The following is a 57,224-nucleotide window of genomic DNA, read 5'->3' as shown; positions in this document are numbered from 1 at the left end:
CCGCCTGCCGCCGCAGGAACGCGAGCGTGTCCGCGTCCTCCATCAGCGCGGTGGTGCCCGCGCCGCCGGGCACGCAGATCACGTCCAGCGGCGGGCAGTCCGCGAACGCCGCGTCCGGCACCAGGGTCAACCCGGCGCTGGACTGCAGGGGGGCGGTGTCCTTCCAGACGGTGACGACCCGGCTGTCGGGGAACTGGTTGAACACCTCGTGCGGGCCGGTCATGTCGAGCTGCATGAGGCGCGGAAACACGAGCAGGCCCAGGGTGAGGGGCTGGGTCGGTGTCGAGGTCGGGGGCATGAGCGGTTTCTCCCGGGCGCGCGAACGGGCGTCAGGCGCTCCGCGCCCAGACCACCGACCACGGCGGCAGCGGCGCTCCCGAACGCAGCGCGGTCAACGCCCCGCTGGGCACAACGGCCAGGGCCGGCCCGGTGGGGGGCGCGCAGGCGGGAATCTCCGCCGGGTCCGGCCCCATATTCGCGACCAGCATCAGGTCGGGCCCGTGCGGATCCGGCCACGTCACGCACAGACCGCGCGGACCGAATCGCTCCGCCTTGGCCGGGCCCAACGTGGGGATCAGCGGCGTGACGGCGGTCCGCCGCGTCTCCAGCAGGCCGGTGATCCAGCGCAGGCGGGTGGCGTGCGGTTCCTCGGTGCGGCGGTCCCAGTCCAGCCGGCTGTTGGCATGGGTCTCGGTGGCGAAGGGGTCCGGGATGCGGGCGCACGCGCCCGGATCGGAAAAGCCCGGGAACCGGGCGAATTCGCCGCGCCGGCCTTCGCGCACCGGCTCGCGCAGGTCCTCGCCGAAATCGACATGGAACAGGAACGGCTGGGGGCTGCCCCATTCCTCGCCCATGAACAGCATCGGCGGTCGCGGCGCCAGCAGCAGCAGCGCCAGCGCGGCCACCACGGCGGCGTCGGGCGCCAGCGTGGTCAGGCGGTCGCCCATGGCCCGGTTGCCGATCTGGTCGTGGTTCTGGATGAAATCGACGAAAGCCGTCCTCGGCAGAGCGGCGCTTGGCGTGCCGCGTGTCGCGCCGTCGCGGTGCGCCGAGGGCGTGCCCTGGTAGTCGAAGCCCTCGGTCAGGCAGCGGGCCAGCCGGTCCATGGGATCATCGGCATAGTCCTCGTAGTACCCGTGCGCCTCGTCCGTCAGCAGATGGTGGAGGATATGGTGATAGTCGTCGTTCCACTGCGCGTCGTAGCGGTCGCCCGGCGCGCCGAGGAACCGGGCGGCGTTGTCGTCGTTTTCCAGCACGAGATGGATATGCCGGCCGCTGTCGGCGAAATGCGCCCGCACGCGTCGTGCGATCTCGTCCAGGATATGCTCCTTCGAGGGATCCTGGATGGCGTGGACCGCATCGAAGCGCAGCCCGTCGAAGCGGTATTCCTCCAGCCAGAACAGAGCGTTGTGCACGAAAAACTCGCGCACCGCCGGCCGGGTGAAGTCGATGGCCGCGCCCCAGGGCGTGTGCAGCTCCGCATCGAAGAACGAGGGTGCGTAGCAGTGCAGGTAGTTCCCTTCGGGCCCGAAGTGATTGTAGACCACATCCAGGAACACCATCAGGCCGCGCGCGTGCGCCGCGTCGATCAGGCGCTTCAGGTCCTCCGGTGTGCCGTAGGTCGCGTCGGGTGCGAACTGAAGCACGCCGTCGTAGCCCCAGTTCCAGCGGCCGGGGAAGTCCGCCACCGGCATCAACTCGACCGCCGTGATCCCCAACGCGGCGAGGGCGTCCAGACGCGCCTCGATACCGGCGAACGTGCCTTCGTGCGTGAAGGTGCCCGGGTGCAGCTCGTACAGCACCGTCTCGTGCCAGGGGCGGCCGCGCCACGCCTCCTCCCGCCACGCATAGGAGTCGGGATCGACCACCCGGCTGGGGCCATGCACATCGAACGGCTGATGGCGCGAGGCCGGGTCCGGCACCGCGAGCCCGTCCGGCAGGCGGTAGCGGTACAGGGTGTCCGGGCCGGCGTCCGGAACCTCCAGCATCCACCAGCCATCGCCGATGGCGACCATGGTCTGACGGTCGGTGACCGCGAGGCCATGCGCGGCCTCGCCGGTCACGATCTCCAAGGCGACCGTTTCGACATCGGGGGCCCACAGGCGGAACCGGACCCCGCCCTCCGGCAAGACCTCGGCCCCGAAGGGCATGGTGTGGCGGGTGTCCGCCGCGTCATACGTCATGGATCGTTCACCTTCGTACACGGCTGTCGGGGCGCGCACGGCTGTCGGGAGCGAGGGGGTGAGCGGGCGCCCGCCTGCGGCCCGGTTGCGGTCGGGGGGGAGGGTGCCGTCAGAAGCGCGGCCGGGCCAGCGGGTTGCCGTAGCCTTGACCGCCGGCCGCCTCGCGCTCCTTGGGCGAGACCTCCTGGCGGGACAGGATGAGGGTCGAGCGGGCCGCGACGAACACCCGGCCCTTCTTCGAGGCGGAGGCCTTCTTCTGCCCCACCGTGCGGGCGCCGGCGGCGTTATGGCGCGGGCTGCCGGCCAGGGTGTCGGCCTCCACATGCCAGCGTTCACCCGCCGGCAGCGGCGGGTTGCGGCAGGTCATGTCCAGGTGGGAGGCGTTCAGCCACACCAGGAAGGTCTGGTCCGGCTCCGGCTCGCCGCTCTCCGTCAAGTGGGTCAGGCCCGCCTCGCCGGACAGCAGCATGCCAAGGGTCTTGGCGGTCCCGTTGTGCCAGTCGTCCTCGGTCATTTCCGTGCCGTCCGGACGCAGCCACGTGACATCCTTGACCGCCGTGCCGGGAATGACCGCGCCCTGGAAGAAACGCGAGCGGTGGAACACGAGGTGCTCGCGCCGCAGCTTGATAAGCGCCTGGGTGAAGGCCAGAAGGTCGCGTCCGGCGGCATCGATGCCCGGCCAGTCGATCCAGCTCAGGTCGGTGTCCTGGCAATAGGCGTTGTTGTTGCCCTTCTGCGTGCGGCCGAACTCGTCGCCGGCCACGAGCATGGGCACGCCCTGCGAGATCAGCAGGGTGAGCAGAAAGTTGCGGCGCTGGCGCCGGCGCAGGGCCAGGATCCCGGGGTCGTTGGTTGGCCCCTCCGCTCCGTGGTTCCAAGAATGATTGTCGGAATGGCCGTCACGGTTGTCTTCGCCGTTGGCCTCGTTGTGCTTGTCGTTGTAGCTGACGAGGTCGTTGAGCGTGAAGCCATCGTGCGCGGTGATGAAATTGACGCTGGCCCAGGGTTTGCGACCCTGGTGGTTGAACACATCGGCCGAGCCGGAGATACGCGAGGCCAACTCCGGCAACTGGCCGTCGTCGCCCTTCCAGAACTTGCGCACGGTATCGCGGTACTTGTCGTTCCACTCGGCCCAGCCGGGCGGGAAGCCGCCCACCTGATAGCCGCCCATGCCGGTGTCCCAGGGTTCGGCGATCATCTTCTTGCGCGACAGCACCGGGTCCTGCGCGACGGCATCCAGGAAGCCGGCGTGCTGGTCATAGGCGCCGTTCACCCGCGCCAGTGTGGTGGCGAGGTCGAAGCGGAAGCCGTCGACGTTCATTTCCTCCGCCCAGTAGCGCAGGGAGTCCGTGACCATGCGCAGCACATTGCGGTGGCGCAGCTCCAGGGCGTTGCCGGTGCCGGTGAAATCGTTGTAGTAGCGGGGATTGTCCCCCATCAGATGGTAATAGCTTGCGTTGTCGATGCCCCGGAACGACAGCGTCGGGCCCATGTGGTTGCCCTCGGCCGTGTGGTTGTAGACCACGTCCAGCAGCACCTCGATGCCGGCATCGTGCATCACCTGCACGAAGATCTTGAACTCGTTCAGCCCGCCCTTGCCCAGGTACTCCGGATGCAGGGCGAAGAAGCCGATGGTGTTGTAGCCCCAGTAGTTCCGCACACCCCGGTCGATCAGGTGCCGGTCGTGCAAAAAGGCATGCACCGGCAGCAGTTCCACCGCCGTGACGCCCAGGGTGCGCAGGTACTCCACCACCGGCGCCTCGGCCAGGCCGGCGAAGGTGCCGCGCAGGGACACCGGCACCTCCGGATGGCGCATGGTAAAGCCGCGCGCGTGCATTTCGTAGATGATGGTGTCGTGCCACGGGCGCTGCGTGAAGGGCTCGGCCCCCCACGTGAACGCGGTGTCCACCACCTGACACTTGGGCATGTAGGCCGCGCTGTCGGTGGTCGAGAACGACAGGTCGCCGTCGGGATCGCCCACCACATAACCGAACAGGGCATCATGCCACGTCACCTGCCCGGCCAGCGCCTTGGCGTAGGGATCGAGCAGCAGCTTGTTCGGATTGAACCGGTGCCCGGCGTCGGGCGCGTAAGGGCCGTGCACGCGAAAGCCGTACAACTGACCGATGCGCACATCCGGCAGATAGCCGTGCCAAACCTCGTGGGTGTGCTCGGGCAGCGGGACGCGGGCGATTTCCCGCGTGCCCGAGTCGTCGAACAGGCACAGGTCCACGCCCGTTGCCGTGGCCGAGAACAGGGCGAAGTTGGTTCCGGAACCGTCCCACGTGGCCCCGAGGTTGTGTGGCGTTCCCGGCCAGACCCGGAAACGCCCGCTGCCTTGGGTGGCGCGAGGAACGAAGGGAGCCGAAAGTGTAGTCAAGCGTGGAGCCTCCGCGACAGGACGAGCAAGGCCGCCGTCTCCAGACGGAGGATCAGCCTCGCACGAGTTGCCCCCTCCCGGCCAGACAAACCTGGATAGCTCTCCGACCCACCCACTCGGGAACCCGGACGCCGCCGCTCGACCGTCAGGCCACCACCCCGCCGTCAATCAGCGCGGTTTGTTCCGCCTCCGTCAGGCCCAGTTCATCCAGGATCGCGGCCGTGTCGCGCCCGATTCCGGGCGGCGGGCGGCGGTAGGACGGCGGCGTCTTGGACAGCCGCAGCGGGTTGGCGATCAGCGTCAGGGGCGTGTCGCTGTCCGGCCGGGCCATGTCCACCGTCATGCCGCGCGCCTGCACATGCGGGTCGGCGAACACGTCCGGGATGCTGTTCACCGGACCGCTCGGCACACCCACGGCCTCCAGGTCCGCCAGCCACGCGTCGCGCGGTCGGGTGGCGATCAGTGGCCGCAGGATCGCGGTCAGGGCCTCGCGGTGCGCGATGCGATCGGCGTTGGTGACGAAGCGCGGATCCGTCGCCAGATCGGGCCGCCCCGCGACCGCGCAGAAGCGGCGGAACTGGCCGTCATTCCCGACCGCCAGAATCAGGTGGCCGTCGGCGGCGGGGAAGGTGTCGTAGGGCACGATGTTGGGATGGGCGTTGCCGTGGCGCTTCGGCGCCTCGCCCGAGACCAGCCAGTTCTGCGCCTGATAGGTCAGCCAGGCGATCTGGCTGTCGAGCAGGTTGGCGTCGATGTGTTGGCCCTCGCCGGTCGCGGTGCGATGGTGCAGTGCGGCCAGGATGGCGACAGCGGCATACATCCCCGTCATCTGGTCGGCGTTGGCGTTGCCCACCTTGACCGGGTCGCCGTCGGGGGGGCCGGTCAGGCTCATCATGCCGCCCATGCCCTGGGCGAGGTAGTCATAGCCGGCGCGCGGTGCGTAGGGGCCGGTCTGGCCGAATCCGGTGATGGAGCAATAAATCAGTCCCGGGCACGCTTCTTTCAGGTCGTCGTAGGCCAGCCCGTACTTCGCCAGCCCGCCGACCTTGAAGTTTTCCACCAGAATGTCGGACTGCGCCGCCAGTTGCCGGATCAGCGCCTGCCCCTGCGGCCGGGTGATGTCCACCGCCAGCGAGCGCTTGTTGCGGTTGATGGAGGCGTAATAGGCGCTCTCCCGTGTCGGTTGGCCGTCGCGGTCGGTCAGGAAGGGCGGGCCCCAGGCGCGTGTGTCGTCGCCGGTGCCGGGCCGCTCCACCTTCAGGATGTCCGCGCCCAGGTCGCCGAGGAGCTGGGTGCAGAACGGTCCCGCCAAGACCCGGCTGAGGTCCAGCACGCGCAGACCGGCCAGAGGGCCGGCCAGGGGGCCTGTCGGTGGGGCGGTGGGCGCCTCGAGTGGGCTTTGGGGGGCGGACTCGGTTGGGCGGTCGGTTAGGCTCATGGGCGAACGCGGCTCCGGCAACGGATCGGCAACACGGATACGGGCGGTCACGCTACCCCTGGCGCGTCCTCGCCGGAACCCCCGGTGCGTCGCATGGGGGATATCGACCGGGCCACGGGAGCGACCCACCCCATACCCCGCCACCGCTTCGCCCCATTCCCGTGGTGCGCTGTCGGCATCCTGGTGTTCTCCGCGCGGTCCCGCCTTGTTTGGACCCGAACAGTCCCCCTATACAGGGGCCACGCTCTGGCTCTCGACCGGCGGCCCGCGCCACCGCGCCGTTCCATCGCCGAACCCGAAAGGAGGTCCTCCGTGACCCGACCGATGCTGTCCCGCCGCCGCCTGTTCGCCGCCCTGCCCGGCTCGGCCGCCCTGCTGGTCACCGCCGGGATGCTGCTGACGCCCGCCACCGCCGCCCTGGCCCAGTCCGAGACCGCGGCCCCCGAACCCGCGGCGGACGCAACGGCGTCGGGGTACACGGAGCATTACCTCGGCGACCCGAACGCCCCGGTGGAGATCCTGGAGTTCTCCTCGTTCACCTGCTCGCACTGTGCCGCGTTCCACACGGATCACCTGCCGGTCCTCAAGGAACGCTACATCGACACCGGCAAGGCGAAGCTGCGCATCGTCGACTTTCCGCTCGACAACATCGCGGGCGCGGTGTCGCTCATCACCCGCTGCGCGCCGGATTCGATGTACCAGAAGCTGGTGGAGATCTTCTTCAGCGACCAGTCGGCCTGGATGACCCGCAATCCGCGCGAAGCTATTACCGGCATTGCCCGCCTGGGCGGCATGTCGAAGGACGACGTCGACGCCTGCCTGGAGAACGAAGCGCTGTACACCGAGATTCGCAACCGTCAGGCCGCCGCCGACGAGAAATGGGACATCTCCGGCACGCCGACCTTCGTCATCAACGGCAAGAAGCACGAGGGCAGCTATTCCGCCGAGGCCATGTCGGAGGCGATCGAGGCCGCCCTGGCCGAGGCCGGCGGCTGATCGGCCAGCCGTCCCTCCGCGCCGCTCCCTATTTCCATGGTCCAGTTCACCCGCCTGCGCCTGACCGGGTTCAAGTCGTTCGTTGATCCGACCGAACTCGTCATCGAGTCCGGGCTGACCGGGGTCGTCGGCCCCAACGGCTGCGGCAAGTCGAATCTGGTCGAGGCGCTGCGCTGGGTCATGGGCGAGACCTCGGCCAAGCAGATGCGCGGCGGGGAGATGGATGACGTCATCTTCGGTGGCACCAGCCAGCGGCCGGCGCGCAACATCGCCGAGGTGACGATCGACCTGGACAACAGCGATGGGTCCGCGACGGCGTTCCGCCAGTTCCCGGACCTGGAGGTGACCCGCCGGATCGAGCGCGGGTCCGGTTCCGCCTACCGCGTGAACGGCAAGGAGGCGCGGGCGCGCGACGTCCAGCTTCTGTTCGCCGACGCGGCCACCGGGGCGCGCTCCACCGCCATGGTGTCGCAGGGGCGGGTCGGGGCCATCATTGCGGCCAAACCGGCGCAGCGCCGCGCCCTGCTGGAGGAAGCCGCCGGCATCTCCGGCCTGCACACCCGCCGGCACGAGGCCGAACTGCGGCTCAAGGGTGCGGAGTCCAACCTGGAGCGCCTGGACGACGTGCTGTCGGCGCTCGACGGGCAGGCTCGCAATCTGCGCAAGCAGGCCCGGCAGGCGGCCCAGTATCGTGAGATCTCGGAGGCCATCCGCCATGCCGAGGCGGTGGTCCTGCGCCGCCGCTGGCTGGCGGCGATTCGCGGCCTCGACCGGGCGCGCACCGCCCTGCGCGAAAGTGAACGGCAGGTGGGCGAGGCCACGGCGGCCGCGACGGCCGCGAGCACCGCCCACGAGGCGGCGGCGGAGGCTCTGGACCCGCTGCGCGAGCGGGCGACGGAGACGGCGGCGGCGGTGCAACGCCTCGTCGTCGAGCGTGAGCGCCTGGAGGCGGAGGCCCGCCGCGTGGACGCAGCCCTCACCGACAACCGCACCCGCCTGGAGCAGACCGACCGCGACCGCGCCCGGGAGCAGACCCGCGCAGCGGACGCGGAGACGGCGCTCGCCCGCCTGACCCAGGAGCAGACCGCGCTGCACGAGGCCGCCGCCGGAGAGGACGCCGCACGGGAGGCCAGCGCCGCGCGCCTGAAGGTGGTGAACGCCGATGTGAACGCACGCGAATCGGAGGCTACCCGGGCGACCCAGGCGCTGGCGGAGGCGGACGCCCAGCGCGCCGCGCTCGACCGGCGCCTGGCGGAAACCACCCAGCGCGCCGAACGGCTGGCGCGGCGGCGCGACGACCTGACCCGGGAGGTGGAGACCGCGCGGGCGCGGGCGCTCGATCCGGCGGACTTGGAACGGGCGGCGGAGGCCGTGACCGCCGTCGAGACCACCCAGGCCGAGGCCACCGCCCGCCGCGAACAGGCGGAGGCGGCGCGGATTGAGGCCCGGGGGGCGTTCGACGCTGCGCGGGAGGCCGCCCAGGGTGTCGCGGCGGAGCGCGCCAGCTTGCGCGCCGAGGTCCAGGCCCTGGAACAGATGCTGACGCGGGAGGCCCCGCCCGCCGGCAACGCGCCCCCGGTGCTGGAGGCGCTGTCCGTCGCGCCGGGCTACGAGACCGCGCTGGGGGCGGCGCTGGGGGACGACCTGACGGCGGCGCTCGATCCCGCCGCGCCCGCGTTCTGGGCCGCTCTCCCCCTGGGGGACGCGGCACCGCTGCCCTCCGGCGTGGGGGCGCTGGCCGATCATGTTCAGGGGCCGCCCGCCGTGGCGCGCGCGCTGGCGTCCATAGGCGTGGTGCGGGACCGGGCGACCGGCGACGCGCTGCGCCACGATCTGCGGCCCGGCCAGCGGCTGGTGACGGCGGACGGCGACCTGTGGCGCTGGGATGGTTTGACGTTACGCGCCGGGGCCGGTGCGGGCGCGGCGGCCGGCGCCCAGGCGGCGGCGCGGCTGCGTACCCGCAACCGGCTGGCGGAGCTGACCGAAGCCCTGACGGCGGCGGAGGCCCGCGTGGCCGAGGCGGAGACCACGGTGCAGACGGCGCGCGACGCGCTCACCCGCGCGGAGGAGGGCGAACGGGCCGCCCGCGCGGCGGTGAAGGCCGCCGACGGCGCGCTGTCTCAGGCCCGCGCCGCGCAGGAGGCGATGCGGCGCAAGGCGGCGGAGGCGGAGACCCGGCTGGCCTCGGTCAAGGCGACGCTCGATCAGGTCACGGCGGACGGGGCCGAGGCCACCACCCAGGCCGAGGCCGCCCGCGTCGAACGGGCCGATCTGGGCGACGGCACCGAGGCCCGGGCCGCGCTGGAGACGCTGCGCGCCGACCTGACGGCAGCGCGCACGGCGCTGGTGGAGGCCCGCGCCGAGCATGACCGCCGTCTGCGCGAGATTGGCGAGCGCGAGCGCCGCACGGCGGCGGTGGCGGATGAACTGGCGTCCTGGACCGCGCGGCGCGATCAGGGCCGGGCGACCCTGGCCGATCTGGACACCCGGCGGGCGGAGATCGCGGCCGCCCTGGCGGAGCTGGAACCGGCGCCGGAGCGCCTGCGCGCCGATCAGACCGCGCTCGCCGACGCGATCCGAACGGCGGAGACCGACCGGGCGGCGGCGGCGGACGCGCTGGCGGCGGCGGAAACCCGCGCGCGCGAGACCGACGGCGCCCGCAAGGCCGCCGACACGGCGCTGGCCCAGGCGCGCGAAACCCGCGTGCGCCGGGAGTCGGAGGTGGAGCAGGGGCAGGCCACCTGCCGCACCGTGGCGGCGGAGGTGGCTGACCGGCTGGACTGCACGCCGGAGGCACTGCCCGAGACCGCCGGCCTTGCCCCCGACGATGCGCTGCCCGCGCTGACGGACGCCGAGGCCGATTTGACCCGGTTGGCGCGGCAGCGCGACGGCATCGGCCCGGTCAACCTGCGGGCGGAGGCGGAACTGGCCGAACTCGACGAGAAGGTGGCCGGCCTGCGCCACGAGCGCGAGGACCTGACCGGCGCCATCGCCCGCCTGCGTCAGGCCATTGCGGAGATCAACCGGGAGGGCCGCCAGCGGCTGGTGGAGTCCTTCACCGCCGTGAACGAGCACTTCCGCACCCTGTTCACCGGCCTGTTCGGTGGCGGTCAGGCTTATCTGGAGATGATCGAAAGCGCCGATCCGCTGGAGGCCGGGCTGGAGATCATGGCCAGCCCGCCCGGCAAGCGGCTGCAAATCCTCTCCCTGCTGTCGGGTGGGGAGCAGGCGTTGACCGCGCTGGCGCTGCTGTTCGCGGTGTTCCTGACCAACCCGGCGCCGATCTGCGTGCTGGACGAGGTGGACGCGCCACTCGACGACGCCAACGTGGACCGGATGTGCTCGTTGCTGGAGGAGTTGACCAAGACCACCGCGACCCGCTTCCTGCTGGTCACCCACCACCGCATGAGCATGGCGCGCATGGACCGCCTGTTCGGCGTGACCATGATGGAACGCGGCGTGTCCAAGTTGGTCTCGGTGGATTTGCGCGAGGCGGAGATCCTGACCGACCAGCCGGCCCAGGGTGTGCTGGTGTAGGGGGCGTGCTGGTGTTTTGCGGAGGCGCCCGCTCCCGTGCCCTATCCGCCGCGGTGGTAGGGGTGACCGGCCTGGATCGACCACGCGCGATAGAGTTGCTCGGCCAACATCGGGCGCACCAGCATATGCGGCCACGTCATGGCGCCCAGCGAGAGGGTGACGTCGGCGCGCGCCAGCACGTCCGGGGCATGCCCGTCCGCGCCACCCACCAGAAAGGCCACGGCGCGCGTACCCGCGTCGCGTTGCCGGGTCATGTGCTCGGCGAGGTCCTCGCTCGACCAGCGCCGACCGCCGCCGTCGAGCGCGACGACATGGGCGCCGTCCGGCACCTGATCCAACAGCAGCCGCCCCTCCCGCGTCATGCGGTCGGGGCCGGGCAACGGCCGGCGTTCCTCCACCTCGCGCAGAGTCAGGCTCCAGCCGCCGCGCAGCCGTCCGGCATAGGCGTCGAACAATGCGGCCTCCGGACCACCCCGGGCACGCCCGACGGCGATCAGGAGACACTGCACGGCGGAACGCCCCTTTTTTGCTTAGCGCGCGGCGGCCATCATCAACGGCGGCGGCGGGGGCGGCATGTGGCCGGCCATCGGCGCGGCGGCGGCCCGGGGGGCCCCCCACATCTTTTCCAGATTGTAGAAGGCGCGAACCTCCGGCCGGAACAGATGCACCACCACGTCACCGGCATCGATCAGCACCCAGTCGCACTGGGGCACGCCCTCCACGGCCGGTCGCAGTCCCTGGTCCTTCAGGGCCTCGACGAGATAGTCGGCCAGCGCGCTTACATGGCGCGCCGACTGGCCGGAGGCGATGACCATGGCATCGGCAAAGTCGGTTTTGCCCGCCAGATCGATACGCACCAGTTCCTCGGCCTTGTGATCGGCGAGGCTGGCTTCGACCGTCTCAAGCACGCTGTCCACGCGTGTCGGGTCGAACGTTGGGGTAGTTATGGCTCGGTCCTTTCCTGCCAGATCGCCCCGACGTGCGGGGCCGTGCCGGGTCAGACGGATCCCGCCTGGCCCGCCCGTATGGCCGTGGCCGAGGCCGCGTGCCGCCGGATGGGGAGAAACACCCAGGCCGGGGCTCCGGTGCCCGCCAGCGTCGCCGCCGATCGGGTCGGACGACGGCACGGGGCGTAGCGACGCGCGGTTCGGGACCATAAGGTCACACAAGAATACTGCGGACGATCGAAAACCGCAACCGGAACGATCTCCATCAGCGCGGTCCAGCCCCGCCAGCGATGGAACTGCGCCAGATTGTCGGCCCCCATCAGCCACACGAACTGGACGCGCGGGAAGCGGCGGGTCAACGCGCGGACGGTGTCGATGGTGTAGCGGGTGCCAAGGCGGTCCTCGATCCCGGTCGGCACCATGCGCGGGTGGCGGGCCATCCGGTTCGCCTGCGCCATCCGCTCCGCCAGGGGGGCCATGGGATGCCCGGCCTTCAGCGGATTGCCGGGCGAGACCAGCCACCAGACCTGATCGAGATCCAGCCGCCGCAGGGCCTCCAGCCCGATATGCCGGTGTCCCGCGTGGGCAGGGTTGAACGATCCGCCCAGCAGGCCGATCCGGACGCGGCGGCGGTCGCCGAAGGGCGGAGGAGACAGAAGGCAGGACATGACCCGGGCGGCGCGATCAGCGGAACGACGGCGGCGATCCAAGCACGGCCGCGCGCCGGCAGGCAAGGGGTGACGCTCCCCCGCCTTGACGGAGTCGGCCGGGGCTGCTTGTCTTTCACGCGGGCATGCAGGGCCCGGACGGACGCAGGAGACACCCCCCGATGGCGACGGATGCGGCGGACGAGACGATCAGCTTCGACGACTTCCTGGCGGTCGACATCCGCGTCGGCCGGGTGCTGGAGGCCCAGCCTCTGGAGGGCGCCCGCAAGCCCGCCATCCGCATGCGGGTCGACTTCGGCCCGGAGATCGGCGAGCGCAAGACCTCCGCCCAGGTGACGGACCACTACACCCCGGAGGACCTGGTGGGCCGGCAGGTCATCGCCGTGGTGAACTTCCCGCCCAAGCAGATCGGCCGGTTCATGAGCCAGTGCCTTGTCCTCGGCCTGCCCGACGCGGACGGCAAGGTCGTGCTGCTGAGCCCCGATCAGCCGGTGCCGCTGGGCGGGCGCATGCACTGACGCGCCGCCCCGCCGATTCCCTGGTCTGCGGCGTCCTATTGATCGGCGATTGACCGGACTCGTCCGCTCAATCGCCTCCGCCGCTTCGCGGCGCCGGTGCCGTCGCACCGGCCCATCACCGCATGACGTCTGTTCATGCGGTGATGGGTATCAGAGTCTCGGGTTCAGCAGCCGGACGCTGAGGGAGGCCAGCCCGCCCACCATGGCGTCGAGGGTGTCCCCCGGCCCACAGGCGCCGACGCCGGACGGCGTGCCGGTGAAGATCAGGTCCCCCGGACGCAATTCCACGAAGGTCGACAGGTGGTGGATGATCTCCCCCACCGACCAGATCATCTGCGACAGATCGCCGTCCTGACGCACCGCGCCGTTGACGCTCAGCCGGATCGGCCCCCGGGTCGGTGGCTCGCTCAGGCTGTCCGCCGGCGACAGCACGCCCACGGGCGCGCCCAGGTCGAAGCCCTTGGCCATGTCCCACGGCTCGCCGGCCTTCTTCGCCTTGGCCTGAAGGTCGCGGCGGGTCAGGTCGATGCCGACGCCGTAGCCGAACACGCAGGAGTCTGCCTGGGCCACGGAAATGCCCAGGCCGCCGCGCTTGAGCGCCACCACAAGCTCGACCTCGTGATGCAGATCGCTGGTCGCCGGCGGGTAGGGCAGGTCGCCGCCCTCGGGCAGCACCGCGTCCGCCGGCTTGGAGAAGAACACGGGCGGATGGCGCGCCGGGTCGACGCCCATTTCGCGCGCGTGTTCCGCGTAGTTGCGGCCGACACAGAACACCCGGCGCACCGGGAAACGCCCGACCTCACCGGCCACGGGCAGGCTGACGAGCGGGCTGGGTGGAATAACGAAGGTCGACATCGGCGACACGGCTCCCCTGAACGTTCCCTCGAAACGGTTCCCCTCGTACGGATCCCCTTTGCAGGGCCCCCATACGGGTCCCGTTGATACCGATCGGCGATTGACCGGACGTGTCCGCTTAATCGCCTCCGCTCCCGGGTCGGGCGCGGCGCGCCGACGGGGGGCGGACCCAAAGCTATCTCAGTTTCCCTCGGTCGGCGACTCCGCGCGTTCGACCCGGTTCCGGCCGCCGGCCTTGGCCCGGTACATGGCGTCGTCGGACCGCCGCAGCAGATCGTCCAAGCTCTCGTCCGGCGCGGCCCATTGCGCGACGCCGACGCTGGCGGTGACCGAGAACGTGTCCCCCTGGTGCTCTACGCACAGCCTGGCGATCGCGGCCCGCAGCCGCTCCGCCGTCTCGACCGCGTGGAGCAGTGTGGTCTCCGGCAGCAGGACAACGAACTCCTCGCCGCCCAAACGCGCCACCAGATCGGAGGCGCGCACCGCCTCGCGGCACAGCCGGGCGAGGGCCACCAGGGCGGCGTCGCCGGCGGCATGACCCCGGGTGTCGTTGATCGCCTTGAAGTGGTCGATGTCGAACAGCGCCACGCTGACCGGGCGCCGATGCCGGGTGGCGCGGGTCAGTTCGGACCCGGCGGCGTCCATGAACCGGCGGCGGTTGATACTGCCGGTGAGCGGATCCTCCCCGGCCAGCCGCTCCAGCGCCGCATTCGCTTCGGTCAGGGCCCGCTCGCGGGCACGCAGACGCAGCAGGTTGCGACTCCGCGCCAGCAGTTCGAACTCGTCGACCGGCTTACGCAGGAAGTCGGTCGCGCCGGCGTCGAATGCCTCTCGCAGCAGATCGGCCGAATCGTCCGAGGTCACCATGATGACGGGGATATCCTGGTTCGCGCTGCTGTCGCGCAGGCGCCGCAGACAGGTGAGGCCGTCCACCTCCGGCATGCGGTAGTCCAGCAGGACCAGATCGGGTGTTTCCACCGCGCAGTGATCCACGACCTGCCGCGCTTCGGTGACGACGGTCACCCGTGCGCCTTCCAGCCCTTCGAGCATGGCGGCCAGCAGGCGGGCGTTGGGCTCCACATCGTCCACGATGACGACGCGGGCGGAATGGCTCTCGCCGCGGGCGAGGTCACCACGGGTGGGGGGTGACGTCATGCGCTTTGATCCATCGCCTCTTCAAGCCATGTCCGCACCACGGTTTGGGTCGCCGACGCGGTCGCCTCGATCCCGGGCAATGCGTCGGTCAAGTCCGGCCCGACGGGACGCCGACTCTGCAACATCTGCCCCGTTTCCGCCAGACGTTGAGCGCCGAACTGCCCCGCTAAACCTTTGAGGGTGTGTCCGATGCGCCCGACCTGCTCCGGATCGGGTGGATCGGCACGCGCCGCCGCGTTCAGGCTAGCCATCTGATCGCTGACGCTGGAGAGCATCGACTCCACGATCGGCCCGATCCGGGCGATGCCCATCCGGCTCGCCAGGGACTGCAGCGTGCGGGAATCGAACAGCGGGCACGGGTGCGGCGTCCTCAAGGCGTCGGCGGCCCCGGCCCTCCTCGGCCCACCCGGTTCCGCGCCGGTCGGATCGTTCGCGTCGTCGTGTACGCGCGCCGCAGCGGTCGACTCCACCCGCCCGGCCCCGCCCGCGGGTCCCGCATTGCCGTCCGTCGTGTCGTGGTTCCCGGTCCCGGTCTCCACCCACGTGACCCCGCGCGCATGGGCCGTGACGGCGGCGGTCAGCCGGTCCCAGTCCACCGGCTTGGTCAGCACATCGACCAGACCGGCGGCGATGTAGGCCGCACGGTTTTCCGGGTGCGCATCGGCGGTCAGGCCCAGCACCGGCGGCGGATCGCCGGGCAGCGCGCGAATCGCGCGGGTCGCCGCCAGCCCGTCCATGACCGGCATCTGCATGTCCGTCACGACCAGGGCAAACGCCTCGGGTGCGGCGGCCACGGCCTCGACGGCGGCGCGACCGTCCTCGACCTCCTCCACGGTGAAGCCCAGACGCTCCAGCATCGTGACGATCAACAGCCGGTTGGCGGCCGTGTCCTCGGCCAGCAGCAGGCGGGTTCCCGGCGCGGCCCGCGCGAACCGGACGGCCGGACTCGCCCCCCCCTCCGCCGCTGGTTCGCCCACCGTTTCCGCCACCCCGGCGCGGATCCAGAACCGGAACGTGGAGCCCTGGCCCAGCGCGCTGTCGACCACGATGTCGCCGCTCATGTGCTCGACCAGACGCTTGCAGATCGCCAGCCCGAGGCCGGTGCCGCCAAACCGGCGTGTCGTGGTGTCGTCGGCCTGGATGAAGGGCTGAAACAGACGCTCGCGCTGCTCCGGCGACAGGCCGATCCCGGTGTCCTCGACCGCGAAGGTCAGCTCCCACCCGGCGTCCGGCGCCGTCGGAACGCAGCGTTCCAGACGAAGGCGCACCGTGCCCTGTTCCGTGAACTTGATGCCGTTGCTGACGAGGTTGAACAGGATCTGCCGCAGGCGATGGGCATCGCCGCGCACCAGCGGCGGCGTTCGGGTCTCCACCACGGCGTCCAGCGTCAGCCCTTTCTCCGAGGCGGTGACGCTGAACAACTGCGCCACCTCGGTTACCAGGGGACGGGGATCGAAATCGGCGGCTTCCAGATGGATCTGTCCCGCCTCGATCTTGGAGAAGTCGAGGATGTCGTTGAGCAGCGCCAGCAGCGCATCCGCCGACTGCTTGAGGGTCTCGGTGTAGCGCCGCTGGCGCGCGCTTAGGTCCGAGGCCAGGAGCAGATCGGTCATGCCGAGGACCCCGGTCATCGGCGTGCGGATTTCGTGGCTCATCATGGCCAGGAAGCGGGACTTGGCCGCGTTGGCGGTCTCGGCCTCGATCTTGGCGCGGCGCAGCGCCTCCTCGTAGCGGCGCATTTCGGTGACGTCGGAGTGGGTGCCGACCAGCCGCACCGGCCGTCCGTCCGGAGCCCGGACCACCTGGGCGCGGTCCAGGATCCACAGCGCCTGTCCATCGGCGCCCAGCATGCGGTGGATGGATCGGTAGGTGTCTTCGGATCCGGCCAGATACAGGGAAAGGGCGCGCACCGCGCCCAGATAGTCGTGGGCGTGAATGCGTGTGGTGCCGTACGACGGGTCGACCTCCGCTTCCGTGCTGCCAAGCCCGAGCATTTCGCGCCAGCGGGGCGAGACGTACATGCGGTTGGTTTCCAGGTTCCAGTCGTACAGGCCATCGGTCGATCCGCGCACCGCGAGATCGAAACGCTCCTGCACCAGCCGGATTTCCTTGTTGGTCGCATCCAGCCGGCCGGCGAGATCGACCAACGCGCGCGCCTGCTCCTCCAGGCGTTCGTTCGCCCGCTGAAGCTCCAGTTCGCGGGCCTTGAGATCGGAGATGTTCGTGGAGGCGCCGCGATACCCCCGCACCTCACCGGTCCGCTCCAGTACCGGCACGCCGCTGGTCCGCTGCCACACCGTGGCGCCGCTGGCGGTGACGATGCGGTATTCGGGCAGGTCCAGTTTGGCGCCGCGCAGTTGGGCGGCGGAGAACAGGGCGCTCACCCACTCGCGGTCTTCCTCCGCCACCAGATCCAGCAGCGAGCGGCCAAGCAGTTCGGTGATCGAAACGCCGAAGGTGTCGGTGGCGCGCTCCGACACGAAGACCAGGCGGATCTCGGCGTCCACCTCCCAGATGTATTCGTCGGCGGCGTTGACCACGTCTCGAAACCGCTGCTCGCTTTCGCGCAACGCCTGCTCGTCCGCCCGGCTGCGGGTCACATCGCGATAAAACCAGGCGCGGCCCCATCCGACGCCGTCCTCGTGATGCAACCCGCGCGAATACCGTTCCAGAACGCGCCCGTCGGTCAGGCGGATCTCCTGACCCTCGAGCTCATCAAGGTCGAGGTGTTCGTACAAGAACCGGAGGCGCGCCGCGAACGCGCTCGGATCCGGCAGTTTCTGGCGAATGGCCTCGAACAGAACCCGGGTCTCACGGGTTTCCAGGGCGTCGTCGGAGACCCCCCAGATTTTGGCGAAGCGGCGGTTCCAGGACAGGATCCGCCCCTCCGGCGACGCCACCAGAATGCCGTCCGTCGAGGTTTCCTGTTGCGCCGACAGCACGGTGTTCTGGCGTTGCAGCGCGACCCGGGCGGCGGTTTGCTGGGTGTCCAGGTGCATCAGGCTGTTGGTCAGTCCGACCACCGCGATCCCGGAGACGAGGAACAACCCCAGACCCCAGGCCACGTCCCGCCGCCAGGAGGCCAGCACCGCGTCCTGGGCGATTGTGGCGCCGGCGATGAGCGGATAGTGACCGACCTGCCGTTCGGAGATGACGCGCACCACGTCGTCCACGGTGGAGCGCAGGACGTAGGTCTCCGCCAACGCGCCATGCGGGGTCCGCCGGGCAATGCGGGCGATGCTGTCGCCAATGGTCTGCCCCGGGTCCGGCAGACGCACCATGATGCGCCCGTTGAAGTGCACCACGGCGACCGACGCGTTGTCGGAGCTCAGGAGGGCCTCGTAGGTCTCCGCGAACGCCGCCTGATCGATGATCGCCGCGACACTGCCGACCAAGGTGCCATCGGCGTCGCGCTGCGGACGCACCAGGGCGAAGACAAAGCGCGCCGCGTCGGTGCGGTCCCGGTACACGGGGCTCAGCCAGGGGGTGGTCGCGCCACCTTCGACGTGGGCGATGTAGTCCGGATGATTGGCGATGTTCGGCGGCGGCCATCCGCCGGTCCACAGCTCGGGTGTGCCGTCGGCATTCACGACGATCAAGGCCCGTACTACGGGGATCTGGCCCACGCGCATCCGCAGGAAGCTCTGAAGGTCGGGCGGCGCGCTCCCCGAGACCCGCGCCTGGTCGAATGCGTCCACCTCGGTCAGCAAGGTATCCACATTGTCCAGCGCGCTGGCCGTGAAGGCGCTGTAGGTCTGGGCGAACGCCTGGGTGATCTCCGTGGCCCGATTCATGGCCGCTGTGTAGCTCTGCCACGACCAGTAGCCCAGCACACCGCCGATCAGCAGCATCACCAGGACCCCGGAGAGCATGACGATCTGACGCGAGCGCCGCGCCCGAATCTCGCTCAGGTCGTCCGGTTTGATGAACGTGGGATCCATGGTCCTGCCTTGCCGCCCGGCGCGCGCGCCTTCGTTCCCGTTCTCAGGCTGTCCCCGGAGTCGATCAAGAGCCATCGGACGCCCGGTGCGCTTCGACTCGGATCCCGACCGCGGCCCCTGCTGCGCCGTGCTCCCATCAGGCCCCCTGCTAGGCGGGGTCGGATCCCGATGCTACGATGAGCCCCGCAGTCGCGCGATGGAGAAGACAGGTCATGATGGAAACATCCATCCTCGTTGTCACGCTAGTTGTTCTGGCCATCGTCTTCATCGTTCTGAGCGTGAAGATCGTGCCCCAAGGTTGGGAATACACGGTGGAGCGCTTCGGTCAGTATACCAAGACGCTGACCCCGGGCCTGCACCTGATCGTGCCGTTCGTCGAACAGGTCGGCCAGCGCCTCAACATGATGGAACAGGTTCTCGATGTCCCCGAGCAGGAGGTCATCACCCGCGACAACGCGATGGTCACGGTCGACGGGGTGGTGTTCTTTCAGATCCTGGACGCGCCGAAGGCCGCCTACGAAGTCCGCCAGCTCGAAAACGCCATCCTCAACCTGACCATGACCAACCTGCGCACGGTCATGGGCAGCATGGACCTGGACGACCTGCTGTCCCAACGCGACAAGATCAACGCGCAACTTCTGATGGTCGTGGATCTGGCCACCAATCCGTGGGGCGTGAAGGTCACCCGGATCGAAATCAAGGACATCTCGCCGCCGCGCGATCTGGTGGAATCCATGGGCCGCCAGATGAAGGCGGAGCGCGACAAGCGCGCCTCCATCCTGGTGGCGGAAGGCCAGAAGCAGGCGGCTATCCTGGAGGCGGAGGGCCGGCGCGAGGCGGCCTGGCGCGACGCCGAGGCCCGCGAACGGCTGGCGGAGGCGGAAGCCCGCGCCACCACCCTGGTCAGCGAGGCCATCGGCAAGGGTGGCATGGGCGCGGTCAATTACTTTGTCGCCCAGAAGTATGTGGAAGCCCTGCAGAGCCTCGCGGTGGCGCCGAACCAGAAGGTCCTCATGCTGCCGATGGAGACGACGGGCGTGCTCGGCTCCCTCGCCGGCATCGCCGAGATCGCCAAGGAGGCCTTGCGCCCCGACCCGCCCTCCGACCCGCCCCCCGGGCCGGACGGGACCGGGGGAGGCGGCGGGGGTGGCCGTCGGCCGGTCGCGCCCACGGCCCCGCCGGCGCCCCCGGGGACGGGCGCGGCCACCGCCGCGGTGATGCCGTCGATTCCGGGTGCCGGCCCCGTCGCCGGTCCCGTCGCCGGTCCTTGGGCCACCACCCGCCCGTCCTGACCCACTGCGGGGACTCGGTCCGATGGATGTCGCGTGGCCCACGGCTTTGGTGTTCTGGCACTGGTGGATCCTGGGCGTCGCCTGTCTGGTTCTGGAACTGCTGGCGCCGGGGGTGTTCTTCCTCTGGGTTGCGCTCGCGGCCGGGGCGACCGGGGTCATTGGGGTCCTGACGCCGGGGCTGCCCTGGGAGGGTCAGGCGCTGTTGTTCGCCGGTCTCGCCCTGGCGTCCACCCTTGCCGGCCGGCGTATCTGGCGTCCCGGGGCCGTCAAGACCGATCACCCGATGTTGAACCGGCGGGCCCTGGCGCACGTTGGGCGCGTGGTCGTTTTGACCACGCCTTTGACCAACGGGTAGGGGCGCGTGCGGGTGGATGATGGCGAGTGGGCGGCGGTGGCGGAAACGGACGCCCTCTCCGCACCAGAGGGGACCGCGATGCGGGTGACCGGCGTGCGCGACGGCCGCTTGGTCTTAGGGCCGGAGCCCCCCAGCGCGCCCGCCCCCCCGGTGGCCCCCGATACCGGAGAAGCCTGATGCCCGGCCTCAATGCCCGGCCTTAGGCCGATCTGGCGCGCGCGGCGGACGGACGGCGCCATCCGCCGCTGAGAAGGGTCTTGGCCAACAGGCCGCCCGACAGCACCGCCCAGGCCAGCGCCAGCCACCAGCGCGGGGCGCCCTCCGGCCGGAACTCTGTGGTGAAATAGCGCCAGCAGCCCCGGATTTTGTGCCGCGTGACGAACAGTCCGGAGACCGGCGAGCGGCTTTTCAGATGGGCGGCCGTCCGATGCGGCGCGAACAGCACGCGGCCCCCCGCGCGCCAGACCGCACGGCACAGGGCCAGATCCTCAAAATGCAGGAAATACCGCTCATCGAAGCCGCCGAGGCGCCGATAGAACGCGGTCGGCATCAGCATGAACGCCCCGGAAATCGCCGGGATGGGCACGAGGTCCGCCGTCGGCAGCGGTTCGCGGTGCCGGTTGACGCGGGCGAACCGGCCGCCGAACGCCTCGCCGAGCCATTGTCCCGGCGTGCCCGCATTGCGCCGACCGCCGACCTGCTCCTGCCCGTCGGGGCCGAGCAGACGGGCGCCGATCATCCAGGCCTCATCCGGCGGACGCGGGGCCAGGGCGAGGACCGCCGGGAGGGTTCCCGGCGCCGGCAGGCAATCCGGATTGAGCAGCAGGAGCCGGTCGCCGCGGGCCTCGGCCACGCCGCGATTGCAGCCGGCCCCGAATCCGACGTTGCCCTGGCCGTGCACGAGGCGCAGGGGCGGCCCGTCGCCCTCCGGGCGGGGGCCCAGCGCGGGCGGCCATGGCGGACCGCTTTCCAGGTTGTTGACCAGGATCACCTCGGCCACGGCCGGTTCGGCCCGCAGTGCGTCCAGCACCGGGCGCGCCTCGGCGCCGCCGTAATACACCATCACCACCGACAGCCCGGGCTGCGCCGAACGCCCGTCGGGTCCCCATCCCGCTCCGTCACCCGCTCCGTCACCCGTTCTGTCACCCAGTCCGTCACCCGGTCCCATCACCGCATCCCGTCCCACATCCCATCCCTGGATCGCTCTTCAACCATCGACCCCTGCTGCCCCTCTGTTACACGCCACAGCCGTAACGCGAGTATGGTCCTGGCGTGACACGCGCCAGCACGTGTATCCTATGTGCCGACCCTGTACCGCAAGCGGGGTTGCACTTCAGGCACAGTAACCGAATCTTGGACTGGGGTGGGGGTGTTGGCCAAGAACTAGGTGTCGTTATGTGCCATCGCCGCAACGGATGGAACGCCTGGAACGGGGCAGGTTCATGGCCGCAACGACAAAGGGGGGAACCCCTTTTCGGATTCTTGTCGCCGCGTCGCTCATCGTGCTGACGATGACGGTGGGGGGGCTGATGCTTGTCACCTCCATGGCAGATTACGCGGCCAAGCGGACGGAAGCGACCTGGGCCGACTATGCTCTCAATGTCCGGGGCAAGATCGCGCTTCTGACCCTGCTGGAGGGCGACACGGGGTTCACGGACCTTCCGAACGATCTCGCCGCCTACGTCCGCACCCGCGATCCCGTCACGGCCACCACGATCGAACGCCGCCTGGAGACGCTGCACGCGCTCGTGGCGCGGTACGGAGCCTTGCGTCTGAACGACGAGGAGCGGTTCGCGCTGCGTGCCCTATCCGCCGCGCTGAGCCAATACCAGGACAAGCTCGGCGTGGTCCGGCACATGATCGAGCGGAACATCCCTCAGGCCATGATCGCGGACGTCGTCCCCTTGCAGGGGGCCAACGCGCCAATGGCCCTGGACCTGCTGCGCGAGTCCTGGACCAATGCCGACACGGCTCAGCGCACGCAGCTCTCCGACGCCATGGCGCGGGTCCGGTTGCTGACCCGGTCCACGCTGCTGGTCGTGCCGGTGCTGATTCTGGCGGCCTTGATGGTCGGGTGGCTGGCCTGGCGCTACATCACCATCTCCCGCGAGGCGGAGCGGCGGCGCGAGGATATGCGAAGATCGGAGGCCCTGTACCGCGACCTTGTCGACGGGTCGCTTCAAGGTCTCCTGATCCATGCGGATTTCAAGCTGCTGTTCGTCAACCCGGCGTTCGCGCGTATGTTCGGCTTCGCGTCCATGTCCGACGCCCTGACCGTGTCGAGCTTCCTGGAGTTGGTGGAGCCCACGGACCGCGCCGACCTTGAACTGGTGCACAGCCGCATCGCCGTCGGGGCCATCCACACCTGGACCGGCCGGGTCCATTGTCGCAACCGGCGCGGCGATTCCATCTGGGTGGAGGAGATGGCCCGGCCGATCCAGTGGAACGGCCGGCCGGCGGTGCAGATGACCCTTCTCGACGTCACGGACCGCGTCGCCCATGAGGACGACCTGGAGATGGAACGCTCCCTGACCGAGCAGCAGGCCCAGGAGGTGGTCGCCTTGGCCGAGGAATTGGACGCCGCCCTGCAACTCGCGGAGGAACAGAAGAGCCAGTTGCACCGGCTGTCGATCGCCGATCCGCTGACCGGTGCGTTCAACCGGCGCCATCTGTTCGACTGTGCCCGCCAGGAACTGGCCCGGTTGGATCGGGGATCGGTGCGGGCCCTCAGCGTCATCATGATGGACCTCGACCATTTCAAGGTGCTGAACGACACCCACGGCCATGCGGTGGGCGACCACGCCCTGCGTGCCTTCACCGTCGCCAGCACCGAAACCCTGCGCGAGAATGACGTGTTCGCCCGCCTGGGCGGGGAGGAGTTCGCGGCCCTCCTGCCCGGCACCGGTCTCGACGAGGCGCGGGTGGTGGCCGAGCGGCTGCGGGAACGCACGGCCGACTTGCGCATCGCCCTTCCCGGGGGCAAACAGATTGGGCTGACCGTCAGCCTGGGCGTGATGGAGGTGGTGGACCCCACGCACTCGTTCGATGCCATCCTGAGCCGGGTCGACGCGGCCCTGTACGACAGCAAGCGCGACGGCCGGAACCGCGTGACGGTGGTGCCGCATATCGGGCACGATGACGGGCACGATCACGGGGCCGGGGCGACGGGCCCCGGTACGCGCCCCACCCCGGCCGCCGCCGCGAACTCCTGATCGTGATCCCTGGGTTGCGGGACGGGGCCCCGCCCGCCGCCCACCGTACGCCCGCCGCCTTCCGCCGGACGCCTGCATGCGACTCGTCTTCATCCATCAGAACCTGCCCGGCCAGTTCCGCCACATGGCCCGCGCCCTGGCCGCGCAGGGCGGCTACGACATGGTGTTCATCGGCACCCGGACCGACCGCCAGATCCCCGGCGCGCGGGTCATGCCCTATCGCCTGCACCGCACGGTGACCAAGGGCATCCACCCCTATCTGGTACGGGCCGAAAACGCCGTGCTGCACGGTCAGGGCGCCGCCCGCCAGCTTGTGACCCTGCGCGACGGCGGGTTCCGGCCCGACCTCATCATCGCGCACTCGGGCTGGGGCGAGGCGCTGTTCATCAAGGACGTCTTCCCCTCGGTGCCGCTGCTGATCTACAGCGAGTTCTACTACACCGCCCGGGGCACCGATGTCGGGTTCGAGGCGCCGGAGGCCCTGACCCTCGATGCCGCCGCGCGCACGCGGATGCGCGCGACCCACATTCTGCAGTCCCTGGTGGCTTGCGACCGGGCCCTGACTCCGACCGCATGGCAGAAGAGCGTCCATCCGCCCCTGTTCCACCCGCGGATCGACGTCATTCACGAGGGCGTCGATACCGGCGTGATGACCCCCGATCCGACCGCGACGGTCACCCTGGGCGACGGCATGACCCTGCGGGCGCAGGACGAGGTCATCACCTACGTCGCCCGCAATCTGGAGCCCTATCGGGGCTTTCACATCGTCATGCGCGCCCTGCCCGCGATTCTGGAGGCGCGACCGGCCGCCCGCGTGGTCATCGTCGGCGGCGACGACGTCAGTTACGGGCAGGCGCCGGGCGACGGCCGCACCTGGCGCGAAACACTGCTGTCCGAGGTGCCGCTGCCCGCAGACCGGGTGATTTTCACCGGCCAGGTGCCGTACGATACGTTCCGGCGCATCCTTCAGGTGTCGTCGGTGCACGTCTACCTGACCTATCCGTTCGTCCTGTCCTGGTCGATGCTGGAGGCGATGAGCTGCGGCTGCCTGGTCGTCGGCTCCGACACGCCCCCGGTGCGCGAGGTGGTGACCCACGGCGAAACCGGCCTGCTGACCTCGTTCCACGATCCGGACGCGCTCGCCGCCATGGTGATCGACGCGCTGGCCCGGAGCGCCCAACTCACCCCTGTGCGCGCCGCCGCCCGCCACACGATCATCGACCGCTACGACCGACCCACGTGCCTGCGGCAGCAACTCGATCTGATCGGGCGCATGGCGCAGCGGGCGCTTTAATCTGATGGGACACCGATGACCACCGAGCCACCGCACCCGCCTGCCGGCACGCCCCGCCCGGCCGCGTTTCTCGACCGAGACGGCACTCTGAACCTCGATGTCCACTACGCCCACCGCCCGGACCAGATCGTGTGGATCGCGGGGGCGGCCGACGCCCTGCGGCGCCTGAACGAGGCCGGCTGGTGGGTGTTCGTGGTCACCAACCAGTCCGGGGTCGCCCAGGGTTTGTACGACGAGGACAGCGTGCAGGCGTTGCACGCCTGGATGGCGAAGGATCTGGCGCGCCAGGGGGCTCGCGTCGACGCCTTCTATTACTGCCCGCATCATCCCCGCGAGGGCGCACCGCCGTACCGCAGGGCCTGTAACTGCCGCAAGCCGGCGCCGGGGATGCTTCTTCAGGCCATGGCGGACTACCCCGTGGACCGGGCGCGCTCGTTCATGCTGGGGGACCGGCCCCGCGACGTGGAGGCGGGCGAGGCGGCTGGGGTGGACTCGTATCTCTATGAGGGCGGCAACCTCGACGCCGTGGTCTCGCGCCTGATGGCCGCGCACGGCGGTTGACCCGCGCGCCGGCCGCCGTATCCTGGCGCCGCGTCAGATGGCTGGATGGCCGCCCCGCCGCGTCCCCCGTGGACCGGCGGGGAGGAAAGTCCGGGCTCCACGGAAACACGGTGCCGGATAACGTCCGGCGGGGGCGACCCTAGGGAAAGTGCCACAGAAAGCAAACCGCCCGTCCGCCGGTCTTCGGACCGCGCCGACGGGTAAGGGTGAAAGGGTGCGGTAAGAGCGCACCGCCCCCCTGGCGACAGGGGGGGCACGGTAAACCCCACCGGGAGCAAGACGGAGTAGGAGCGGCCGGCCCAGCCCTTCGGGGCGGGGGCCAGGCGTGTTTTCGCGCCGCCGCTCGGGTAGGTCGCGCGAGGCGTCCGGCGACGGACGTCCCAGATGAATGGCCATCCATCGTGTCCGGGTCCGCCCGGACGCGGGGACAGAACCCGGCTTACAGGCCATCTGACGCTTTTCCATCCTGATCCCCGTCGGCGGTCGACCGGACGTGTCTCCCCGATCACGGCCTCTGCCGCGCAGCGCCGGTGTTGTCGCGGTGCACCATCCCGTCGGCACGCGCCGAGACCGCACCCGGAATGGATGGCCCTCCGGAACGGATGGTGTATAAGACCGGCGGCTGCCCGGGACCCGAGCGGTCCTCTTCCCCGCATGGCGACCTCCGGCAGACGAAGGTGACAGACGGCATGGCGAACGACGTCACGACCGAACAGTGGACCCGATACATGACCCTGGTGCAGCGGGCGCAGACGCTGTTTGCTCGCGCGCAGGCCCGCGCCACGGCCAAGGCGACCGGGGGCGAGTTCTCGATCGTGGATGTGAAGTCCGTCACCTCCGCCTTTCTGCGGGTGTGGGCCGAACTGGCGCAGCGGCCCGCCGACCTGTGGGCGTTTCAAGCCAATGCCGTGCTGAAGGTTTCGCAAGCCTGGATGACGGCCTGGACCGAACCGCCACCGGAGACGGATCCCGCGGCCCGCGACCGCCGCTTCCGCGATCCGGGCTGGACGGCCGATCCGCTGAGCCGCGCCCTGCGCGACAGCCATCTGGCGCTGGAGGCGGCGACCCAGGACATGCTCGCCACCCTGCCGAAGGGCACCAAGGAGCAGCTTCGGGTCGAGTTCTACACCCGCCAGATCCTCAGCGCGCTGTCGCCCAGCAACATCCTCACCCTGAACCCGGCTGCCCGCGCCCGCTTGCTGGAGACCGGCGGGGCGAGCCTGCTGGATGGGCTGGAAAACCTGCTCGACGACCTGGACCGGGGCAAGGGGCGCCTGGACATCGCCACCAACGACCAGACCGCCTTCGTCGTCGGCCGCGACCTGGCCACGACCCCGGGCAAGGTGGTGTTCCAGAACGACATGATGCAGCTTATCCAGTACACGCCCCTGACGGAGACGCAGCACGCCCGGCCGCTGCTGTTCGTGCCGCCGTGGATCAACAAGTTCTACATCCTGGACATGCGGGAAAAGAACAGTCTGGTCCGCTATGCCCTGTCGCGCGGCCATACCGTCTTCGTCATCAGCTGGATCAACCCAGGGCCGGAGCATGCGGACCGGGGCTTCGACGCCTATATGACCAACGGCCCCCTGGCGGCGCTGGACGTGATCGAGACCGCGACCGGCGCGCGCACCGTCAACATCCTGGGCTTTTGCATCGGCGGCATTCTGGTCACGGCGACCCTGGCCTATCTGGCGGCACGCGGCGAGGCCGACCGGGTGGGCACCGCCACCACCCTGGCCACCATGGTGGACTTCACCGACGTCGGTGAAATCGGCGTGTTCATCGACAACGACCGGGTGCGGGCGCTGCGCCAGCACATGAAGGACACCGGCTACCTGGAGAACTACCACCTCCAGGACATGTTCGCGATGATCCGCGAAAACGACCTGGTCTGGTCATTCCACGTCATGAACTATCTGATGGGCCGCAAACCGCCCGCCTTCGACCTGCTGTTCTGGAACAGCGATTCCACTCGGCTGCCGGCGGCCATGCTGACGTGGTACCTGGAGAAGGTCTATATTGAGAACGGCCTGCGCCAGCCGGGCTATCTGTCGCTCAACGGCACGCCGATCGCCCTGGGTCGGATCGAGACGCCGTTTTTTGTTTTGGCCACCAAGGAGGACCATATCGCCCCCTGGCGCTCGGTCTACCCGACCACCGGCCTGCTCAGCGGCGAGGTGCGGTTCGTGCTGGGCGGATCGGGCCACATCGCCGGTGCCATCAATCCGCCGCAGGAGCCGCCGAAGTATGGCTACTGGACGCGCGACGACGCCCCGGAGACGCCCGAGGCATGGCTGGCCGGCGCCCGTTACACCGAGGGATCCTGGTGGCCGATGTGGGGCGACTGGCTGGACGCGCACTGCCCGGAAGCGCGCGTGCCGGCCCGCGTGCCGGGCGAGGGCGCGTTGCCGGCCCTGGAGGACGCGCCCGGCTCCTATGTCCGGATGCGGTGAGGTGGCCCCTTCGTGAATTACCGTCATGCCTTCCACGCCGGCAACGTCGGCGACGTGCTCAAGCACATGGTTCAGATCCACGTCCTTGCGCATCTGCGCGCCAAGGCCAAGCCGTTCGCGGTGATCGATACCCACGCCGGCATCGGGGCTTATGACCTGACCGGCCCCGCCGCCATACGGACGGGGGAGTGGCGACACGGACTCGGCCGCCTGTGGGGTGCGGCGGACCCGCCGGAGGCCGTGCGGGCCTATCTGGATCACGTCCGCGCCATCCAGGAGGAGCTGGGGGCCACGATCTACCCGGGCTCGCCCCTGATCTCCGCCCACCACTTGCGGCCCGGAGACCGGATGGTGGCGGTGGAGCGCCATCCTGAGGATTACGCCGTGCTCGCGGACCTGCTGGGCCGGGCGCCGGGGGTAATCGTGCGCGAGGGGGACGGGTATGCTGCGCTCGCCGCTCTGCTGCCGCCGGCGGAGCGGCGCGGCCTGATCCTGATCGATCCGCCGTTCGAGGAGCGCGAGGAGTATCAGGCCCTGGCGCTGGCTCTGGGGCGGGCACACCGACGCTTCGCCACCGGGGTCTATATGCTCTGGTACCCGATCAAGGACCCCGGCGCCGTGGCGGTGATGCGTCAGATGATCCAGGACAGCGCCGTTCCGCGCGTGCTTGCGGTCGAACTGACCGTGCGGCCGACCACGGTGCTGGCCGGGCTGGCGGGCTGCGGCCTGATCCTAGTCAACCCGCCCTGGCGCCTGGAAGAGACCCTACGCGAGGCGCTGCCCTGGCTGGCGGCGCGGCTGGAAACCACGCCGGGTGCGGGGGGCTGGTCGCTGGAGTGGCTGCGCGGCGAGGCGTGACCCGCCGATCCCGCCGCTGAATTCAGCCCGGTGGGCTTTTGTATCCGGCCTTTGATCCCCATATGTCGCTCTGAACCCTGTAAAGAAATGTGGTGGGTCGTGAGCGGATCGCCAGTATCGCAAGCCGCATCGACACGACGTTCTTCTTGTCGCGGACGTGTAGAGGGACGCTCGGCCGTCCTTCTGCTTTGCGCCCGAGTCAGGGTGCCAGAATCGGGGTGAGCGTGGTCGCGTTCCGACCGCGACTGCGACCGCGACCGTCATCGCGACGGCCAATGCCTCGGCACCGGCACCACCTCGGCATTGGCGATCCGGCGCGGTGTATGGTCGCTGTGCGGGCCGACGACTCCCCGACCGCCGTTGCGGGGTCACCGGCTCGCCGTCACGGGTCCGGATCGCGAGACCGGCGTTACCCATGGGCGCGGACGGTGCGGGCCCGGGGCGGGCCATGGCCCTATTCACGGCGCTGTCTATCGTATTTGATGCGAAATGCCTTATTTTTCATCCGGAGGTCGCGGACGCTGGCCTCAATACCGGGTGGACTCAGGTATTGCGCGTATCACGAGAAAAAAGGCATACTTGGCATGAGGGATCATCCTCGATCAAGAAAACGGGCACTTAGGCCTTGCGCGTGCTCCCGATCATTCCTTATCCCTTTGATAGTTAAGCTGCGATGATCCGTGATGACAAGGGCTTCTATATTAATTATACTTCGAGTCTCGCATGGTGACCGCCGGCGATGGCGACGGGGGGGATAACGGCGTGCTCGGAGATCGCGTTCATCAGGCCGACCTCGCAAGAGGTGCTGTGGGCGACCGAGGCCGTCTGAGCACGGACGAGTTGCTTGATCTCGCGCGGCATCGCTCGGAGCAATCCCGTGCGTCCCTCGCCACCTTCATGATGGAACTGCTCGACGGCCGCCCGGGCCGTCTGTCGCCGAGCGAGCGGGCGCTGCTCAGCGATATTCTGCAGACCCTCATTTACAAGGTGGAACGGTCGATTCGCGACCGTCTCGTTCAGGTTCTGGCGGAAACCAAGAGCTGTCCGCACGACCTGATCTGGTTCTTGGCAAACGAACCGATCGAGATCGCCTATCCGATCCTGCTGCGCAGCCGGGTGTTGCGCGACGAGGATCTGGTGGAGCTGGTCAAGCACAAGGCGATCGAACACCGCATGACGATCGCCAAGCGGCCGGGGCTGTCGCAATCGGTCAGCCACATCATCGCGGAGGTCGGCGAGTCCAATGTGGTTGTCGAGCTGTTGCGCAATCATGACGCCGCAATTGCCGAGGCGACCCTGGCCTATCTCGTCGAACGCGCCCGGACAGAGCGCAGCTTCCACGAACCTCTGGTTCGGCGACCCGAGCTGACGCCCGAGCTGGCCCGTAAGCTCTGCCACTGGGTGTCGGCGGCGCTGCGCCAGTACATTCTGATCACCTGGAACATCCCGGCCTCGGTCATCGACGAAGGTCTGGACACGGTCTTGAAAGACACGGACCTGGGTCCGGAGGACGACTGCATAGAAGGCCGGGCCGACACCCTGTCGCAAGCGGTCGCGGACGACCGGGACCGCGTCAGGCGCCTCATCATGTCGGCCATGGACGGTCGCGACATCCGGCTCGCCGTCTCCCTGATCAGCAGCGCGCTGGGCCTGCGCAAGGTGCTGGTCCGCCGCATCCTGTTCGAGCCCGCCAGCGAATCCCTGGCCATCGTCTGCACCGCGTTGGGCATGACCCGGCACGAGTATCTGGACTTCTGCCGGGTCAGCGCGCGCCTTCGGACGCACGCCTTCGACGATCCGGGGGAGGATCCGACGGCGCTGGCGGACTTCTTCGATCGGGTGGATGAGGAGACGGCGCGTGCCGTGGTCTCACACTGGAGCCGGCAACCCGGGTTCCTGGGGGCGGTCCGAGACTTGGAGTCCTGGCAGGATGAGTAAGGTGAATCGGTGCGCGGCTCACGTCCTGTCCGACGATGTCGGGGATCTCGACGTGCGCTTTATGGCGCTCACCACCATTCTGCCGTGTGTCGTGTGGGAAACGGATCCGACCGGGCGCGTTCGGTTCGTCTCCAATCTGGTGCTGGAGTTCCTGGGCCGCCATCCGGTGGAACTCATCGGCCAGCCCTTCCCGGCCGTCTTCTCGGACCGATCCTGGACCCTAAACGCGCAGGTCCATACGGACGGACAGGTGGCCCGCGGGGATGGCTCGTGGGCCTCCATGTACCAGGCCCGCACACACCGGGACGAGACCCTGTATTGCCGGGTCGAAGGGCGGCGGTGTTTCGATCCCCTCTCCGGGGAGTTCAGCGGGTCCATCGGCACGGCGGAGTTCGTGCCCCAGGCGTCGCTGCGGCAGGCCGCAGCGGCCGGCCTATGGGAAGCCCTGGTCCGGGGCATGCTGGGCGTTGTTCTGATGAACGACCAGGGGACCATCCGGTTCGCCAATCCGATGTTCCAGCGCGCCCTCGGCTTGCGGGAGGCCCCCCCGCGCGGCGCCCGCCTGTCCCAGTTCCTTCAGGTGCCGTCGGAAGCGCAGACGACCGACGTCGGCCCCGGCATCTGGCACGAATTCAAGGCGCTGCCCCGGGACGACGCCGACCGTCCGCTGTCGGTGCTGTTCGGCACACCCCGGGGCGATGGACGGTACCAGTTGGCCGTCGTCCTGGACGACAGCGCCCGGCGGGTGGCTGCCGCCATGCTGCGGGACGAGGCGCCGCGGGCCGATGCCATTCTGACCCAGTACGCCGAGTCGTTGCTGTCGGGCTTCCACGATCTGTGGTCAGAGGTGGTGGGCGCCCTGGACAGCGGCCCTCCCGCGGGCGAAGCCGCCCCGGCTCCGGCCGGAGCCCCGCCCCCCAAAGCCGCCCTCCCGTCCTTGACGCGGCGGCAGACCGAGGTGCTGGAGCTGCTGGCGCGGGGCCAGACCAACAAGGAGATCGGCCGCGCGCTCGGCATCTCCGAGGCCACGGTGAAGACGCACGTCCGGGTTCTGGTCGAGGCGCTGGGCGCGGCGAACCGCACCTCCGCCGCCGTCGTCGCGGCCCGCTTGTTCCACGACGCATCCTGAGCGCGTCCTGAGGTCGGGCCGGGGCGCACGACCCCGTCCGCCGCTGTCTCCCCGTCTCAGGCCCCCGTACAGGTTTGGGCCGCTAGGGCGCGCAGGATCGCCGCCGTCTCCCATTGCGCCCCGAACGACGCGAAGCGTGCCAGGGCCAGGGTGTGCCGGATGTCGGTGTTGGCCGCGCACGCATCGGGGATGCCCACCATGGCGAACCCCTCGCCGGGGCCGGCCTTCATGGTCTGCTCGACGCACTGGTCGGTCAGGAATCCGGTGCACAGCACGGTCCGGATCCCCATGTTCCGCAGCACATAGGCGAACGGGGTGGAGTTGAACAGATTGGCCGAGGTCTTCGGCAGCACGATCTCGTCGCCCACCGGCGCGACCTCCGGCACCACCGCGGCGGCCGGGGTGTCGGCCACGATTTCAAACCCGCTCAGCTTATAGTCCAGGCTGCGGTCGCGCCCATCCCGGGTCAGGCTGCCCATCACGGTGTAGATCACCTCGACCCCGCTCCCCCGCGCGGCCTCTAGCAGGCGTGCCATGTTGGGCAGGACGACATCGCGCGCGCGGGCGTCAAACTCCGGACGCGGCGGGTGGTTGGACGGGTCCAGCACATACCGCTGCACGTCGATCAGCAGCAGCGCCGTGGTGACCGGATCGAGTGTCGGCGTGAAGACCGCATCCGTCGTCATGGCGTACGCACCAGAGGCTCGCGGAGGCCGAACAGGCCCTTCGGCCGCCACATCAGCGCGGCGATCAGCGCCACCGCCACGATCACCTGGGTGATGCCGTAAAGCTGGAACGTCTCCTCCAGGCCGCGCAGGGCCTCGCCGCCCAGGCTGATGGCCAGCGCGGCCACAATAGCTCCGATGACCGAGCCCTGCCCGCCGACCACGATGATGGCGACCAGATTGAACGACAGCATCAGCCCGAACGACTTCGGTGTCATCACCGACACGACATGCGGCAGCAGCGCCCCGCCGAACCCGGCGAGGGCCGCCCCCAGCACGAACGCCAGCATCTTGAGCCGGAAGGCGTGAATCCCGACGCAGCGCGCCGCCATCTCGTTCTCGCGCACCGCTAGCATCGCGCGGCCGATGGAGGCATGCTTGATCCGCCAGCACAGCATCACGACCAGCAGGGTGCATAGGGCGATCAGCGGCAGCGAGGCCTCGCGCGGAATGCCGGTCAGGCCGCGCCCACCCCGGGTCAGACCATCCAGGTTCAGGGCCAGGGTCTGCACCACGATGATGAGCCCCAGCGTCGCCACCGCCAGATAGTGGGTGCGCAAGCGCAGCACCAGCAGGCCGATGACCGCCGCCACCAGCCCCGCCGTCAGCCCGCCGACGGTCGCCGCCGCCGGCAGCGGCAAGGCGACGTCCCGGATCATGTCCGGCAGGTCGGGCATGGCGAACCCCCGGCGCCCCACCGGATAGGTGAACATCACCGCGACATAGGCGCCCAGGGTCATGAACGCCGGGTGTCCCAGGCTGAACAGCCCGGTGAACCCGTTGGTCATGGTCAGACTGACCGCCAGAAGGATGTTGATCAGCGTCAGCGCGGCCAGGGTCCGCAGGTAGCCGCTGCCGAACACCTCCAGCCCCACCACCGCCCCGACCAGCAGCAGAGTGAACAGGGCCAGCGCCTGCGTCGGACTCACGGCGAACCGGGGGGCCGCGCGGGGGGTCATGCCCGCTCCTCCTCGGTGCTGCCGAACAGGCCGCTCGGCCGGACCAGCAGGATCAGGATCAGCAGGCCGAACACGAAGGCATCGCGGTAGCCGGCGTACGCGGCCGGCAAGAACCCGACGAACGCCACCTCGGCGAAGCCCAGAATGTAACCGCCCAGGATCGCCCCCGGCAGCGAGCCGACCCCGCCGATGATGGTCGCGACGAACGCCTTCAGGCCGGGCACGAAGCCCATCAACGGGTCGATCTGGCCGAACTTGCCCCCCCAGAACAGCCCGGCCAGCGCCGCCAGCGCCCCGCCGATGCCGAACACCAGCAGCACGACCCGGTTGATGGAGATGCCCATCAGCCGGGCGGCCAGCGTGTTCTCCGACACCGCGCGCATGGCGATGCCCATCCGTGTCGTCTTGACGAACACGGTCAGCAGCACCGCGCACAGCAGCGTGACGGCCGGGATGGTCAGGTCGATGATGGCGACATCGATCCCACCCAGCGCCACCCGCTCGCGGAACACGGCCGGGAAGGAGAAGTTGCGCGGCTGTGCGCCCAGCAGGATCAGCCCCAGGTTCTGCAACGCCACCGACACCGACAGCGTGACGATGAACCCGGTGATCATGGGCGCGCCCCGGATGGAGCGGAACGCCAGCCGCTCGACCAGCCCGCCGGACAGGAACCCGGCGACCAGCACCAGCAGCGGCAGCACCACCCACGGCACGTGATCCGTGGCGATCAGGCCGAAGGTCGCGAAGGCGCCCACCATCATCAGATCCCCGTGGGCGAAGTTCACCAGCCGGATCACGCCGTAGATCAGCGAAAACCCGATGGCCACGAGCGCGTACAGGCTGCCCAGCGACAGGCCGTTGACGATCTGCTGGATGGCGTAGTCGCTCATGCGGAAAGTCCCAGGTAGGCGCCCATCACATGCGGATCCTCCAGCAGGTCGCGGCCGGACCCGGCCAGTTCCACGCGGCCCTCGCGAATGACGAAGCCCCGGTGGGCGATGTCGAGCGCCATCATGGCGTTCTGCTCCACCAGCAGCAGGGTGACCCCGCGCTCGGCGTTCAGGTCGCGCAGGGTGTCGAAGATCCGTTCGGTCACCTGCGGCGCCAGCCCCAACGACGGCTCGTCGAGCAGCAGCAGGCGCGGCTCCCCCATCAGCGCGCGGCCGATGGCCAGCATCATCTGTTCCCCGCCGGACAGCCCGCCGGCGGCCTCATGCCGCCGCTCCCGCAGCACCGGAAACAGCGCATAGATTTCGTCCATCAGCGCCCGCACCCGCGCCTCATCGCGGTTGAGGAAGGCGCCGAGGCGCAGGTTTTCCTCGATGGTCAGGCGGGTGAAAATCTGGCGCCCCTCGGGGCAATGCACCAGCCCGGCCCGCACCAGCTTCGCCGGGTCCGCGCGCGTCAGATCGAAGGTCTGGCCGTCCAGGCGCAGTGTGGCCGTGCCCTGGGCGATGGGCAGCAGCCCCGATAGCGCCATCAGCGTGGTGGTCTTGCCGGCCCCGTTGGAGCCGATGAGTGCTGCGATCTCGCCCGCGCCGACCTCGAGCGTCAGATCGGTCAGAACGCGGGTGCGGCCCCGGGTGACCTGCAGTCCCTCCACGGTCAGCATGCGGCGGCCTCCCCCTGCGGGCGGCGGCGGCCCAGGTAGACCTCGCGCACCTCCGGCTGACGCAGGACGTCGGCGGCCGCCCCCTCGGCGATCACCTCGCCCTTGTTCATGACGACCAGCCGCCGGCACAGCGCCGCCACCATGGTGATGTTGTGCTCCACCAGCACGATGGTCAGGCCGTCCTCCCGGTTCAGGGAGTCGATCAGGGCCGACAGGGCGTGCTTTTCGGAGTCGTTCATGCCCGCCGCCGGCTCGTCCAGCAGCAGCAGCCGGGGGGCGCCGGCCAGGGCGCGGGCGATCTCCACCCGCCGCCGGTCGCCGTAGGACAGTGCGCCCGCCGTCTGCCCCGCGAACGGCTCCAGCGCGGTGCGTTCGATCATCGCGTCGGCGATGGCGCGAATGCGCCGTTCGGCCGCGCGCCCACGCGGCAGGCCCAGGACGCTTTCAACCGGCGAGGCCGAGGCTGCGGCGTGCGCCCCCGCCATCACGTTCTGACGCACCGTCAGATCATCGAACAGGCGGATGTTCTGAAAGGTCCGCACCATGCCCAGGCGGGCCCGGCGTTCCGGCGACGCCCGGGTGACGTCGCGGCCGTCGAACGCGATATGCCCCTCGCTGGGACGCAGGACGCCGGTGATGACGTTGAAGGCCGTGGTCTTGCCGGCCCCGTTTGGTCCGATCAGCCCGAGCAGATCACCCGGCTCTATGGTGAGCGAGAACCGTGAGAGGGCGATCACGCCGCCGAAGTGCTTGCCGACATCCGTTGCCTGCAACAGCGTCATGCGGGGGTCCTGCTACGGGAATCCTGGTGTGGTGCGGACAAAAGAAATTTGACATTTCGACCCATAGACACGAAATGTGCATGATATTTGTCGTATCTGCAAGGGGAGACTGGTGTGAACCCTCGCGACGCTTTGAACGGTTTGGCGTCCGGTGTGCTGTCCGAAGGCGAACCGGCGCCCGTCGCCCATGAGAACCCGAACGGCACCAGCCCCGCCGTGGTGGTGTGTGAACACGGCGGGCGGCGCATCCCGGCGCGGCTGGGCTCTCTCGGTCTGGCTGAGGAGCACTTGGCCAAGCACTTCATGTGGGACATCGGAGCGCTGGATCTGGCCCGTGCCATCGCCACACGCCTGAACGCGCCGTTGATCCATCAGCCGTACTCTCGCATGGTCTGCGACGGCAACCGCCCGACCACGGCCCCCGACTTCATCCCGGAGCACGGCGAGGGCATTCCGGTGCCCGGCAATGTGGATCTGTCCCCGGAGGAAGTCGCGGCCCGCACGGCGGCGATCTGGCAACCGTATCAGGATCACATCGCGTCGGTCCTGGAGGCCCGCGCGGCGGCGAGCACGCCCACGGTGTTCGTCAGCATCCACAGCTTTACCCCGGTGTTCTACGGCACCCCCCGTCCCTGGCACGTCGGCGTGCTGTACGACCGGGACCCGGTGTTGTCGCCGGCGCTGTTCGATGGTCTGGCCCGAACCCTGGGGGAGCGGGTGGTGGGCCGCAACGAACCCTACGTCATGAGCCGGACCAGCGACTACACTGTGCCCGTGCACGGCGAGGACCGGGGCCTGCCCAGCGTCGAGATCGAGGTCCGCAACGACCTGATCCGCGACCCGACCGGCGTGGACCAATGGGCCGGTGTGCTGACCCCTGCGCTGATTCAGGCGGCGCGCGCGGTCGGGATCGCCCTGGAGGACGTCACCATCACACGGGAGGGACCGCTGTGAAGTATGTGGATCCGGTCCGCAACTGGCCCCTGACCCCGGCCAGGACGGCGGTCGTCGTCGTGGATGTGCAGGCGGCCGAGGTCGAGCCCGCGCTGCTGGAGGCCTATCCCGAATACGCCCGGGCGCTGTCGAACCGCATGCTGCCGGCTCTGACCCGGCTGGTGGACGGCGCCCGCGCGCAGGGCTGCGAGATCGTCTACACCGTCATCGAAGCCCTGACCGCCGACGGTCGCGACCGCAGCCTGGACCACAAGCTGTCGGACATCCTGGTGCCGAAAGGCTCGCCGCTGGCCGCCGTGCTGCCCGAGGCGCGCAAGGCCGCCGACGATATCGTCCTGCCCAAGACCTCCTCCGGCGTCTTCAACTCCACCATTCTCGCTTATGTCCTGCGCAACATGGGGATCACCAACGTGATCGTGGCCGGCCTACTGACCGACCAGTGCGTCGACATGGCGGTGCGCGATGGCGCCGACCTGGGGTTCTACATGGTCTGTGCCGCCGATGCCTGCGTGGCCAAGACCGACGCCCGGCACGAGCAGGCGCTGAAGGCGTTCGGCGGCTACTGCCGGGTGCAGACGGTCGAGGCGATCCTCGCCGACATCGCGGCGGCGGCCGACACGGTCTGATATAACCCGGGTGTCCGACGCCCCGTCAGATCCGGCGACGCCCGAACAGACATCGTGCGTCGCCGGGCGACCGGACGACGGGCGGGGAGTGGCGCAAGGGAGCGGGCGAATGACGTCGATCGCGACAGATCGGGCCATCGGTGTCGTCGGCGCGGGCACCATGGGGGGCGGCATCGCGCAGGTGGCCGCTGCCGCCGGCCATCCGGTGCGGCTGTTCGATGCGGTCGCGGGCGCGGCCGACGCGGGCAAAGCCCGGATCGCCGAGGGGCTGGCCAAGGTGGTGGCCCGGGGTAAGATGACGGCGGCGGCGCGCGACGCGCTGCTCGGGCGGATCGAAACCGTCGCCGCCCTGGATGCCATGGCGGACGCCGCCCTGGTCCTTGAGGCGATCGTCGAGGACCTTGACGCCAAGCGGCAGCTTTTCACGGCGCTGGAGGAGATCGTCGGCCCGGACGTCCTTCTGGCGACCAACACGTCCTCACTCTCCGTCACCGCGATCGCGCGGCCGCTGGCCCGGCCCGAGCGCCTGATCGGTCTGCATTTCTTCAACCCCGCCCCGATCATGAAATTGGTCGAGGTCATCTCGGGCGTCGCTACGGCGCCGACGGTGGCCGCCACCGCGTACGCGACGGCGGAGGCCTGGGGCAAGATCGCCGTGCACGCCAAGTCGACCCCCGGGTTCATCGTCAACCGGGTGGCACGGCCCTACTATGCCGAGGCTCTGCGCCTGTACGAGGAGCAGGTGGCGGATCCGGCGACCCTCGACGCGCTGCTGACCGAGGGGGCCGGGTTCCGGATGGGGCCGTTCGCGCTGATGGACCTGATCGGCCACGATGTGAACTACGCCGTCTGCCGGTCGGTGTTCGATGCCTTTTACCAGGACCCGCGCTTCCGCCCCTCGATCACGCAGCTCGAACTGGTCAATGCCGGACGTCTGGGGCGGAAGACGGGGCAGGGGGTCTACAGCTACGCGGCCGGTGCCGCGCCGCCGCGCCCCGCGACCCTGACCGGCCCGTCCGACGCCCCGCCGATCCCCGGCTTTGATCCCGCGCGGGAGATGGAGGTGGACGGCGTCCTCGTCACGTCGACCGATGGGCGAACGGCCGCCCGCCTGGCGCGGGCGCGAGGCACGCCCGTCGTCGTTTGCGACCTCATCACCCCGGAGACCGGCAGGCGCTTGGGCTTCGCCACCTCCCCCGACGTGCCGGACGCTGTGGTGCATCGGCTGCGGACGAGCCTCGATGCCCTGGGGATCGTCGCCACACGGCTGCCCGACTGGCCCGGCCTTGTGGTGATGCGGACCATCGCCATGCTGGCGAACGAGGGCTTCGAGGCCGTGATGCAGGGCGTCGCGGACGAAGCCGGCGTCGATGCGGCCATGCGGTCCGGCGTCAACTACCCCAAGGGACCGATCGGGTGGGGGCGGGAAATTGGCCTTGGCCGGGTTCTGGCGACGCTCGACCACATTCACGCGGTAACCGGGGACCCCCGCTATCGCGCATCCATGGCGCTGCGGTTCGCGGCTGAGGCGTGATTCGGACCGGCTTCGCTCAGCCCGGCGGAGCGTGGGATCATCCGTGCCTAGGCCGTCGGCCTCATGGGCGGCGATCTCGTGTTCGCGGGGCTCAGGGCGGGGGCCGGTTTGAGCGACGGCCGAATGGGATCCCGCCGAGTCGCGACCATGGTCGTAAGATTCCTGCGAAAAGACAGAAAAAGACGGAATGAAGTTTTCCGATGCTTTAACGCAAATCGTACGGACGGCCGTCTTCGTATTGCGGGTAGTCTCCTACAGATTATAGGTAATATTTTCCAAGTGCGTAACGGCAAGGAAGTCGGTATACAGGCGGCCCCAAAATGCCAACGAGTTATGCAGGCGGTGATGATCCTGCAATCATAGGGGAAAGCCATGGATATTCATCCGAACCGCCTTGGCAAGTATGCCATTCTTGCGGCGATCAGTTCCCGTGAGGAAGAGGACGAATTCAAGGCGTACATTGCCGAGAAAACGCGCCTTAAGATTGGCGTTACGTTTGTGAGCGGCATTCAGTCGGAAGTAACCAAGAGTTTCGTTCGCTCCCTGGTCACCTGTGCGCTTCACAGCCACGTCGTCCACCACCAGCACAACGAGATCCACGCGGTGATCCACGCCGGGCTGGAGTGCCTGAAGGGTGTGACCTCGGATGTGGCGGCGGAATCGAGCCTGAAGCTCAAGGTCGCCATTGTGTCCGACGGTCGCTGGATCGTGATCGCGGCCCACGGCGAGTCCGCCTTCCATCCCGAGACCAATCATGAGCGCATGGGCTTCGGCGTTATGCATATCTGAGCAGGGACGCGATGGACCGGACGAGTCGGGGGGGCGGTTGATCCGGTCGAACCGGACGCGACTCGGGGGCGTGCCGGCTTTTTCGGCAGCGCTGCTCACGAAAGAGGCGTCCGTTCGCTCCGCCGTCCGGCCCGTTCGTCGTCCCGACGGCGCCCGTCTTTAGGGCGTTAGAAGGGTTTTCATCCGCAGTGGGGGCTCTGACGGCCGCTTGGGATGGGCAAACGCGGTGCAGTTCAGCCATGCATATTGCTTGCGCACGTTTGATCTGGACATTCGGCGCGAACTGAGTAAGAAATATGGCCACTTCAGGGCGGGCGGAAGTCCAGCCCCAGAGGTAGCCCCGGAGGTCCGGGGCTGTGTGATGCGCCACCAAGTGTGTGGTGCCGTAAGCGCCATCTGGGATGGCTCGTGACATCGTGATCAAGTTGGCTGGTTCCCTCCTTTAGTATGACATACTTTAGGATAGCCGACTTTCCGTCAAACGATATCACCGTGTGATTACGTGAATTTTGTGAAGGTGACCCACTAACGGCCGTGTCGACTGTGCGGGTATGCGCGCGCAGGGACACCAGCCGCAGTCGCTGGCGCGCGTCGTATCGCGGCCGCCGACTGAAGCTATGGGCCAACGTCCATGGAATTCGCGCGGCGTACCCGTGTCCAAAAAAGGGCCGCGGAACAAAGCCTGGAACCCTGGTGGCGGATCGGATCCGCGTTCGTCGCCGGCGCTCTTCTGGAAGTGTCCACGCATCCCAAGCCCGGGTTGGTCACAGCCCGGTCCAATGGCGCTCATCGTGACATGTCGCTGCGGACCTTTCTGGTCTCGACGGCGGCGATCACGCCCTGTTTCTATCAATGTGCCGAAGCCGGCTGGAATCATGTCGGCGATCCGACCGCCCTGCTGCCGCTGGTTCGGGAGATCGGCCGCGACTACGAGGCCGCCCTTTTGCGGGCGACCGGCGGGGTGAACACCCAGCGCGGCCTTCTGTTTTCCGCCGGCATCCTGAGCGCGGCGGCGGGTCTGCTGTCCCGCCGGAACACCGACCTCACCGCCGACGCCCTGTTCCAGAAAGCGGCGGCGATGACGCGCGGTCTGTGCGATCGCGAACTGAGCCGCGACCGCGCCCCCGCGACGGCGGGCGAACGCCTGTTCGTCCGCTACGGCGCACGGGGCATCCGCGGTGAGGTCGAGGACGGGTTCCCGACCCTGTCCCGCGCGGCCCTGCCGGCGTTGGCCGAGGCCCGCGCCGTCAACGCGCCCATAGAACGGGCGCTCATTCACGTCCTGATATCGCTGATCGCCGAGACCGAGGACACCACCGTCCTATGGCGCGGCGGCCCCCGTGCCCTGGAGTGGCTCCGCGCCGAGGCGCGGGCGGTTCTGGACGCCGGCGGCGCTCTCACATCCCAAGGCCTTGAGGCCATTCATCGTTTGGATGCCGCATGCATCGACCGGGGGATCAGCCCCGGCGGGTCCGCCGACCTGCTCGCGGTGACGGTTGGTGTCCAGACACTTGTCGACGGCGCGTTGACCGCGTTCGGCGTGGCCGGATCGGCCGTCTCCGCACGCTCGTCCCGCGCCCCTTCGTACACGAGGACACCATGAACATCGTTGTTTACGCCGTCCTGGCTTACGCCGTGACGGCTGTTATCGCGTTCGCCGTGATCGGCGTGATTGTCGGAATCTCCCGCGCGTTCTCCGGAAAATCCAGCGCTGCGTAAGACGAAAGACCAGAGCTATGTTTGAACTTCTGATGACTGTCTTTCCGGGGATCGGGACACTGTTTGTTCAGGACCCCGTCATTGCGGTATCCCGCATTCTTCTGATCGGCCTCGGTTTTGTCCTGGCTTGGCTGGGCTTCCGCCGCACCCTGGAACCCCTGATCATGGTGCCCATGGGCCTGGGCATGATGGCCGTCAACGCCGGCGTCATGTTCCTGGAAGCGGGCAAGATCGGCACGTTGATCATCGCCCCGATGGTCTCCGAACCCAACGCGCTGATCGAGGTGATGCAGATCGACTTTTTGCAGCCGATCTACAACTTCACCTTCGTGAACTCCCTGGTCGCCTGTCTGCTCTTCATGGGCATCGGCACCATGGCGGACATTTCTTTCATCCTGGCGCGCCCCTGGGCCAGCGTCACGGTGGCGATCTGCGCCGAGTTGGGCACCTTCGTGACCCTGGTCATCGGCTACTACATGGGTCTGTCGCCGAACGAAGCGGCTGCGGTGGGCACGATCGGCGGCGCGGACGGCCCGATGGTTCTGTTCGGCTCGCTCGTCATGGCCAAGGAGCTGTTCGTTCCCATCTCGATCATCGCCTACCTGTACCTGTCGCTGTGCTACGCCGGCTACCCGTACCTGGTCCGTTGGCTGGTGCCGGAGAAGTATCGCGGCCTGGAAGTGGAATACGACTTCCCCGAAGTCACCCAGGAAGCGAAGTTCATCTTCACCATCTGCTCCGCCGCCCTGCTGTGTTTCCTGCTGCCCGTGGCCTCTCCCCTGATCCTGTCGTTCTTCATGGGCGTCGCGATCAAGGAAGCCGAGATCGAGCCCTACCAGGAGCTGCTGGAGAAGACCATCACCTACGGCGCCACCCTGTTCCTCGGTCTGGTGCTGGGCGTGCTGTGTGAAGCCTCGACCCTTCTCGACCCGCGCGTCGTCATCCTGCTGGTGCTCGGCATTACGGCCCTGGCGATCTCCGCCTTGGGCGGCCTCGGCGGCGGCTGGCTGGTCTGGAAGGTGACCAAGGGCAACTACAACCCCGCCATCGGGATCGCCGGCGTGTCCTGCTTGCCGTCGACGGCCAAGATCGCGCAGCGCTGCACCTTCGAAGCCAGCCCCCACGCCATGATCATGCCGCTCGCCATGGGCGCATCGATCTGCGGTGTGATCGTCTCCGCCATCGCGGTTGGTGTGTTCGCATCGACCATCGGCCTCGTCAACTAGGCGGCGGACGATCCGGTGCCTGGTCCCCTGGACCGGTCCCCTCCCAGCCCCACCCAGGGGGCCAGGCGCCACTTTTTCCTTCGGGTGTCTTCGACGTCCTTTATTCCGCAAGGACACAGACGATGAACGCTTTGTTTGGCACGTGTCCGGGCCTCTCCCTGTCGGAGAGCTCCCTGGATCCCTTCGCCCAGTCGGGCCAGATCGGCGCCTGCTTTCTGCACCTGCCGAGCGTGCCCTCGACCAACCGCGTGATCGCGGATCTGGGCCGCCGCGACTATCCCACCGGCACGGTGGTCGTTGCGGACCACCAGACCGAAGGCCGCGGCAAGGGTGAGCGGGTCTGGGTCTCCAATCCCGGCGACAGTCTTTGTTTGTCCATTCTTCTTCGTCCCCGCCGCCCGATCGCCGAATTGGCGCAGGCGACCCTGGTCGCCGCCGTGGGTGTGCGCGAGGGACTGAGCTACACGGGCCTTGATGCCCGCATCAAATGGCCCAACGACCTGCTGGTCGACGGTCGCAAGATCTGCGGCATTCTCTGCGAGCTTGTGACCACCCCCGAGGGGGATCCGGATTTCCTTATCGTTGGCATTGGCCTCAACGTGCGGACGCCGCCTCTCCCCGACGATCTGCCGGATCGGGTGACCTCCGTCTCCGCCGAAGTCGGCGCCGACGCCAGCCGCTTCGCCCTGCTTTCCCATGTTCTCAGCGCCCTGGACGTCTGGTTCGGGCGCTGGGAGGACCGAGGCTTCGACCCCATTCGACGCGCGTGGCTCAGCCATTCCTGCACCATCGGCCGCCGGGTTTCCCTGGACTGCGGTGCCAGCACCGTCACGGGGATCGCGACGGACATGGGCGCCGATGGAAGCCTCGGCATTCGTGATGAAGGCGGCGTCTGTCACCGCTTTCACTTTGGAGAAACATCCTTCCCCGCCCCCCAGACGCGGGGCGCCGAAGGGGTTTCGCAGCTTTAACAGAGGGTGTGTCCATGTCAGACAGGACATCTGAAAAAGCGTGGAACCATCGTTCCGCCGACACGGCGGAACGGATGGCCAGCGCCGCCCGCTTCATTGGCCCCGGTAAGGTGGTCAAGGCCGACGACACGGTGGCTCTCCTTGAGGCCGTCATCCGCGCCGGTGACCGCGTCAACATCGAGGGCAACAACCAGAAGCAGGCCGACTTCCTGGCGGAAAGCCTGAACAAGGTCGACAAGAGCAAGATCCACGACCTGCACATGGTGCAGTCGGCCGTGCCGCTCCCGGTCCACCTGGACCTGTTCGAGAACGGCATCGCCAAGAAGCTCGACTTCGCCTTCGGCGGCCCGCAGGCCGGCCGCGTGGCCCAGTTCATCCGCGAAGGCAAGCTGCAGCTCGGTGCGATTCACACGTACCTGGAGCTGTTCGGCCGCTACTTCCTCGATCTGACCCCGAAGGTCTCCCTGATCTGCGCCTACAAGGCGGACCGCCAGGGCAACCTCTACACCGGCTTCAACACCGAGGACACGCCGACCATCGTCGAGGCGACCAAGTTCCGCCAGGGCATCGTCATCGCCCAGGTGAACGAGATCGTCGACACCCTGCCGCGCGTCGACATCCCGGCCGACTGGATCGACGCCGTCATCGAGTCGCCCAAGCCGTTCTTCCTCGAGCCGCTGTTCACCCGCGACCCGGCCCTGGTGACCGACAGTCAGATCCTGCTGGGCATGCTGTGCCTGAAGGGCATCTACGGCGAATACGGCGTGCAGCGCATCAACCACGGCATCGGGTTCCTGACCTCGGCCATCGAGCTGCTGCTGCCGACCTACGGCGAAGAGCTTGGCCTGAAGGGCAAGACCTGCTCCCACATGATCCTGAACCCGCACCCGACCATGATCCCGGCGATCGAAAGCGGGTGGGTGGACACCATTCACTGCTTCGGTGGTGAGCTGGGCATGGAAGAGTACGTGCGGGCCCGCCCGGATGTGTTCTTCACCGGTCCGGATGGCTCGCTGCGGTCCAACCGCGCGTTCGCCCAGACCGCCGGTCACTACGCGCTGGACATGTTCATCGGCGGCACGCTGCAGATCGACAAGTTCGGCAACTCGTCGACCGCGACCGCGTCGCGCGTGGCCGGTTTCGGCGGTGCGCCGAACATGGGCTGTGACGCCAAGGGCCGCCGGCACTCGACCGACAGCTGGCTGAAGTGCGGCCAGGAGCAGCCGACCCTCAACCGGGTTCTGGGCGACATGCCGCGCGGCAAGCGTCTGGTGGTCCAGGGCGTCGAGACCTTCGGCGAGGGCCGCGCGCCCGTGTTCGTCGACAAGCTGGACGCCTGGGAGCTGGCCGAGAACGCCGGTTTGGATCTGCCGCCGGTCATGATCTACGGCGATGACCTGACCCACGTCGTCACCGAGGAAGGCATCGCCTACCTCAACCGCTGCGCCGACATCGAGGCCCGCATGGCCGCCATCCGGGCGGTTGCCGGCTACACCGAGATCGGCCTGGCCGCAAAACCCGAGGAAACCCGTGCCCTGCGCGACGCCGGCATCGTCAAGACGCCGGAAGACCTGGGCGTCGATCGCGACCGTGCGCGCCGCGATCTGCTGGCCGCCAAGTCCGTCCGTGACCTGGTGACCTGGTCGGGCGGTCTCTACAACCCGCCCGCTCGGTTCCGCAACTGGTGATGGAGGACACGCACAATGTCTCTGAACACCCTCACGTTTAGCGTCAAAGGCGACGCCGGCGCCGCGCTCAAGGCGCCCGTCCACCACGGTGTGGTCGGCTCCGGCGACATGGAAGTCCTGATGGAGCCGAAGGCCCAGGACGGCGCGGTCTCCGTCTCCATCGTCACGCCGGTGGCCGGCTTCGACGATCTGTGGAAGCGCGTGCTGCAGACCTTCGTGTCCCAGAGCGGCCTGAGCGACGCCCACCTGGACATCAACGACAACAACGCGACTCCGGCCGTGGTTCTGCTGCGTCTGCGGCAGGCCATGACGGAAGCGCAGGCGAATTAAGGAGGCCTGAGACATGCCGAAATGGAATGATCTGCAGGGCCGAAGCTTCCTGGAATCCAACGCCCGGGATCGGGCCGTTGGCCTGGTCGACGAGGGCACGTTCACCGAACTGGCCGGTCCGTTCGATCGCTTCTACAGCCCGCATCTGGAAACCCTGGGCGAGGCCGTGGAGTTCGACGACGGCATCGTGACCGGTGTCGGCCGCGTGGGCGTCACCCCGGTGTTCGTGATCTCGCAGGAAGGCAAGTTCATCGGCGGCTCCGTCGGTGAGGTCGGCGGCGCCAAGATGGTCAACGCCATCCGTCTGGCGATCGAGTTCCACGACACGCTGGCGGCCGCCCATCCGGATCTCACCGACGCCGAGAAGCCGATTGTCGTCATCTCGTTCGAGACCGGCGGCGTGCGCTTGCATGAGTCCAACGCGGGCCTGCTGGCCCATGCCGAGGTGATGGACCAGTTGCAGAAGGCCCGCGGCAAGGTGCCCGTCATTGCGGTCATCGGCTCCAAGGTCGGCTGCTTTGGGGGCATGGGCTTCGTGGCCGCGGCCACCGACTGCATCGTAATGAGCGAATTCGGCCGCCTCGGCCTGACCGGTCCGGAAGTGATCGAGCAGGAGATGGGCAAGGAAGAGTTCGACAGCGGCGACCGTGCCCTTGTGTTCCGCACCACGGGCGGCAAGCACAAGTACATCGTCGGCGACTGTAACTACCTCGTCGCGGACACCCTCGGCGCCTTCCACGATCAGATCGCCGAGCTGGCGACCAAGTCCCTGGCGGACTTCGAGGCCATGCGGCGCATCGGCTCGCCGGAGAAGGTTGCGCAGCAGCTGCGCGGGGTGGCCCTGGCCGCCGAGATGCAGCCCAAGGACGCCCGCGATGTCTGGGCCCACGCCGGCAACGCCGATCCGGTCGCTCTGACCGACATGCCGCTTCCCGACTTCCTGGCGCAGGTCAAGCGCCTGAGCGTCTGAACCGGCTTCGTTTCGCAGAGAAGAGATAAGTGAGGAGTCCACACATGGACGCCACTGAAAGCATGATGGGACGGGGCCGCGAGGCGATCGACATGATCGTCGACCCCGAGTCCTTCACGGAAAACGCCATCGGCGCCAAGACCTTCGACGACCCGGACTTCGGTCCGTGTGCCGCCGTCGGCACGGCCACGCTGGACGGCCAGACGGTCACGATCATTGCCAGTGACGGTCAGGCGTTCAACGAGCGGTTTCCCGTCGTCTATGCCGGCATCATCGGCATGGAGGAAGGCTACAAGATGGCCCAGGCCGTCTACGCCTCCCTTGAGGCCGACGCCGACAAGCCGAAGGAAGAGAAGCGCCCGCTGGTGCTGATCGTCGACACCCCGGGGAACGGTCCGGGCAAGGTCGAAGAGATCTTCGGCATGAACAAGGCCACCGGTGCCTACCAGCTCGCGCTGGCCGAGGCCCGTCTGGCCGGGCATCCGATCATCGCCATGGTCATCGGTCGCGCCATCTCCGGCGCGTTCCTGTGCCACGGGCTGCAGGCGGACAACATCCTGTCCCTGGATGCCAGCTTCGGCACGATGATCCACGTCATGCCGCTCACCAGTGTCTCGCGCATCATCCGCAAGGATCTCGAGGTTCTGGAAGAGCTGTCGAAGAGCAACCCGGTCTTCGCAGCGGGTCCGCAGTTCTTCTACGCCCTGGGCGGCGTCGAGGAACTGGTCGACCAGACCGACAAGATGCGGGCTGCGATCATCGATCACATCGCCACGGTGCGCGCCGCCAAGGCGGCCGGCCAGGACGACACGCTGGGACCGTGGGGCCGTGGGGCCCTGGGTGCCGAGCGCGACGGCCGCGTCGTGCGCCCCAAGGTGATGGATCTGATGAATCAGGAGTTCGCCGCCGTCGCCGGCCAGTACGCGCCGCAGCGGTAGCTTTTCCCCCGAACCTCGGACGGGACTCATGACGGACGCTCTGACACTCCTGGAAATGGCCCTCGATCTGGATGGGAACGCGCCCACCCTGGACGAGATGCCGCGCCGAACCCTCCACGACAAGGGCATCGCCGGCCCCACGGCCGCCCATGTCATCGAGGAGGTCCATACGCCCTTCAACCTCTCGTATCTGACCTTCACGACCGGGTCCTCGGCGTTCCAGAACATTGTCGGCGTCACGCATGCGGAGCTTCCCGCCCGAGCGGCTGTGGCCCGGGCCCTGTTTGCCCGACTGGGGTCTGGGCCACAGACTCCCCCTTTGCGTCACATGGTCGTGACGTATCCGCCTCTCGTTAACGTGTTTTCCGCCCCGGCCCTGCAAGACGTGGGCGTGACCTGGAGCTTCCTGCGCCGGTCCAGCCGGGATGCCCTGCTGCTGGAGGTCTGCAAGACGCAGGCGCAGGTCATTCTGGGCGAGTCGTCCTTTTTGCGGGTCGCGTTGCAACAGGCGCTCGATCTGGGGCTTGAGAACGACCTGCCCAAGGGGTGCGTGCTGCTGACCGCCGGCACGCCCCTGGACCTGGACCTGCTGCCGATCGCCGAGCGCTTCGGGTACAGCGTGCACGACCTGTACGGCTGTCAGGAGTTCGGCTGGCTCACGCTGGACGGTGTGCCGCTGCGCGACGACATCCGCCTGATCGCCTCGCCGCGCGGGGAGGCCTACCGCGAGCTGGTCGTCGGCGGCCTGCCGATGGGCGACAGCTTCATCGTCTCCGAGACGACCGGCCATGTCTGCGATGCCGCCGGCGCCATCATCACGTATCGCCGCGAGCGGACCTATCCGGAATACGAGGTCATCGTGACCCACACCCCCTGCGCCGCCGCGGAGACGGTGCAGAAGGCCGCGCGCACCATCCTGCGGATCAAGGGGCGGGTGGTGAAGGTCGATCCGGCCGTTCAGGTCGGCGCTCCGGAGACCCGCCTGCGGCTGGTGCCGGCGCTGCCCGATCCGGACGCGAACGGCCCGGATCCTGCTGTCGAGATCGCGGGGCCCGTCGCCACGCGGATGTTCGACGATCTGGTGAGCGCGCAGATGGCGATGCAATCGACCACCAAGACGGACCCCACCTGGATCAAGAGACGCTGATCATGCTGCGCCGTCGTCACACCCTTGCGCATTTGCGCGCTGAGGCCCGCACAAGCCTGCTGCCCGCCATTCTCGATGCGCTGCCGGAGTCCATGCGCGACCCGGTCACCGCCGATCAGGTGGAGTTCGCGGTGCGCGTGCGGGGCATTCCCGGAATCGTCTGCCGCCCGACGCGCCCCATGGGGGCGGACGAGGGCCAGATCGGGTTCGCCTTTCCCTTCCGCGTCGGGGCCGACCGCGTCAAATCCGCGGTGACGGTGGCGCCGCATCACATCTGGGCTTTCACCGATCCCTGGACCGTGTTCCGCACCGCCTTGGCCGCTAATCCGGTCCCGCACCCGGCGCTGCCGGCCCTGGCGACGGTGGAGCGCGAGCATCGGGTCCGCTTCGGCCTCATCGGGTCGGCCGCCCTGGAGACGATGACCGGCGCCGGCTATCTGCGGCCGGATTCCGATGTGGATCTCGTGGTGGACGGCTCCCAGGGACCGCCGCCGGCCGGCCTGCCGGACGCCCTCGACGCCGTGGCGCGCGCCTTTCAGGTCGCCCTCGATGTCGAGATCCTGATTTTTGATAATTACGGAATAAAAATGAAAGAGTTCTTTTCGCGCGCCGATACCCTGCTTGTGAAGTCTATCGAAGACGTAAGCCTGCAAAAAAGAGATGTTTTTATCGATAAGATTGCTGAGTGCTGCGGTGTGTAGCCGTGCATCAGTGCGATTGTCGATGGCGAGGGCAAGTGAACTCGCCGAGTCAGTCCGCTTTTACAAGGAGAAAGCACATGGACCTCAAAGTTAAAATGCCGTCTGTCGTGATCTCTCTCGAGGTCGAAGAAGGCGCCACCGTCACCAAGGGCCAGACCGTGGCCGTGGTCGAAGCCATGAAGATGAAGAACAACACCCCGGCGCCGCTCGACGGCACCGTCAAGTCGATCGCCGTCAAGGCCGGCGACCGCCTGAAGCCGGGCGCCGTTCTGATGACCATCGAGTAAATCCGTGACCCTGTGACTGAGTGATCGTGGGGTCGGGACGGCCTCGACCCCACGCACCTCTTAAAGCGATCCTGTAAAGTATCCGATCCTGTAAAGGAAGTGGTGATATGGTGATCTACGGTGTAGCACTTCTGAGTGCTTGTATGCTGGTCGGCACGATACTCGGCCAGCTCCTGGGTCTGGCTGTGGGTATTAACGCCAATATTGGTGGCGTTGGTATTGCGATGCTGATCCTGGTTCTTCTGTCCCAGAAGCTTTTGGACAAGGAGATGCTCTCCAAGGCCGCCGAGTCCGGCGTCCAGTTCTGGAGCGCGATGTACATTCCGATCGTGGTGGCCATGGCCGCCCGTCAGAACGTCGTGGCCGCGTTTGACGCCGGCGCGCTGGCGTTCGTGGCGGGCCTTGGAGCCGTGTTCACGGGCTTCCTTCTCATCCGGCCGATTGCTGCGCTCGCCAAGAACGGCGACGAGACCGAAACCGCTGTTGAGGAGGGCTCGAAATGATCGACTCCATTCTTCATCCATTCATGAAGTACCCGCTGGTCACCGCATTTCTGGTGGTCGGGCTCATCACCTGGGTCGCCATGGTCGTGGGCAAGAAGGGCACCAACAACCGCATTCATGGCTCGGCCATCGCCATCGTGTGCGGTCTGATCCTGGCCTACGTCGGGGGCAAGACGACGGGCGGCAAGCACGGTATTGCCGATGTGTCGTTCTTCTCCGGCTTCGCCCTGATGGGCGGCGGCATGTTCCGCGACTTCGCCATCATCGCCACCGCTTACGGTGTGCGGATGGAAGAGTTGAAAAAGGCGGGTCTGCCCGGCGTGATCGCGCTGTGCACGTCCCTGGTCATTGCCACGGTGGTTGGCGCCGCGGCGTCCTATGCCTTCGGCTATACGGATCCGGTCAGCATGGCGACCATCGGGGGCGGCGCCGCGACGTTCATTGTGGGTCCCGTCACGGGCGCCGCCCTAGGCGCATCGTCGGAAGTGATCGCCCTGTCCGTGGCGGCCGGCGTGGTCAAGTCCATCGCGGTCATGATCCTGACCCCGTTTTTGGCCAAGATCGCCGGCCTCACCAACCCGTCCGCCGCGGCGGTGTATGGTGGGCTGATGGGAAGCACCAGTGGCGTCGCGGCGGGATTGGCGGCAACCGATCCCAAGCTCGTGCCCTATGGTGCGTTGACGGCCACCTTCTACACGGGCTTTGGCTGCCTGGTGGTTCCGTCGCTTGGCTACATGATCTTGAATGCGCTGTTCGGCTAAGAGTTCGTCCGGCAAGACGGACTCGACCTCAAGATCGTGAGACCACGTACCAGTGTGATCCTGCATCTGGACGTGTCAAGACAAGAAATGGTGGCGGCCGCGCGGACCAACGGCGGTGTGACCCGGTTCTGAGGGGATCACACAGCTTGCCTCATCCGCGCGCCGCCATCACTTTTGAGCGTTACCGACGGCTCCGGGCGGAGGAGCCGGTTTTCAAACCAAAGGACATGTGGGGCCGGCGAAGCGGGATCGCACCCCGGGGACGTGAACGATGACCACCATTGAAGTGACCGACGTCGTCAAACGCTTTGAATCCTTTGAAGCGTTGAAAGGCGTCTCCGTCACCCTGGCGGAGAAGCGGATCGGTGTGGTCGGCAGCAACGGATCCGGCAAGAGTACCTTCGCCCGCCTGTTGAACGGTCTGGTCCTGCCCACGCGCGGATCGGTCGTGGTCGACGGCCTGGACACCGCGAAGGCCGGCAAGGCCATCCGGCGCCGGGTCGGGTTTGTGTTCCAGAATCCCGACAACCAGATCGTGTTTCCCGTGGTCGAGGAAGACGTGGCCTTCGGCCTCAAGGGGCTGAAGCTGCCCCGCGACGAGCGCGAGTCGCTGGTCGATACGGTCCTCTCCCGCTATGGGTTGGAGCACTTGCGCCAGCAGCCGGCGCACACCCTGTCCGGCGGGCAGAAGCAGCTTCTCGCCATCGCGGGCGCCCTGATCACGAACCCCGCCTGCGTGGTGTTCGACGAGCCGACCACGTTGCTGGATCTGCGCAACGCCCGCATGATTGCCCGCACCATTCGCGAGATGGAGCAGACCGTGATCGTGGTCACGCACGATCTGGCGCTGCTGAATGAGTTCGACCGGGTGCTGGTGTTCGACGAGGGCCGGATCCTCGTGGACGATGCGCCCTCGGCCGCGCTCGCCCGCTATGTGGAGCGGATGCAATGAGCCCGACGCCGTCCTCCGAGTCCCACGCTCCGGCGCGCACGCGGCCCGGCCGGTCCCCGCTGCACCGCATGCCGGCCGGGATCAAGCTTCTCGTGCTGGCGGCTGCGGGCACCGGCCTTGCCTTCACGACATCGCTGTGGGTGCTCGGCGGTGCGCTCGCCCTGACCGGCGCGGGCTATGCGATCGCCCGCCAGCCCGTCCGCCGCCTGTTTGGGGTCATCCGCCCCATGATCTGGCTGCTGGTCCCGATTTTCCTGGTGCAGGGCTTTATGGAGTCCTGGATCCTGGCGGTCGCGATCGTGACCCGCATCATCACCCTGGTCGCGCTGGCGCAGCTGGTCACTCTGACCACCCCCAGCGACACCATGATCGCCGTCATCACCCGCGCCTTGACACCATTCCGCGTCTTCGGCGTCCATCCAGGCAAGGTGGCGCTGGCGATTTCCCTGGCGCTTCGTTTCCTGCCGGTGATCGGCGGGCTGGCGCAGGAGGTTCGGGATGCGCAGCGCGCCCGGGGCCTGGGTCACAACCCGCTTGCGTTGGCGTTGCCGCTGCTGATCCGCACGCTGCGGATGGCCGGGGACGTGACGGACGCCATCGAGGCGCGCTCCGGCGGCGACGATGACGAGGACGCCGCGCCCGCCCGCACGCCCGTGCCCGTCACTCCACGCGCTGGATCGGCGGCCGCTTCGTCCCCCGCGCCCGCTCCGAGGTCGTCATGAAACACACCGTCGTTCGAACCAAAGACATCGTTCTGATCGCCCTGTTCGCGGCCCTGATGGCCGCTCTGGCTCTGTTTCCGCCGATCACCATCCCGGCCCTGGGCGTGCCCATCACGGCCCAGTCCATGGGTGTGATGCTGAGCGGCGCCATCCTGGGCGCCAAGCGGGGCGGCCTGTCCATCCTTCTGTTCCTGCTTCTGGTCGCGATCGGCCTGCCGTTGCTGTCCGGCGGCCGGGGCGGGCTGGGCGTGTTCTTCGGGCCGACCGCCGGGTTCATGTTCGGCTGGGTGCTCGGTGCCGTCCTGATCGGGTATCTGCACGAACGCGCCTGGGCCACCATCGAGCCCTTCAAGTCGTTCCTGTACTGCTTCCTGGGCGGCATCGTGGTCGTCTACGCGATCGGCATTCCCTGGGCGTCCGTGAACACCGGCGTGTCGCTGGTGAAGGTGGCGGTGGGCTCCCTGGCCTTCATTCCGGGCGATATGCTCAAGGCCGGGCTGACCGCGTTGGCCGTCGTGGCGATCCGCAAGGCGTTTCCGGCCATGCATCAGCCGGCGGCCTGATCCCAGGCGGGGTTCCTCGCCCGGCTGCAACGAAAACACCCCCGGCGGAGTGCTCCGACCGGGGGTGTTTTCGTGCGCGCGCGGCGCGAACCGTTGGTCAGCCCATCAGAACCAGACCGGCGGTCACGAATACCGCCAGCCCGATCCCCGTCGGCAGCAGGGTTCCGCCGCGCCACAGCGCCAGCAGCAACGCCAGACCGGCGCAGCCGAGACCGATCCACGGGCCGGCCCCGGCAAGGCCCTGCCCGGCGGTGAGCACCGCGCCGGCCTTCAGCGCCGAACTTGACACGATCCCGCCCAGAATGCCGTACCCGGCGCGGTCGAGGAATGCCCGCGTGCGTTCCCCGCGGATCACGTTTTGCCCGAACACGGGGATCAGGCGGAGGGCGAGGGTGCCCAGACCACCGCCTGCGGCGACGGCCCACAGCTGCCAGGGTGCGAACGCGGGATCCGGCATGGGTCAGGCCTCCTTCGACGACGGAATCAGCAGGGTCAGCCCCGACACCACCAGAGGCACGACGATCAGCGAGAAGCTGCCCAGGAGCGGCGCGGCCAGCGGCACCAGGACGGCGCCGGCCAGCGCGTTCAGCATCAGGATGCGATGCCGCCCCTGGCGGGCGATCAGGGTGGCGAAATAGATCGGGATCATGGCGCCCAGCGCGGTCCCCACCAGCACCGGCACGGCGGTCGCAATCTGATGGCCCAGCACCGCGCCGAACACGGCGGACAGCGAGCAGGCCAGCCCGACCAGGCCGCAGTACAGGATCGGGCGGCGGGGCGCCTCGCCCATCAGGCGGGGCAGAAGGATCGCGAACGAACTGGCCGAGATCAGGCCGATGGCGCCGATGCCCTTTGCCACACCGGGGTTGGGCAAGCGGCCCAGGATGGACGCCGCCATCACCATGAAGCGAAGGTTGACAATGATGACGGCCACCACGGCCGCCACCCAGGCGGTGGCCCCGGCGGTGTCGCTGTCCAGGATCTGCATGGCCGCCGCCTGGGCCGGTGCGGCCACGGTGAACAGCGTCATGAAGGCGGTCTGTAGTGCGTTCAGGCCGGCCTCGGCGCTGGCCCGGCCGACCCCCATGAACATGACAACGAAGGTCAGGATGACCACAAGAGCATCGCGCACGACCAACCGGATCGTCTCGCCAATCGGCGGCGGCGCAGGAGGAGAGGCGGACATGATACCAATAAACCAAAAATTGGAGGTCGCCCGTCACGGACCCCGGCACTTCTGAGGTCAGGACGCACAAGCGAGCGCTACAATCCCATGTCCTGTTCTGAAAAACCAGATGCAACAGCGGGAAGAGACGGCCGGTTTGAGTCTTCTTGATCGCATGCAGGAGAAGAGCTTCGTCTGTCCCGTAAATGGCGTGGCGCGCCCTCGATTCTTCAAAAGAGCGGGCCCGCATGGCCGCCGTGTCACGCGCGCGGGGTCCCGACCGTTCGCCCCGGGGTTTCAGTCCGGCGGACCCAGGGCGCAGTCCGCCAGCGACACGACGTCCAGCGTCTGAAAAAAGGCTTCCTGAGCGGCCGCCAGCGGTCGCTTCAACTGGCAGCGAGCGGTCAGGGTGCAGGCGCCGCCATCGGGCTGAAAGCACTCCACCAGCGCCTGCCGGGGTTCCAGGGCCCGGGCGACATCCCCCAGCGTGATCGCGGTCGCGGACCGGCCGAGCTGAAATCCACCTCCCGACCCCCGCCGCGTTGCGACAAACCCCAACGCTGCCAGTTCCCGAACCACCTTGGTCAGGTGATTGCGGGAGATATCGAGTTCGTTGGCCAGCCCCTCGGCGGTGAAAACCCGATCCGGCTCGCCGGCCAAGCGCATCAGGGTCCGGAGGCCGTAATCGGTGAACAGGGTCAGGCGCATTCCAGGGTCCTTGATCCATGCCTGCGATCGCAGCGTTTCAAATAAGCATTTGAAAAGCCGATTTCGAGTCTGTAAATAGGTATCTGCGATGCCGATTTGCCTGTCCCGATTTGGCTGTGCCACTGTCGCCGGGCCAGCCGTCGGGGTCGCCCCCCTCTCCCTGGCATGGAGCGCCCCACGCGATGTTCTGCTTTCAGTGTGAAGAAACCGCCTCCGCCACGGGGTGCACCGTCAAGGGAACCTGCGGCAAACCGGAAACGACCGCCGTTCTGCAGGATCTGCTGATCTTTGCCGTTCGGGGCCTGGCCTGGACCGCCGAGACCCTCAACGATCTTGCCCCTGGCCCCGAGGCCGCCACTGGCCGCGCCGCACCCCACGCCCGGCTGGCGGAGCAGGCGCCGTTTCTGCGCGAGGCCCTGTTCGCGACCATCACCAACGTCAATTGGGAAGACGACCGTTTCCGCGCGCTGATCACAGAGGCGCTGGACCGGCGCGACGCCCTGGCCGAGGCGGTGCGGGCCGCCGGAGGCTCGATGGACGCGGCTCCCGAGGCCGCCGTCTGGCGCGCCCCCGAGGCGACCTGGCTCGACACGGGCGCGCATGTCGGCGTGCTGGCCACCCAAGACGAAGACCAGCGCTCCCTGCGTGAGCTTCTGCTGATCGGTGTGAAGGGCATCGCCGCCTACGCGCAGCATGCTGCCGTGTTGGGACGCACTGATCCGCAGGTCGACGCCTTCATCCGCGAGGCCCTGGCGTCGACCTGTATCGCGCTGTCCCGCGAAGCGATGATCGAACTGGTTCTGCGGGCCGGATCGGTCGCGGTGTCGGCCATGGCGGTGCTGGACGCCGCCAATACCGACACCTACGGCCATCCCACAATGACCCGGGTGTCCACCGGCGCCGGCGATCGTCCCGGTATCCTGGTCAGCGGCCATGACCTGAAGGATCTGGCCGACCTGCTGGAGCAGACGGCGGGAACCGGCATCGACGTCTACACCCACGGCGAGATGCTGCCGGCCCACGCCTATCCAAGCCTCGCCCGGCACCGACATCTCGTGGGCAACTACGGGGGCGCCTGGTGGCAACAGACGACCGAGTTCGAGTCGTTCCACGGGGCCGTCCTGATGACCACCAACTGTCTGGTTCCGCCCCGCCGCGCCAACACCTATCTGTCGCGTCTGTTCACCACCGGTTCGGTCGGCTACCCGGGGGCGGTCCATATCCCCGACGCGCCGGATGGGGCGGCGAAAGACTTTTCCGCGGTCATTGAGCGGGCGCGTCAGTGCCCGCCGCCCCAGGCGCTGGAGGGACCGGATCTGTCGATCGGGTTCGCGCACAACCAAGTCCTGTCGCTGGCCGACCAGGTTGTCGAGGCGGTGTCCAGTGGGGCCGTCCGGCGGTTCGTGGTCATGGCCGGATGCGATGGCCGGCACAAGGCCCGCCAGTATTACACCGATCTCGCGGCGGCCCTGCCCGACGACGCCATCATTCTGACCGCGGGATGCGCGAAGTACCGCTACAACAGCTTGGACCTCGGCACTATCGGTGGTGTGCCGCGCCTGCTGGATGCCGGCCAGTGCAACGATTCCTACTCCCTGGTCAAGATCGCCCTGGCGCTGAAGGAGGCTCTGGGCGTCGAGGATATCAACGATCTGCCGATCGCGTACGATATCGCCTGGTACGAACAAAAGGCGGTGGCCGTGCTGCTGGCCCTGTTGTCGTTGGGCGTGAAGGGGATCCGTCTGGGGCCGACCCTGCCGGCGTTCCTGTCCCCGGCCGTGGCGGAGACGCTCGTCTCGACCTTTGACCTGAAGCCGATGGGCACGGTTTCGGGGGACTGTGCCGCGATCATGGCGGACGCCTGAGCCCGATCGGCGATGGACCGGACTCGCCCGGTCCATCGCCGCCGCGTCGCGGTGCCGGTTCCGCCGAAGGGGGGAATGCTCTCACGCCGCCCCATTCCCGACGTTTTTAACCGAAGCGGCGCGTGGCGGAATGGGCGAAAGGGGCCGAATCCGAACGGTCCGCGCTCCACGAGGGCGCGCGTGAAACGGGCGTTCGCGTGTGTCGTGATGGCCGAACATCAGGGCTATCGCATTTGGCCGATGATGGTTCTGGCGAATTCGTTGGTCCATCCGCAGCGCTTGCGTTTGCGGCGGATGGAGATGCCGGGGCGGGC

General features: G+C 68.4%; 51 protein-coding genes and 1 other RNA gene (1 of these 52 running past the window's edge). 33 read left to right on the top strand and 19 right to left on the bottom strand.

What is annotated here, in order from left to right; translation table 11 throughout:
* The 4 genes from GGD82_RS10870 to GGD82_RS10855 all read right to left on the bottom strand — a co-directional run.
* A protein-coding gene (locus GGD82_RS10870) for a DJ-1/PfpI family protein (RefSeq protein WP_150061691.1) crosses the window boundary here: on the bottom strand, positions 1–298 show its 5' portion. 410 nt of this gene lie to the left of the window's left edge; the window shows 298 of its 708 coding nt (coding positions 1–298); its start codon is at positions 296–298; its stop codon lies beyond the left edge, outside the window.
* 31 nt (positions 299–329) lie between these two features.
* Positions 330–2,183: a malto-oligosyltrehalose trehalohydrolase gene (gene treZ / locus GGD82_RS10865; RefSeq protein ID WP_246163763.1), complete on the bottom strand. Its 1,854-nt coding sequence runs from the start codon at positions 2,181–2,183 to the stop codon at positions 330–332.
* Between the two features lie 109 nt (positions 2,184–2,292).
* The gene (gene glgX, locus GGD82_RS10860; protein WP_150061690.1) at positions 2,293–4,563 is read right to left on the bottom strand and encodes a glycogen debranching protein GlgX; all 2,271 of its coding nucleotides are present in this window, start codon (positions 4,561–4,563) and stop codon (positions 2,293–2,295) included.
* Positions 4,564–4,708: 145 nt separating this feature from the next.
* A complete protein-coding gene (locus GGD82_RS10855; RefSeq protein ID WP_211364729.1) occupies positions 4,709–5,923 on the bottom strand; it encodes a CaiB/BaiF CoA transferase family protein in 1,215 nt (404 codons plus the stop codon).
* 390 nt (positions 5,924–6,313) lie between these two features.
* On the opposite strand from GGD82_RS10855, the gene GGD82_RS10850 reads away from it, so the two are divergent.
* Both GGD82_RS10850 and smc read left to right on the top strand, forming a co-directional pair.
* A complete protein-coding gene (locus GGD82_RS10850) occupies positions 6,314–6,997 on the top strand; it encodes a thioredoxin domain-containing protein (RefSeq protein WP_170284200.1) in 684 nt (227 codons plus the stop codon).
* A gap of 36 nt (positions 6,998–7,033) precedes the next feature.
* Positions 7,034–10,534, top strand: coding sequence for a chromosome segregation protein SMC (gene smc / locus GGD82_RS10845; RefSeq protein ID WP_150061687.1), 3,501 nt, complete (start codon positions 7,034–7,036; stop codon positions 10,532–10,534).
* A gap of 41 nt (positions 10,535–10,575) precedes the next feature.
* On the opposite strand, the gene rlmH is transcribed toward smc, so the two are convergent.
* The 3 genes from rlmH to GGD82_RS10830 all read right to left on the bottom strand — a co-directional run bounded on the left by rlmH (position 10,576) and on the right by GGD82_RS10830 (position 12,149).
* Complete coding sequence (gene rlmH, locus GGD82_RS10840; protein WP_150061686.1) at positions 10,576–11,043, bottom strand: 23S rRNA (pseudouridine(1915)-N(3))-methyltransferase RlmH; 468 nt, start codon at positions 11,041–11,043, stop codon at positions 10,576–10,578.
* Between the two features lie 21 nt (positions 11,044–11,064).
* Complete coding sequence (gene rsfS, locus GGD82_RS10835; protein WP_375782125.1) at positions 11,065–11,451, bottom strand: ribosome silencing factor; 387 nt, start codon at positions 11,449–11,451, stop codon at positions 11,065–11,067.
* A gap of 80 nt (positions 11,452–11,531) precedes the next feature.
* Positions 11,532–12,149 carry a nicotinate-nucleotide adenylyltransferase gene (locus GGD82_RS10830; protein WP_150061684.1) on the bottom strand — a complete coding sequence of 206 codons (618 nt, stop codon included), beginning with the start codon at positions 12,147–12,149 and terminating at the stop codon, positions 11,532–11,534.
* Between the two features lie 161 nt (positions 12,150–12,310).
* Between GGD82_RS10830 and GGD82_RS10825 the strand changes: the two genes are divergently transcribed.
* Positions 12,311–12,667 (top strand): tRNA-binding protein, encoded by a 357-nt coding sequence (locus tag GGD82_RS10825; RefSeq protein WP_150061683.1) that lies wholly within the window; start codon positions 12,311–12,313, stop codon positions 12,665–12,667.
* Between the two features lie 150 nt (positions 12,668–12,817).
* Here the strand turns inward: GGD82_RS10825 and GGD82_RS10820 are convergent, their stop codons facing one another.
* From GGD82_RS10820 to GGD82_RS10810, 3 genes are all read right to left on the bottom strand, one after another.
* On the bottom strand, positions 12,818–13,522 hold the full coding sequence (locus tag GGD82_RS10820) for a fumarylacetoacetate hydrolase family protein (RefSeq protein WP_150061682.1): 705 nt from the start codon (positions 13,520–13,522) through the stop codon (positions 12,818–12,820).
* 180 nt (positions 13,523–13,702) lie between these two features.
* Complete coding sequence (locus GGD82_RS10815) at positions 13,703–14,677, bottom strand: diguanylate cyclase (RefSeq protein WP_150061681.1); 975 nt, start codon at positions 14,675–14,677, stop codon at positions 13,703–13,705.
* Entirely contained in the window at positions 14,674–18,618 is a 3,945-nt protein-coding gene (locus GGD82_RS10810; RefSeq protein WP_170284199.1) for a PAS domain S-box protein, read from the bottom strand. Before GGD82_RS10810 ends, GGD82_RS10815 begins: the two co-directional genes overlap by 4 nt.
* Before the next feature lie 212 nt (positions 18,619–18,830).
* On the opposite strand from GGD82_RS10810, the gene GGD82_RS10805 reads away from it, so the two are divergent.
* Both GGD82_RS10805 and GGD82_RS10800 read left to right on the top strand, forming a co-directional pair.
* The gene (locus GGD82_RS10805) at positions 18,831–19,910 is read left to right on the top strand and encodes an SPFH domain-containing protein (RefSeq protein WP_150061679.1); all 1,080 of its coding nucleotides are present in this window, start codon (positions 18,831–18,833) and stop codon (positions 19,908–19,910) included.
* A 22-nt stretch (positions 19,911–19,932) separates the two neighbouring features.
* Positions 19,933–20,265 carry an NfeD family protein gene (locus GGD82_RS10800; RefSeq protein WP_150061678.1) on the top strand — a complete coding sequence of 111 codons (333 nt, stop codon included), beginning with the start codon at positions 19,933–19,935 and terminating at the stop codon, positions 20,263–20,265.
* Between the two features lie 199 nt (positions 20,266–20,464).
* Here the strand turns inward: GGD82_RS10800 and GGD82_RS10795 are convergent, their stop codons facing one another.
* Positions 20,465–21,433 carry a glycosyltransferase gene (locus GGD82_RS10795; protein WP_150061677.1) on the bottom strand — a complete coding sequence of 323 codons (969 nt, stop codon included), beginning with the start codon at positions 21,431–21,433 and terminating at the stop codon, positions 20,465–20,467.
* A 274-nt stretch (positions 21,434–21,707) separates the two neighbouring features.
* Here GGD82_RS10795 and GGD82_RS10790 point away from each other — a divergent pair, with 274 nt between their 5' ends.
* From GGD82_RS10790 to GGD82_RS10755, 8 genes are all read left to right on the top strand, one after another.
* On the top strand, positions 21,708–23,477 hold the full coding sequence (locus GGD82_RS10790; protein WP_170284198.1) for a sensor domain-containing diguanylate cyclase: 1,770 nt from the start codon (positions 21,708–21,710) through the stop codon (positions 23,475–23,477).
* Between the two features lie 76 nt (positions 23,478–23,553).
* Entirely contained in the window at positions 23,554–24,771 is a 1,218-nt protein-coding gene (locus GGD82_RS10785; protein WP_150061675.1) for a glycosyltransferase family 4 protein, read from the top strand.
* 15 nt (positions 24,772–24,786) lie between these two features.
* The gene (locus tag GGD82_RS10780; protein WP_150061674.1) at positions 24,787–25,332 is read left to right on the top strand and encodes a D-glycero-alpha-D-manno-heptose-1,7-bisphosphate 7-phosphatase; all 546 of its coding nucleotides are present in this window, start codon (positions 24,787–24,789) and stop codon (positions 25,330–25,332) included.
* A 33-nt stretch (positions 25,333–25,365) separates the two neighbouring features.
* Positions 25,366–25,790: RNase P RNA component class A (gene rnpB / locus GGD82_RS10775), an RNA gene on the top strand.
* 231 nt (positions 25,791–26,021) lie between these two features.
* Positions 26,022–27,788 (top strand): PHA/PHB synthase family protein, encoded by a 1,767-nt coding sequence (locus GGD82_RS10770; protein ID WP_170284197.1) that lies wholly within the window; start codon positions 26,022–26,024, stop codon positions 27,786–27,788.
* A gap of 12 nt (positions 27,789–27,800) precedes the next feature.
* Positions 27,801–28,646, top strand: a complete 846-nt coding sequence (locus GGD82_RS10765; RefSeq protein WP_150061672.1) for a 23S rRNA (adenine(2030)-N(6))-methyltransferase RlmJ — start codon at positions 27,801–27,803, stop codon at positions 28,644–28,646.
* Between the two features lie 762 nt (positions 28,647–29,408).
* A complete protein-coding gene (locus GGD82_RS10760) occupies positions 29,409–30,584 on the top strand; it encodes a DUF2336 domain-containing protein (protein ID WP_170284196.1) in 1,176 nt (391 codons plus the stop codon).
* Positions 30,577–31,713, top strand: coding sequence for a LuxR C-terminal-related transcriptional regulator (locus tag GGD82_RS10755; protein ID WP_170284195.1), 1,137 nt, complete (start codon positions 30,577–30,579; stop codon positions 31,711–31,713). Before GGD82_RS10760 ends, GGD82_RS10755 begins: the two co-directional genes overlap by 8 nt.
* A gap of 56 nt (positions 31,714–31,769) precedes the next feature.
* On the opposite strand, the gene GGD82_RS10750 is transcribed toward GGD82_RS10755, so the two are convergent.
* The 5 genes from GGD82_RS10750 to GGD82_RS10730 are packed head-to-tail and all read right to left on the bottom strand — an operon-like array spanning position 31,770 to position 35,791.
* On the bottom strand, positions 31,770–32,399 hold the full coding sequence (locus tag GGD82_RS10750) for a cysteine hydrolase family protein (RefSeq protein WP_150061669.1): 630 nt from the start codon (positions 32,397–32,399) through the stop codon (positions 31,770–31,772).
* Positions 32,396–33,397, bottom strand: a complete 1,002-nt coding sequence (locus tag GGD82_RS10745; RefSeq protein ID WP_150061668.1) for a branched-chain amino acid ABC transporter permease — start codon at positions 33,395–33,397, stop codon at positions 32,396–32,398. Before GGD82_RS10745 ends, GGD82_RS10750 begins: the two co-directional genes overlap by 4 nt.
* Positions 33,394–34,287, bottom strand: coding sequence for a branched-chain amino acid ABC transporter permease (locus GGD82_RS10740; RefSeq protein WP_150061667.1), 894 nt, complete (start codon positions 34,285–34,287; stop codon positions 33,394–33,396). The genes GGD82_RS10745 and GGD82_RS10740 overlap by 4 nt, the downstream gene beginning before the upstream one ends.
* Positions 34,284–35,009, bottom strand: coding sequence for an ABC transporter ATP-binding protein (locus GGD82_RS10735; RefSeq protein ID WP_150061666.1), 726 nt, complete (start codon positions 35,007–35,009; stop codon positions 34,284–34,286). The genes GGD82_RS10740 and GGD82_RS10735 overlap by 4 nt, the downstream gene beginning before the upstream one ends.
* Positions 35,003–35,791 carry an ABC transporter ATP-binding protein gene (locus GGD82_RS10730; protein ID WP_150061665.1) on the bottom strand — a complete coding sequence of 263 codons (789 nt, stop codon included), beginning with the start codon at positions 35,789–35,791 and terminating at the stop codon, positions 35,003–35,005. The genes GGD82_RS10735 and GGD82_RS10730 overlap by 7 nt, the downstream gene beginning before the upstream one ends.
* Before the next feature lie 114 nt (positions 35,792–35,905).
* Here GGD82_RS10730 and GGD82_RS10725 point away from each other — a divergent pair, with 114 nt between their 5' ends.
* From GGD82_RS10725 to GGD82_RS10635, 19 genes are all read left to right on the top strand, one after another.
* Positions 35,906–36,745 carry an N-formylglutamate amidohydrolase gene (locus tag GGD82_RS10725; RefSeq protein ID WP_170284194.1) on the top strand — a complete coding sequence of 280 codons (840 nt, stop codon included), beginning with the start codon at positions 35,906–35,908 and terminating at the stop codon, positions 36,743–36,745.
* A complete protein-coding gene (locus GGD82_RS10720) occupies positions 36,742–37,371 on the top strand; it encodes a cysteine hydrolase family protein (protein ID WP_211364726.1) in 630 nt (209 codons plus the stop codon). The genes GGD82_RS10725 and GGD82_RS10720 overlap by 4 nt, the downstream gene beginning before the upstream one ends.
* A gap of 109 nt (positions 37,372–37,480) precedes the next feature.
* Positions 37,481–38,905, top strand: a complete 1,425-nt coding sequence (locus GGD82_RS10715; protein WP_150061662.1) for a 3-hydroxyacyl-CoA dehydrogenase NAD-binding domain-containing protein — start codon at positions 37,481–37,483, stop codon at positions 38,903–38,905.
* A 372-nt stretch (positions 38,906–39,277) separates the two neighbouring features.
* Positions 39,278–39,694 (top strand): HutP family protein, encoded by a 417-nt coding sequence (locus GGD82_RS10710; protein WP_150061661.1) that lies wholly within the window; start codon positions 39,278–39,280, stop codon positions 39,692–39,694.
* A 682-nt stretch (positions 39,695–40,376) separates the two neighbouring features.
* On the top strand, positions 40,377–41,297 hold the full coding sequence (gene mdcB / locus GGD82_RS10705) for a triphosphoribosyl-dephospho-CoA synthase MdcB (protein ID WP_260178389.1): 921 nt from the start codon (positions 40,377–40,379) through the stop codon (positions 41,295–41,297).
* 133 nt (positions 41,298–41,430) lie between these two features.
* Positions 41,431–42,639 carry a Na+-transporting malonate decarboxylase, carboxybiotin decarboxylase subunit gene (gene madB, locus GGD82_RS10700; RefSeq protein WP_150061659.1) on the top strand — a complete coding sequence of 403 codons (1,209 nt, stop codon included), beginning with the start codon at positions 41,431–41,433 and terminating at the stop codon, positions 42,637–42,639.
* Positions 42,640–42,761: 122 nt separating this feature from the next.
* Positions 42,762–43,610, top strand: coding sequence for a biotin--[acetyl-CoA-carboxylase] ligase (locus GGD82_RS10695; RefSeq protein ID WP_150061658.1), 849 nt, complete (start codon positions 42,762–42,764; stop codon positions 43,608–43,610).
* A 14-nt stretch (positions 43,611–43,624) separates the two neighbouring features.
* On the top strand, positions 43,625–45,298 hold the full coding sequence (gene mdcA, locus GGD82_RS10690; protein ID WP_150061657.1) for a malonate decarboxylase subunit alpha: 1,674 nt from the start codon (positions 43,625–43,627) through the stop codon (positions 45,296–45,298).
* 15 nt (positions 45,299–45,313) lie between these two features.
* A complete protein-coding gene (mdcC, locus tag GGD82_RS10685; RefSeq protein ID WP_150061656.1) occupies positions 45,314–45,628 on the top strand; it encodes a malonate decarboxylase acyl carrier protein in 315 nt (104 codons plus the stop codon).
* A gap of 13 nt (positions 45,629–45,641) precedes the next feature.
* Positions 45,642–46,598 carry a biotin-independent malonate decarboxylase subunit beta gene (locus GGD82_RS10680; RefSeq protein ID WP_150061655.1) on the top strand — a complete coding sequence of 319 codons (957 nt, stop codon included), beginning with the start codon at positions 45,642–45,644 and terminating at the stop codon, positions 46,596–46,598.
* 44 nt (positions 46,599–46,642) lie between these two features.
* Positions 46,643–47,536 (top strand): biotin-independent malonate decarboxylase subunit gamma, encoded by an 894-nt coding sequence (gene mdcE / locus GGD82_RS10675; protein WP_150061654.1) that lies wholly within the window; start codon positions 46,643–46,645, stop codon positions 47,534–47,536.
* Positions 47,537–47,564: 28 nt separating this feature from the next.
* On the top strand, positions 47,565–48,683 hold the full coding sequence (locus tag GGD82_RS10670; protein ID WP_150061653.1) for an acyl carrier protein: 1,119 nt from the start codon (positions 47,565–47,567) through the stop codon (positions 48,681–48,683).
* Positions 48,684–48,685: 2 nt separating this feature from the next.
* The gene (mdcG, locus tag GGD82_RS10665; RefSeq protein ID WP_150061652.1) at positions 48,686–49,384 is read left to right on the top strand and encodes a malonate decarboxylase holo-[acyl-carrier-protein] synthase; all 699 of its coding nucleotides are present in this window, start codon (positions 48,686–48,688) and stop codon (positions 49,382–49,384) included.
* 77 nt (positions 49,385–49,461) lie between these two features.
* On the top strand, positions 49,462–49,671 hold the full coding sequence (locus GGD82_RS10660) for a biotin/lipoyl-containing protein (protein WP_150061651.1): 210 nt from the start codon (positions 49,462–49,464) through the stop codon (positions 49,669–49,671).
* 107 nt (positions 49,672–49,778) lie between these two features.
* Entirely contained in the window at positions 49,779–50,174 is a 396-nt protein-coding gene (gene madL, locus GGD82_RS10655) for a malonate transporter subunit MadL (protein WP_150061650.1), read from the top strand.
* Positions 50,171–50,935: a malonate transporter subunit MadM gene (gene madM, locus GGD82_RS10650; protein ID WP_150061649.1), complete on the top strand. Its 765-nt coding sequence runs from the start codon at positions 50,171–50,173 to the stop codon at positions 50,933–50,935. The genes madL and madM overlap by 4 nt, the downstream gene beginning before the upstream one ends.
* Positions 50,936–51,206: 271 nt before the next feature.
* A complete protein-coding gene (locus GGD82_RS10645; protein WP_150061648.1) occupies positions 51,207–51,887 on the top strand; it encodes an energy-coupling factor ABC transporter ATP-binding protein in 681 nt (226 codons plus the stop codon).
* Positions 51,884–52,609, top strand: a complete 726-nt coding sequence (locus GGD82_RS10640) for an energy-coupling factor transporter transmembrane component T family protein (RefSeq protein ID WP_150061647.1) — start codon at positions 51,884–51,886, stop codon at positions 52,607–52,609. The genes GGD82_RS10645 and GGD82_RS10640 overlap by 4 nt, the downstream gene beginning before the upstream one ends.
* A complete protein-coding gene (locus GGD82_RS10635; RefSeq protein WP_150061646.1) occupies positions 52,606–53,172 on the top strand; it encodes a biotin transporter BioY in 567 nt (188 codons plus the stop codon). Before GGD82_RS10640 ends, GGD82_RS10635 begins: the two co-directional genes overlap by 4 nt.
* A 97-nt stretch (positions 53,173–53,269) precedes the next feature.
* On the opposite strand, the gene GGD82_RS10630 is transcribed toward GGD82_RS10635, so the two are convergent.
* The 3 genes from GGD82_RS10630 to GGD82_RS10620 all read right to left on the bottom strand — a co-directional run bounded on the left by GGD82_RS10630 (position 53,270) and on the right by GGD82_RS10620 (position 55,045).
* Positions 53,270–53,629: an AzlD domain-containing protein gene (locus GGD82_RS10630; RefSeq protein WP_150061645.1), complete on the bottom strand. Its 360-nt coding sequence runs from the start codon at positions 53,627–53,629 to the stop codon at positions 53,270–53,272.
* Positions 53,630–53,632: 3 nt separating this feature from the next.
* Positions 53,633–54,358 carry an AzlC family ABC transporter permease gene (locus tag GGD82_RS10625; RefSeq protein WP_150061644.1) on the bottom strand — a complete coding sequence of 242 codons (726 nt, stop codon included), beginning with the start codon at positions 54,356–54,358 and terminating at the stop codon, positions 53,633–53,635.
* A 276-nt stretch (positions 54,359–54,634) separates the two neighbouring features.
* Positions 54,635–55,045 carry an RrF2 family transcriptional regulator gene (locus tag GGD82_RS10620; protein WP_150061643.1) on the bottom strand — a complete coding sequence of 137 codons (411 nt, stop codon included), beginning with the start codon at positions 55,043–55,045 and terminating at the stop codon, positions 54,635–54,637.
* A gap of 182 nt (positions 55,046–55,227) precedes the next feature.
* Here GGD82_RS10620 and hcp point away from each other — a divergent pair, with 182 nt between their 5' ends.
* Positions 55,228–56,910, top strand: coding sequence for a hydroxylamine reductase (gene hcp, locus GGD82_RS10615; protein ID WP_150061642.1), 1,683 nt, complete (start codon positions 55,228–55,230; stop codon positions 56,908–56,910).
* Positions 56,911–57,224: the final 314 nt, after the last annotated feature.

Origin of the sequence: Roseospira marina (assembly GCF_014197855.1) — a bacterium.
Classification (GTDB): Bacteria; Pseudomonadota; Alphaproteobacteria; order Rhodospirillales; family Rhodospirillaceae; genus Rhodospira; species Rhodospira marina.
The sequence above is the reverse complement of the archived record's forward strand: the minus strand, read 5'-3'. Positions and strand labels throughout refer to the sequence as shown.

Excerpts from the sequence above, each read along its gene's own strand:
- GGD82_RS10695 (WP_150061658.1), top strand. The coding sequence starts at position 42,762 with ATGAACGCTTTGTTTGGCACGTGTCCGGGCCTCTCCCTGTCGGAGAGC.
- GGD82_RS10755 (WP_170284195.1), top strand. The coding sequence starts at position 30,577 with ATGAGTAAGGTGAATCGGTGCGCGGCTCACGTCCTGTCCGACGATGTC.
- GGD82_RS10780 (WP_150061674.1), top strand. The coding sequence starts at position 24,787 with ATGACCACCGAGCCACCGCACCCGCCTGCCGGCACGCCCCGCCCGGCC.
- GGD82_RS10830 (WP_150061684.1), bottom strand. The coding sequence starts at position 12,149 with ATGTCCTGCCTTCTGTCTCCTCCGCCCTTCGGCGACCGCCGCCGCGTC.
- GGD82_RS10680 (WP_150061655.1), top strand. The coding sequence starts at position 45,642 with ATGCCGAAATGGAATGATCTGCAGGGCCGAAGCTTCCTGGAATCCAAC.
- GGD82_RS10640 (WP_150061647.1), top strand. The coding sequence starts at position 51,884 with ATGAGCCCGACGCCGTCCTCCGAGTCCCACGCTCCGGCGCGCACGCGG.
- GGD82_RS10715 (WP_150061662.1), top strand. The coding sequence starts at position 37,481 with ATGACGTCGATCGCGACAGATCGGGCCATCGGTGTCGTCGGCGCGGGC.
- GGD82_RS10745 (WP_150061668.1), bottom strand. The coding sequence starts at position 33,397 with ATGACCCCCCGCGCGGCCCCCCGGTTCGCCGTGAGTCCGACGCAGGCG.
- mdcE (WP_150061654.1), top strand. The coding sequence starts at position 46,643 with ATGGACGCCACTGAAAGCATGATGGGACGGGGCCGCGAGGCGATCGAC.
- hcp (WP_150061642.1), top strand. The coding sequence starts at position 55,228 with ATGTTCTGCTTTCAGTGTGAAGAAACCGCCTCCGCCACGGGGTGCACC.
- smc (WP_150061687.1), top strand. The coding sequence starts at position 7,034 with ATGGTCCAGTTCACCCGCCTGCGCCTGACCGGGTTCAAGTCGTTCGTT.
- GGD82_RS10805 (WP_150061679.1), top strand. The coding sequence starts at position 18,831 with ATGATGGAAACATCCATCCTCGTTGTCACGCTAGTTGTTCTGGCCATC.
- GGD82_RS10660 (WP_150061651.1), top strand. The coding sequence starts at position 49,462 with ATGGACCTCAAAGTTAAAATGCCGTCTGTCGTGATCTCTCTCGAGGTC.
- madB (WP_150061659.1), top strand. The coding sequence starts at position 41,431 with ATGTTTGAACTTCTGATGACTGTCTTTCCGGGGATCGGGACACTGTTT.
- GGD82_RS10625 (WP_150061644.1), bottom strand. The coding sequence starts at position 54,358 with ATGTCCGCCTCTCCTCCTGCGCCGCCGCCGATTGGCGAGACGATCCGG.
- GGD82_RS10750 (WP_150061669.1), bottom strand. The coding sequence starts at position 32,399 with ATGACGACGGATGCGGTCTTCACGCCGACACTCGATCCGGTCACCACG.
- GGD82_RS10785 (WP_150061675.1), top strand. The coding sequence starts at position 23,554 with ATGCGACTCGTCTTCATCCATCAGAACCTGCCCGGCCAGTTCCGCCAC.
- GGD82_RS10635 (WP_150061646.1), top strand. The coding sequence starts at position 52,606 with ATGAAACACACCGTCGTTCGAACCAAAGACATCGTTCTGATCGCCCTG.
- GGD82_RS10670 (WP_150061653.1), top strand. The coding sequence starts at position 47,565 with ATGACGGACGCTCTGACACTCCTGGAAATGGCCCTCGATCTGGATGGG.
- GGD82_RS10815 (WP_150061681.1), bottom strand. The coding sequence starts at position 14,677 with ATGACGTCACCCCCCACCCGTGGTGACCTCGCCCGCGGCGAGAGCCAT.
- GGD82_RS10730 (WP_150061665.1), bottom strand. The coding sequence starts at position 35,791 with ATGACGCTGTTGCAGGCAACGGATGTCGGCAAGCACTTCGGCGGCGTG.
- GGD82_RS10790 (WP_170284198.1), top strand. The coding sequence starts at position 21,708 with ATGGCCGCAACGACAAAGGGGGGAACCCCTTTTCGGATTCTTGTCGCC.
- GGD82_RS10630 (WP_150061645.1), bottom strand. The coding sequence starts at position 53,629 with ATGCCGGATCCCGCGTTCGCACCCTGGCAGCTGTGGGCCGTCGCCGCA.
- treZ (WP_246163763.1), bottom strand. The coding sequence starts at position 2,183 with ATGACGTATGACGCGGCGGACACCCGCCACACCATGCCCTTCGGGGCC.
- GGD82_RS10770 (WP_170284197.1), top strand. The coding sequence starts at position 26,022 with ATGGCGAACGACGTCACGACCGAACAGTGGACCCGATACATGACCCTG.
- GGD82_RS10810 (WP_170284199.1), bottom strand. The coding sequence starts at position 18,618 with ATGGATCCCACGTTCATCAAACCGGACGACCTGAGCGAGATTCGGGCG.
- GGD82_RS10795 (WP_150061677.1), bottom strand. The coding sequence starts at position 21,433 with ATGGGACCGGGTGACGGACTGGGTGACAGAACGGGTGACGGAGCGGGT.
- GGD82_RS10735 (WP_150061666.1), bottom strand. The coding sequence starts at position 35,009 with ATGCTGACCGTGGAGGGACTGCAGGTCACCCGGGGCCGCACCCGCGTT.
- madM (WP_150061649.1), top strand. The coding sequence starts at position 50,171 with ATGATCGACTCCATTCTTCATCCATTCATGAAGTACCCGCTGGTCACC.
- GGD82_RS10620 (WP_150061643.1), bottom strand. The coding sequence starts at position 55,045 with ATGCGCCTGACCCTGTTCACCGATTACGGCCTCCGGACCCTGATGCGC.
- mdcA (WP_150061657.1), top strand. The coding sequence starts at position 43,625 with ATGTCAGACAGGACATCTGAAAAAGCGTGGAACCATCGTTCCGCCGAC.
- GGD82_RS10710 (WP_150061661.1), top strand. The coding sequence starts at position 39,278 with ATGGATATTCATCCGAACCGCCTTGGCAAGTATGCCATTCTTGCGGCG.
- madL (WP_150061650.1), top strand. The coding sequence starts at position 49,779 with ATGGTGATCTACGGTGTAGCACTTCTGAGTGCTTGTATGCTGGTCGGC.
- mdcC (WP_150061656.1), top strand. The coding sequence starts at position 45,314 with ATGTCTCTGAACACCCTCACGTTTAGCGTCAAAGGCGACGCCGGCGCC.
- GGD82_RS10800 (WP_150061678.1), top strand. The coding sequence starts at position 19,933 with ATGGATGTCGCGTGGCCCACGGCTTTGGTGTTCTGGCACTGGTGGATC.
- GGD82_RS10820 (WP_150061682.1), bottom strand. The coding sequence starts at position 13,522 with ATGTCGACCTTCGTTATTCCACCCAGCCCGCTCGTCAGCCTGCCCGTG.
- mdcG (WP_150061652.1), top strand. The coding sequence starts at position 48,686 with ATGCTGCGCCGTCGTCACACCCTTGCGCATTTGCGCGCTGAGGCCCGC.
- GGD82_RS10740 (WP_150061667.1), bottom strand. The coding sequence starts at position 34,287 with ATGAGCGACTACGCCATCCAGCAGATCGTCAACGGCCTGTCGCTGGGC.
- GGD82_RS10825 (WP_150061683.1), top strand. The coding sequence starts at position 12,311 with ATGGCGACGGATGCGGCGGACGAGACGATCAGCTTCGACGACTTCCTG.
- GGD82_RS10645 (WP_150061648.1), top strand. The coding sequence starts at position 51,207 with ATGACCACCATTGAAGTGACCGACGTCGTCAAACGCTTTGAATCCTTT.